General features: G+C 73.7%; 45 protein-coding genes and 3 pseudogenes (2 of these 48 running past the window's edge). 28 read left to right on the top strand and 20 right to left on the bottom strand.

Going from position 1 to position 57,671, the window contains the following annotated elements; genetic code table 11:
- Positions 1-1,163: the 5' portion of an Nramp family divalent metal transporter gene (locus tag ACYVJ0_RS03885; RefSeq protein WP_460816114.1), read on the bottom strand. 94 nt of this gene lie to the left of the window's left edge; 1,163 of the gene's 1,257 nt are visible here — the first part of the coding sequence; it begins with the start codon at positions 1,161-1,163; the stop codon falls past the left edge of the window.
- Positions 1,164-1,234: 71 nt separating this feature from the next.
- Between ACYVJ0_RS03885 and ACYVJ0_RS03890 the strand changes: the two genes are divergently transcribed.
- Entirely contained in the window at positions 1,235-1,864 is a 630-nt protein-coding gene (locus tag ACYVJ0_RS03890; protein ID WP_449852926.1) for a TrmH family RNA methyltransferase, read from the top strand.
- 124 nt (positions 1,865-1,988) lie between these two features.
- Here ACYVJ0_RS03890 and ACYVJ0_RS03895 read toward each other — a convergent pair whose 3' ends face one another.
- Positions 1,989-3,320 carry an MATE family efflux transporter gene (locus ACYVJ0_RS03895; protein WP_449852925.1) on the bottom strand — a complete coding sequence of 444 codons (1,332 nt, stop codon included), beginning with the start codon at positions 3,318-3,320 and terminating at the stop codon, positions 1,989-1,991.
- Between the two features lie 37 nt (positions 3,321-3,357).
- On the bottom strand, positions 3,358-4,527 hold the full coding sequence (locus ACYVJ0_RS03900; protein ID WP_460816117.1) for a MarP family serine protease: 1,170 nt from the start codon (positions 4,525-4,527) through the stop codon (positions 3,358-3,360).
- 104 nt (positions 4,528-4,631) lie between these two features.
- On the opposite strand from ACYVJ0_RS03900, the gene ACYVJ0_RS03905 reads away from it, so the two are divergent.
- Entirely contained in the window at positions 4,632-6,590 is a 1,959-nt protein-coding gene (locus tag ACYVJ0_RS03905) for a M13 family metallopeptidase (RefSeq protein WP_460816118.1), read from the top strand.
- A 177-nt stretch (positions 6,591-6,767) separates the two neighbouring features.
- Positions 6,768-7,679 carry a serine hydrolase gene (locus tag ACYVJ0_RS03910; protein ID WP_460816120.1) on the top strand — a complete coding sequence of 304 codons (912 nt, stop codon included), beginning with the start codon at positions 6,768-6,770 and terminating at the stop codon, positions 7,677-7,679.
- A gap of 14 nt (positions 7,680-7,693) precedes the next feature.
- On the opposite strand, the gene purU is transcribed toward ACYVJ0_RS03910, so the two are convergent.
- Genes purU through ACYVJ0_RS03930 form a run of 4 tightly spaced genes read right to left on the bottom strand, consistent with a single transcriptional unit; the run spans position 7,694 to position 14,892 of the window.
- Positions 7,694-8,569 carry a formyltetrahydrofolate deformylase gene (gene purU / locus ACYVJ0_RS03915; RefSeq protein WP_460816122.1) on the bottom strand — a complete coding sequence of 292 codons (876 nt, stop codon included), beginning with the start codon at positions 8,567-8,569 and terminating at the stop codon, positions 7,694-7,696.
- 4 nt (positions 8,570-8,573) lie between these two features.
- Positions 8,574-12,197, bottom strand: a complete 3,624-nt coding sequence (gene cydC, locus ACYVJ0_RS03920) for a thiol reductant ABC exporter subunit CydC (protein WP_460816123.1) — start codon at positions 12,195-12,197, stop codon at positions 8,574-8,576.
- A gap of 25 nt (positions 12,198-12,222) precedes the next feature.
- On the bottom strand, positions 12,223-13,287 hold the full coding sequence (gene cydB, locus ACYVJ0_RS03925; protein ID WP_460816124.1) for a cytochrome d ubiquinol oxidase subunit II: 1,065 nt from the start codon (positions 13,285-13,287) through the stop codon (positions 12,223-12,225).
- Between the two features lie 24 nt (positions 13,288-13,311).
- A complete protein-coding gene (locus ACYVJ0_RS03930; protein WP_460816126.1) occupies positions 13,312-14,892 on the bottom strand; it encodes a cytochrome ubiquinol oxidase subunit I in 1,581 nt (526 codons plus the stop codon).
- Between the two features lie 152 nt (positions 14,893-15,044).
- On the opposite strand from ACYVJ0_RS03930, the gene ACYVJ0_RS03935 reads away from it, so the two are divergent.
- Both ACYVJ0_RS03935 and ACYVJ0_RS03940 read left to right on the top strand, forming a co-directional pair.
- Positions 15,045-15,401 (top strand): BlaI/MecI/CopY family transcriptional regulator, encoded by a 357-nt coding sequence (locus ACYVJ0_RS03935; protein WP_449852917.1) that lies wholly within the window; start codon positions 15,045-15,047, stop codon positions 15,399-15,401.
- Positions 15,402-15,453: 52 nt separating this feature from the next.
- Complete coding sequence (locus tag ACYVJ0_RS03940) at positions 15,454-16,230, top strand: M56 family metallopeptidase (protein WP_449852916.1); 777 nt, start codon at positions 15,454-15,456, stop codon at positions 16,228-16,230.
- Between the two features lie 15 nt (positions 16,231-16,245).
- On the opposite strand, the gene ACYVJ0_RS03945 is transcribed toward ACYVJ0_RS03940, so the two are convergent.
- Entirely contained in the window at positions 16,246-17,247 is a 1,002-nt protein-coding gene (locus ACYVJ0_RS03945; protein ID WP_449852915.1) for a DNA topoisomerase IB, read from the bottom strand.
- Positions 17,248-17,409: 162 nt separating this feature from the next.
- On the opposite strand from ACYVJ0_RS03945, the gene ACYVJ0_RS03950 reads away from it, so the two are divergent.
- Positions 17,410-18,633, top strand: coding sequence for an MFS transporter (locus ACYVJ0_RS03950; RefSeq protein ID WP_449852914.1), 1,224 nt, complete (start codon positions 17,410-17,412; stop codon positions 18,631-18,633).
- A gap of 183 nt (positions 18,634-18,816) precedes the next feature.
- Here ACYVJ0_RS03950 and ACYVJ0_RS03955 read toward each other — a convergent pair whose 3' ends face one another.
- Positions 18,817-20,025: a cobalamin-independent methionine synthase II family protein gene (locus ACYVJ0_RS03955; protein ID WP_449852913.1), complete on the bottom strand. Its 1,209-nt coding sequence runs from the start codon at positions 20,023-20,025 to the stop codon at positions 18,817-18,819.
- A gap of 166 nt (positions 20,026-20,191) precedes the next feature.
- On the opposite strand from ACYVJ0_RS03955, the gene ACYVJ0_RS03960 reads away from it, so the two are divergent.
- Complete coding sequence (locus ACYVJ0_RS03960) at positions 20,192-21,550, top strand: flavin monoamine oxidase family protein (protein ID WP_460816129.1); 1,359 nt, start codon at positions 20,192-20,194, stop codon at positions 21,548-21,550.
- Between the two features lie 15 nt (positions 21,551-21,565).
- Here the strand turns inward: ACYVJ0_RS03960 and ACYVJ0_RS03965 are convergent, their stop codons facing one another.
- Together ACYVJ0_RS03965 and ACYVJ0_RS03970 are read right to left on the bottom strand one after the other, a co-directional pair.
- Complete coding sequence (locus ACYVJ0_RS03965; RefSeq protein ID WP_449852911.1) at positions 21,566-22,165, bottom strand: Pr6Pr family membrane protein; 600 nt, start codon at positions 22,163-22,165, stop codon at positions 21,566-21,568.
- A 124-nt stretch (positions 22,166-22,289) separates the two neighbouring features.
- Positions 22,290-25,763, bottom strand: coding sequence for a bifunctional proline dehydrogenase/L-glutamate gamma-semialdehyde dehydrogenase (locus ACYVJ0_RS03970; RefSeq protein WP_460816131.1), 3,474 nt, complete (start codon positions 25,761-25,763; stop codon positions 22,290-22,292).
- Between the two features lie 96 nt (positions 25,764-25,859).
- On the opposite strand from ACYVJ0_RS03970, the gene ACYVJ0_RS03975 reads away from it, so the two are divergent.
- Genes ACYVJ0_RS03975 through ACYVJ0_RS03985 form a run of 3 tightly spaced genes read left to right on the top strand, consistent with a single transcriptional unit; the run spans position 25,860 to position 28,186 of the window.
- Entirely contained in the window at positions 25,860-26,825 is a 966-nt protein-coding gene (locus ACYVJ0_RS03975; protein WP_460816133.1) for a LysR family transcriptional regulator, read from the top strand.
- A 22-nt stretch (positions 26,826-26,847) separates the two neighbouring features.
- Positions 26,848-27,456: a hypothetical protein gene (locus ACYVJ0_RS03980; RefSeq protein WP_460816134.1), complete on the top strand. Its 609-nt coding sequence runs from the start codon at positions 26,848-26,850 to the stop codon at positions 27,454-27,456.
- A 49-nt stretch (positions 27,457-27,505) separates the two neighbouring features.
- Positions 27,506-28,186, top strand: a complete 681-nt coding sequence (locus tag ACYVJ0_RS03985; RefSeq protein ID WP_449852907.1) for a GNAT family N-acetyltransferase — start codon at positions 27,506-27,508, stop codon at positions 28,184-28,186.
- Between the two features lie 146 nt (positions 28,187-28,332).
- Here ACYVJ0_RS03985 and ACYVJ0_RS03990 read toward each other — a convergent pair whose 3' ends face one another.
- Positions 28,333-29,778, bottom strand: coding sequence for a helix-turn-helix domain-containing protein (locus tag ACYVJ0_RS03990; protein WP_460816136.1), 1,446 nt, complete (start codon positions 29,776-29,778; stop codon positions 28,333-28,335).
- A 136-nt stretch (positions 29,779-29,914) separates the two neighbouring features.
- Between ACYVJ0_RS03990 and aceA the strand changes: the two genes are divergently transcribed.
- Both aceA and aceB read left to right on the top strand, forming a co-directional pair.
- Positions 29,915-31,210: an isocitrate lyase gene (gene aceA, locus ACYVJ0_RS03995; RefSeq protein WP_449852905.1), complete on the top strand. Its 1,296-nt coding sequence runs from the start codon at positions 29,915-29,917 to the stop codon at positions 31,208-31,210.
- Positions 31,211-31,262: 52 nt separating this feature from the next.
- Positions 31,263-32,915, top strand: coding sequence for a malate synthase A (aceB, locus tag ACYVJ0_RS04000; RefSeq protein WP_449852904.1), 1,653 nt, complete (start codon positions 31,263-31,265; stop codon positions 32,913-32,915).
- 59 nt (positions 32,916-32,974) lie between these two features.
- On the opposite strand, the pseudogene ACYVJ0_RS04005 reads toward aceB, so the two are convergent.
- A pseudogene (locus tag ACYVJ0_RS04005) lies at positions 32,975-33,241 on the bottom strand (ROK family protein); the annotation flags it as partial.
- Positions 33,242-33,340: 99 nt separating this feature from the next.
- Here ACYVJ0_RS04005 and ACYVJ0_RS04010 point away from each other — a divergent pair.
- Positions 33,341-34,243: pseudogene (locus tag ACYVJ0_RS04010) on the top strand (sugar phosphate isomerase/epimerase family protein); the annotation flags it as partial.
- A gap of 25 nt (positions 34,244-34,268) precedes the next feature.
- On the opposite strand, the gene ACYVJ0_RS04015 reads toward ACYVJ0_RS04010, so the two are convergent.
- Together ACYVJ0_RS04015 and ACYVJ0_RS04020 are read right to left on the bottom strand one after the other, a co-directional pair.
- Entirely contained in the window at positions 34,269-35,405 is a 1,137-nt protein-coding gene (locus ACYVJ0_RS04015) for an MFS transporter (RefSeq protein ID WP_460816137.1), read from the bottom strand.
- A 79-nt stretch (positions 35,406-35,484) separates the two neighbouring features.
- Positions 35,485-35,634: pseudogene (locus ACYVJ0_RS04020) on the bottom strand (MFS transporter); the annotation flags it as partial.
- 170 nt (positions 35,635-35,804) lie between these two features.
- Here ACYVJ0_RS04020 and ACYVJ0_RS04025 point away from each other — a divergent pair.
- The 3 genes from ACYVJ0_RS04025 (at position 35,805) to ACYVJ0_RS04035 (ending at position 38,734) form a co-directional block, all read left to right on the top strand.
- A complete protein-coding gene (locus tag ACYVJ0_RS04025) occupies positions 35,805-36,530 on the top strand; it encodes a YdeI/OmpD-associated family protein (RefSeq protein WP_460816139.1) in 726 nt (241 codons plus the stop codon).
- Between the two features lie 82 nt (positions 36,531-36,612).
- Positions 36,613-37,998 carry a glycine--tRNA ligase gene (locus tag ACYVJ0_RS04030; RefSeq protein WP_460816140.1) on the top strand — a complete coding sequence of 462 codons (1,386 nt, stop codon included), beginning with the start codon at positions 36,613-36,615 and terminating at the stop codon, positions 37,996-37,998.
- Between the two features lie 82 nt (positions 37,999-38,080).
- A complete protein-coding gene (locus ACYVJ0_RS04035) occupies positions 38,081-38,734 on the top strand; it encodes a GntR family transcriptional regulator (protein WP_449852896.1) in 654 nt (217 codons plus the stop codon).
- Positions 38,735-38,750: 16 nt separating this feature from the next.
- On the opposite strand, the gene ACYVJ0_RS04040 is transcribed toward ACYVJ0_RS04035, so the two are convergent.
- The 5 genes from ACYVJ0_RS04040 to ACYVJ0_RS04060 all read right to left on the bottom strand — a co-directional run bounded on the left by ACYVJ0_RS04040 (position 38,751) and on the right by ACYVJ0_RS04060 (position 43,340).
- Positions 38,751-39,329: a hypothetical protein gene (locus ACYVJ0_RS04040; RefSeq protein WP_460816141.1), complete on the bottom strand. Its 579-nt coding sequence runs from the start codon at positions 39,327-39,329 to the stop codon at positions 38,751-38,753.
- Positions 39,330-39,381: 52 nt separating this feature from the next.
- Positions 39,382-40,002, bottom strand: coding sequence for a sigma-70 RNA polymerase sigma factor region 4 domain-containing protein (locus tag ACYVJ0_RS04045; RefSeq protein WP_460816142.1), 621 nt, complete (start codon positions 40,000-40,002; stop codon positions 39,382-39,384).
- A gap of 131 nt (positions 40,003-40,133) precedes the next feature.
- Positions 40,134-40,721, bottom strand: coding sequence for an HhH-GPD-type base excision DNA repair protein (locus ACYVJ0_RS04050; RefSeq protein WP_460816143.1), 588 nt, complete (start codon positions 40,719-40,721; stop codon positions 40,134-40,136).
- A 98-nt stretch (positions 40,722-40,819) separates the two neighbouring features.
- The gene (locus tag ACYVJ0_RS04055) at positions 40,820-42,016 is read right to left on the bottom strand and encodes an aminotransferase class I/II-fold pyridoxal phosphate-dependent enzyme (RefSeq protein ID WP_460816144.1); all 1,197 of its coding nucleotides are present in this window, start codon (positions 42,014-42,016) and stop codon (positions 40,820-40,822) included.
- A 40-nt stretch (positions 42,017-42,056) separates the two neighbouring features.
- A complete protein-coding gene (locus tag ACYVJ0_RS04060; protein ID WP_460816145.1) occupies positions 42,057-43,340 on the bottom strand; it encodes a glutamyl-tRNA reductase in 1,284 nt (427 codons plus the stop codon).
- A 134-nt stretch (positions 43,341-43,474) separates the two neighbouring features.
- Here ACYVJ0_RS04060 and hemE point away from each other — a divergent pair, with 134 nt between their 5' ends.
- The 12 genes from hemE to ACYVJ0_RS04120 form a co-directional block, all read left to right on the top strand.
- Positions 43,475-44,527 carry a uroporphyrinogen decarboxylase gene (gene hemE, locus ACYVJ0_RS04065; protein WP_460816147.1) on the top strand — a complete coding sequence of 351 codons (1,053 nt, stop codon included), beginning with the start codon at positions 43,475-43,477 and terminating at the stop codon, positions 44,525-44,527.
- Positions 44,524-46,104, top strand: coding sequence for a protoporphyrinogen/coproporphyrinogen oxidase (locus ACYVJ0_RS04070; RefSeq protein WP_460816149.1), 1,581 nt, complete (start codon positions 44,524-44,526; stop codon positions 46,102-46,104). The genes hemE and ACYVJ0_RS04070 overlap by 4 nt, the downstream gene beginning before the upstream one ends.
- 106 nt (positions 46,105-46,210) lie before the next feature.
- Positions 46,211-46,531, top strand: coding sequence for a hypothetical protein (locus ACYVJ0_RS04075; protein WP_460816151.1), 321 nt, complete (start codon positions 46,211-46,213; stop codon positions 46,529-46,531).
- Positions 46,531-46,956, top strand: a complete 426-nt coding sequence (locus ACYVJ0_RS04080; RefSeq protein WP_460816153.1) for a phage holin family protein — start codon at positions 46,531-46,533, stop codon at positions 46,954-46,956. The genes ACYVJ0_RS04075 and ACYVJ0_RS04080 overlap by 1 nt, the downstream gene beginning before the upstream one ends.
- Positions 46,946-47,221: a hypothetical protein gene (locus ACYVJ0_RS04085; RefSeq protein ID WP_460816155.1), complete on the top strand. Its 276-nt coding sequence runs from the start codon at positions 46,946-46,948 to the stop codon at positions 47,219-47,221. Before ACYVJ0_RS04080 ends, ACYVJ0_RS04085 begins: the two co-directional genes overlap by 11 nt.
- Before the next feature lie 210 nt (positions 47,222-47,431).
- Positions 47,432-52,054, top strand: coding sequence for a carboxypeptidase regulatory-like domain-containing protein (locus tag ACYVJ0_RS04090; RefSeq protein ID WP_460816156.1), 4,623 nt, complete (start codon positions 47,432-47,434; stop codon positions 52,052-52,054).
- A 113-nt stretch (positions 52,055-52,167) separates the two neighbouring features.
- The gene (gene hemQ, locus ACYVJ0_RS04095; RefSeq protein WP_449854410.1) at positions 52,168-52,869 is read left to right on the top strand and encodes a hydrogen peroxide-dependent heme synthase; all 702 of its coding nucleotides are present in this window, start codon (positions 52,168-52,170) and stop codon (positions 52,867-52,869) included.
- Complete coding sequence (gene hemC, locus ACYVJ0_RS04100) at positions 52,866-53,885, top strand: hydroxymethylbilane synthase (RefSeq protein ID WP_460816158.1); 1,020 nt, start codon at positions 52,866-52,868, stop codon at positions 53,883-53,885. Before hemQ ends, hemC begins: the two co-directional genes overlap by 4 nt.
- Positions 53,882-54,733 (top strand): uroporphyrinogen-III synthase, encoded by an 852-nt coding sequence (locus ACYVJ0_RS04105; RefSeq protein ID WP_460816160.1) that lies wholly within the window; start codon positions 53,882-53,884, stop codon positions 54,731-54,733. The genes hemC and ACYVJ0_RS04105 overlap by 4 nt, the downstream gene beginning before the upstream one ends.
- Entirely contained in the window at positions 54,730-55,713 is a 984-nt protein-coding gene (gene hemB / locus ACYVJ0_RS04110) for a porphobilinogen synthase (protein ID WP_460816162.1), read from the top strand. Before ACYVJ0_RS04105 ends, hemB begins: the two co-directional genes overlap by 4 nt.
- 58 nt (positions 55,714-55,771) lie before the next feature.
- A complete protein-coding gene (gene hemL / locus ACYVJ0_RS04115; protein ID WP_460816163.1) occupies positions 55,772-57,088 on the top strand; it encodes a glutamate-1-semialdehyde 2,1-aminomutase in 1,317 nt (438 codons plus the stop codon).
- A gap of 70 nt (positions 57,089-57,158) precedes the next feature.
- Positions 57,159-57,671, top strand: the 5' portion of a protein-coding gene (locus ACYVJ0_RS04120; RefSeq protein ID WP_460816165.1) for a hypothetical protein. Its footprint extends 378 nt past the window's final position; 513 of the gene's 891 nt are visible here — the first part of the coding sequence; it begins with the start codon at positions 57,159-57,161; its stop codon lies beyond the right edge, outside the window.

A 57,671-nucleotide genomic window follows, 5' to 3' on the forward strand; every position in this document is an offset into this window, starting at 1 on the left:
TTGCGGAAGGGGCCGAGCGTGCGATCCTGCGCCGTGAGCGCGACGAGCGGGATGAGGGCGAAGGGGATGCCGAACGACAGCACCACCTGGCTGAGGATGAGCGCCCGCGTGGGATCGAAGCCGACCGCGAGGATCGCGAGGGCCGGCACGAGCGTGATGAGCCGGCGGGCGAGCAGCGGGATGCGCACCCGCAGCAGCCCCGACATGATCTCGGCCCCGGCATAGGCGCCCACCGACGTCGAGGCCAGCCCGCTGGCCAGCAGCCCCACCGCGAACAGCGTCGCGATGACCGGCCCGAGGCCGCTCCACAGCGCCGCATGGGCGCCCTCGAGGCTGTCGGTGCCCGGCACGCCGGGCAGGTTCGCGGCACCCAGCAGCAGGATCGCGAGGTTCACGGTGCCGGCGATGACGAGCGCGATCGTGACGTCCAGCTTGGTGGCGCGCAGCAGGCGGGGGATGCGCACGCCGGCCTCCTCGTGCAGCGCGGATCGCCGCACGGGCGCGTGGAACCGGTCGCGCGAGAGGGCGCTGTGCGCGTAGATGGCGTGCGGCATGACCGTGGCGCCGAGGATCGACGCGGCCAGCAGCACCGACGCGGTGCCCTCGAACCGCGGCACGAGTCCCGCCGCGGTGGCGGCCGGATCGGGCGGCCCCACGAACACGCCCACCGTGAAGCCGACGGCGATGACGGCCATGAGCCCGATGATGACGAACTCGAACGGCTTCGCCCCGCGCGTGGACTGCACGGCGAGCAGGATCATCGACACGGCGCTCGTGATGACGCCGCCGATCAGCAGCGGGATGTCGAAGAGCAGCCACAGGGCCACGGCGCCGCCGATGATCTCGGCGATGTCGGTCGCCATCGCGACGAGCTCGGCCTGCAGCCAGTACGCGCGCCGCGCCCACGGCCGGCGGATGCGCTCGCCGAGGGTCTGCGACAGGCTGCGGCCGGTCACGACGCCGAGCTTGGCCGAGAGGTACTGGATGAGCCAGGCCATGGCGTTGCCGAGCACGACGACCCACACGAGCAGGTACCCGAACTGCGCGCCGGCCGACATGTTCGTGGCGACGTTGCCGGGGTCGAGGTACGCGACGCCCGCCACGAGGGCGGGCCCGAGCAGCCAGGCCGGGCGGGGTGCCGAGCGCGTCTTCGCCGTCGTCATCCCGACAGTGTGCCAGATTTTTAGGCATACCGAAAAGAGCGACGATCCGGCGATCGCCGTACGCTGAACCGGTGACCGACGCGACGCCCGAGCCCAGCCGCGAGTTCACGACCCACGGCGTGGGGCCGTGGCCGGGAGAGTGGCCGGAGGGCGCGCAGTACGACCCCGAGCTGCTCGCGAACGGCGACACCCGCAACGTGATCGACCGCTACCGGTACTGGACGATGGAGGCGATCGTCGCCGACCTCGACGCGCGCCGGCACCCGTTCCACGTGGCGATCGAGAACTGGCAGCACGACATGAACATCGGATCGATCGTGCGCAGCGCCAACGCGTTCCTCGCCGACACCGTGCACATCATCGGGCGCAGGCGGTGGAACCGGCGCGGAGCCATGGTGACGGATCGCTACCAGCACGTCGTGCATCATCCGGACGTCGCCGCATTCGCCGCGTGGGCGGCGGAGGAGGGCATCCCGATCATCGCCGTCGACAACGTCGGCGAGGCCGTGCCGGTGGACCGGGCCGAGCTGCCGGAGCGCTGCGTGCTGCTGTTCGGGCAGGAGGGCCCCGGCCTGTCGGACGAGGCGCTCGCCGCGGCGTCCGCCCACATCGAGATCACGCAGTACGGCTCGACGCGCTCGATCAACGCGAGCGCGGCGGCGGCCATCGTCATGTACGAGTGGGCGCGGCGCTACGCCTGAGTCCGCAAGTCTGTGCGGAATCCGCTCGTGTGAGCGCCCGGACTTGACACAGACTTGCGGACATCAGGGCAGGTAGTCGAGCGGATCGACCGGCTCCCCGGCCGCGCGGCGCTACGCCTGAGTGTCAGGCCGACTGGTGCAGCCACGCCGTGCCGCGCACGCGGCGGTGCAGGGTCCAGAAGCGCATGCCCATGAGCACCACGAAGAAGCCGGCCGCCAGCAGCGCGAGCCCCCACGATCCGGTGGGGCGCAGCCACCACAGCACGGCGAGGTACGGCAGGAACGGGACGAGGTTGATCGCGCCCGCGATCGCGAGATAGCGGGCGTCGTTGGCGCCCATGAGCACGCCGTCGAGCACGTAGACGGCGCCGGCGAGCGGCTGCATCAGGCCCATCAGCACGAGCGCGGGCACGAGCAGCGCGGCCACGTCGGCGTCGCCCGTGAACACCAGCCCGATCACGCCGGACAGCGCGGCGATCACGGCGCCGCAGAGCACGCCGAACCACGCGCCCCACGCGAGCGTGCGCGACAGCACGCCGCGCACGTGATCCTCGTCCCCCTCGCCGAGCGAGCGCCCGATGAGCGCCTGCGCCGCGATCGCGAGCGCGTCGAGCGCGAACGCCGCGGTCGACGAGATCGTGAACACGATCTGCCACCCCGCCAGCTCGTCGGTGCCGAGCGCCGTCGCGGCGCCCACCGTCACGAGCAGGCTCAGCCGCAGGCTCACCGTGCGCAGGAACATCCACCCTCCCGAGCGCGCCGAGCCGCGCACGCCCTCGCGCTGGGGGCGGATCGACGCGCTGTGGCGTGCGGCGAGCCGGCCGATCACGAGCACGTAGGCGGCGACCATGCCCCACTGCGCCGCGACGGTGCCTGCGGCCGATCCGGCGATGCCCCAGCCGAGCCCGTACATGAACAGCCAGTTCAGCAGCGCGTTCGCCGCGAAGCCGGCGGTCGCGATCCACAGCGGGATGACGGTGTTCTGCATGCCGCGCAGCAGGCCGGTGGCGGCGAACACGATGAGCATGGCCGGCAGGCCCCACATCGAGATGCCCAGGTAGGTGGCGGCCTGCTCGGCCACGGCGTCGGTCGCGCCGAACAGGCCGACGAGCAGGGGTGTGGCGAAGTGGCCGGCCACGGCCAGTACCGCGCCGATCCCGAGCGCGAGCCACATGCCGTCGATGCCGACCGAGACCGCGCCCGTGCGGTCTCCGGCGCCGAAGCGCCGCGCCACGGCGGGGGTCGTCGAGTAGGCGAGGAAGATCATGAGCCCGACGATCGTCTGCAGCACGGCCGAGGCGATCCCGAGCCCGGCGAGCGGCGTGACGCCGAGGTGCCCCACCATGACGGAGTCGATGATGAGGAAGATCGGCTCGGCGATGAGCGCGCCGAGCGCGGGCACCGCCAGGCGCAGGATGTCGCGGTTCAGCGACCGTCGCGCGCCGGGTTCTGCCACCCTCCGAGCCTAGGGCGTGGCGCCGACACGGCCGCGGTCAGCCCGTGCAGCGCCCCGTCGGCACCGGCGCGGCCGCGGCGTCGACCGACGCGAGGACCGGCTCCAGCTCGGCGGTGGTCATGGCGTACCCGATGCCCGGATTGGCCTCGTCGCGCGCAAAGACGACGCCGGCCACGTCGCCCGACGGGGTGAGCAGCGGGCCGCCCGAGTTGCCCGGTCGCACCTCCACCGCGAGGGCGTAGGTGTCGCGCTCGGTGCGCGCGTCGCCGTAGATGTCCTGCATCGACACCGGTCCCACTGACATCACCGATCCCGCGCGGATCTCGAGGGGCCCTCCGTACGGGTAGCCCAGCACGGCGGCCTCGGCGCCCACGCCCAGCGGCGCCGTGACGTCGAGGGGCGCGGCGGAGATGTCGGCGGCCACCACGGCCAGGTCGTCCACGGGATCGAAGTACACGATCCGCCCGTCCACGGCCGGCTGCTCGGGCAGCTCGACGACGACCGACTCGACGCCGGCCACCACGTGGGCGTTGGTGACGATGAGGTCGTCGGCCACGACGAAGCCCGAGCCGGTCGACCCCGTGCCGCACGCATAGGCGACGCCCGAGATGCGCGCGACGGACGACGCCGCCTGGGCGAGGGCGGGATCGTCGGTGTCGAGCTCGGGAGAGGGCAGCACGACGCCGGGATCGACGATGCCGCCGAGGGCCGGCAGGGCGTCCTCGACGACGACCGAGCGCAGGCGCGCGAGGGCCTCGGCGACCGGATCGGGGGTGAAGCGGTCGATCGTGCGCAGCGCGGTCGAGGAGGCCACGGCGGCCGAGACGACGGGGATGCCGGCCGTCGCGATGACCGATCCGGCCAGCGCGGCCGCCAGCGTGGCGGCGACCGCGCCGACGACGCCGCCGAGCAGCCGGTCGAGCGCGCCGACCCTGATGCGCCGGGCGCCGCGGCGCAGCAGCGAGCCGATGGCGGTGCCGACGGCCGTGCCGACGGCCAGCAGCGCGATCACCGTCGCGAACACGGCCACGCCGCGCCATGCCGGCTCGGGCACGGCACGGCTCGCCAGCGGCGCGAGCCAGGGGGCGAGCAGCGCGCCGGCGGCGAACCCCGCCCAGGCGCCAAGCCCCGTGAACAGCCCGACGCGCAGCCCGCTGAGCAGCGCGACGACGATCACCACGATCACGACCACGTCCACCACGAGCATCCGGCGCCTCCCGCCTCTATCGTGCCCTGCCCCCGGTGCGGCGGCCGGTGAGACCGCTGGGAGGCCCGCCCGCCGCCGGGAGGCGCGACCCTACGATGGGACGCATGACTGAACCCTCCGGCATCGCCATCGACGAACTCGACCCGAACGTCCGCCCGCAGGACGACCTGTACCGGCACGTGAACGGATCGTGGATCGCGCGCACGGACATCCCGGAGGACAAGGCGCGCTGGGGCTCGTTCCACCTGCTGGCCGAGCAGGCCGAGGCGCAGGTGCGCGCGATCATCGAGGAGGCGCAGGGCGCCGAGCCCGGCACCGAGACGCGCAAGATCGGCGACCTGTACGCCTCGTTCATGGACACCGACCGGATCGCGCAGCTCGGCACGGCGCCGCTCGCGCCGCGCCTGGCCGAGGTCGACGCCATCGCCGACGTGCCCGCGTTCCTCGCCGCGCTCGGCCGCCTGGACCGCGCGGGCGTCGCCGCCCTCGTCGGCATGTACGTGGGGCCCGACAAGGGCGCGCCCGACCGGTACATCGCGTACCTGATGCAGGCCGGGCTCTCGCTGCCCGACGAGAGCTACTACCGCCTCGACACCTTCGAGCAGATCCGCACCGCCTTCCGCGCCCACGCCGAGCGGCTGCTCGCGCTCGGCGGCGTCGCCGACGCGGCCGAGCAGGCGGAGCGCCTCTTCACGCTCGAGACCGAGCTCGCCACGCACCACTGGGACAAGGTGCGCAGCCGCGACGCGGTGGCCACCTACAACCTGAAGTCGTGGGCCGAGGCGCAGCAGCTCGCGGGCCTCGACCTGCAGCCGTGGCTGGAGGCCGTCGCGCCCGATCCCGCCGGCCTCGCGGAGGTCGTCGTGGCGCAGCCGTCGTACCTCGAGGGGCTCGGCTCGCTGCTCGTGCCGGAGCGGCTGGACGACTGGAAGGCCTGGCTGCGCTATCGCGTCGTGCGGGCCGCGGCGCCGTACCTCACCGACGACCTCGTCGACGAGAGCTTCTCGTTCTACGGCACCACGCTCACGGGCGTGCCGGCCAACCGCGAGCGGTGGAAGCGCGGCGTCTCGCTCGTGGAGGGATCCATGGGCGAGGCCGTGGGCAAGGTGTACGTCGAGCGGCACTTCCCGCCCGCGGCGAAGGCCGCCATGGACGAGCTCGTCGCGAACCTCATCGAGGCCTATCGGCAGAGCATCACGGCGCTGGAGTGGATGAGCCCCGCCACGCGCGAGAAGGCGCTCGCCAAGCTCGACGCGTTCACGCCCAAGATCGGCTACCCCGTGAAATGGCGCGACTACGCGGCGCTCGAGATCGACGCCGCCGACCTGCTCGGCAACGTGCAGCGCGCCGCCGCCTTCGAGCACGACCGCGAGCTGGCGAAGCTGGGCGGGCCCATCGACCGCGACGAGTGGCACATGACGCCGCAGACGGTGAACGCGTACTACAACCCCACGATGAACGAGATCGTGTTCCCCGCCGCGATCCTGCAGTACCCGTTCTTCGACGCCGAGCGCGACGCCGCCGCCAACTACGGCGGGATCGGCGCCGTCATCGGCCACGAGATCGGGCACGGATTCGACGACCAGGGATCGCAGTACGACGGCACCGGCGCGCTGCGCAACTGGTGGACGGACGAGGACCGCGCCGCGTTCGAGGAGCGCACGAAGGTGCTCATCGCGCAGTACGACGAGCTCACCCCGGAGGGCCTCGACCCGCAGACGCATCGCGTCAACGGCGCGCTCACGGTCGGCGAGAACATCGGCGACCTCGGCGGGCTCGGCATCGCGCTGAAGGCGTACGAGCTCTCGCTCGCGGGAGGGGAGGCGCCCGAGATCGACGGCCTCACGGGCGTGCAGCGCGTGTTCCTGTCGTGGGCGCAGTGCTGGCAGCAGAAGGGCCGCGAGGCCGAGACGATCCGCCTGCTCACGATCGATCCGCACGCGCCGGCCGAGTTCCGCTGCAACCAGATCGTGCGCAACATCGACGCGTTCTACGACGCCTTCGGCGTGACGGAGTCGGACGCGCTGTGGCTCGCGCCTGACCGGCGTGTGACGATCTGGTGACGTCTTCTCCGCCCGCCGCGCTCAGCGCGGCGGGCGGATTAGTCTGCTAATGGATCGGCGCGTGAGGGTGCGCGCACGCGCGTGAGCGCACGGGGCCGGGGGCGATGAGCTCCCTGGGGGCCGGCCGCCGGGCAGCGCGCGGATCCTTCCCCCCACCCCGTCATCCCCGGAGGAATCGTGGCCGTCGAGCCCGATCACGACACCGCATCGCGGCGACGCGCGCGCGATGGCCGCTCCCGCGTCGTGCGCCGCGGACGCAACGGGGTCTTCGCCGGCACCATGGCCGCGCTCGACGATCTCGCCTCGTCCGGCGCGCAGGTGTCGATCCACATCACCGATCTCGATCGCGGGTCCGTCGTGCTGTCGGGCGACGACTACGTCACCCTCCCGATCGCCGGGCTCGGCGTCGTGCCGATCCTCGTCGAGGCCGCCGCGCGATTCGAGGAGGAGACCCTCGACCCGTTCGCGCTCGTCGAGCGATCCGGACTCGAGCGGGTCGGCGTGGCGGGCATCTGGCGCCACCTGGCGGTGCCCACGCTGCCGCTCGGCGACCTCGTCGTGCTGGCGGCGGCCACGGGCGATGCCTACGCCGTGAACGCGCTGCTCGAGTCGGTGGGGCTCGAGGCGGTCACGCGCCGGCTCGTGGAGCTGGGGATGCCGCGCTCGGCGGTGCTCGACCGCTTCCGCGACGAGCGCGGGCCGGACGACGCCCCGCACTTCGCACTGGGCACCACGCGGGAGTACGCCAAGTTGTTCTCGGACCTCGTGAACGGGCGCGCCGTGAACGCGCGGGTGAGCGCGCAGGTGGCCGAGTGGCTGACGATGGGCTACGACCTCACGCTCGTCGGCGCCGCGACCAACCTCGATCCGTTCGCGCACGACGACGACCGCCACGGGCTGCTCTTCCTCAACCGCACGGGCCGCAACAGCGCGGGCGTGCGCGCCGAGGCCGGCGTGATCGCGGGGCCGGGTGCGGGCATCGCGTACGCGCTCACCGTCTGCTTCGACGACCTCTCGCCCATGCACCGCGACCGCGCCCACCGGGTCTTCCGCACCCTCGGCTCCGAGCTCATGGAGTTCGTGCACTGAGCCCGTCGGTCGCCTCAGAAGACGATCGTGTGGTTGCCGTGGCGGATCACGCGATCCTGCGCGTGCCACAGCACCGCGCGCGAGAGCACGGCGCGCTCCACGTCGGCGCCGCGGCGCTGCAGATCGGCTGCGGTCTCGGCGTGCGTCACGCGCACGACGTCCTGCTCGATGATCGGGCCCTCGTCCAGCTGCTCCGTCACGTAGTGCGCGGTCGCGCCGATGAGCTTGACGCCGCGCTCCTTCGCCTTGCGGTACGGCTCGGCGCCGATGAACGCGGGCAGGAACGAGTGGTGGATGTTGATGACGGGCACGCCCAGCTTCTCGAGGAAGTCGTTCGAGATCACCTGCATGTAGCGGGCCAGCACGACGAAGTCGACGTTCCCGGCCAGCAGCTTCAGGATCGCCGCCTCCGACTCCGACTTGTCGGGGCCGACCTGCGAGGGCACGTGGAAGAACGGCACGCCGAACGAGCGCACGTCCTCGGCCACCTTCGTGTGGTTCGAGATCACCATGGGGATCGTCACCGGCAGGTCGCCGCGGCGGTGCCGCCACAGCAGGTCGAGCAGGCAGTGGTCGCTCTTCGACGCGAGGATCGCCATCCGCTTCGGGGTCGACATGTCGTCGATCCGCCACGACATGCCGAGCGCGCCGAGCGTGCGCTCCAGGTCGTCGCGGATCTCGGGCAGCGCGGCGACGAGCTCGGGGCGGTGGAACACGACGCGCTGGAAGAAGTCGCCGCCCTCCGGGTCGCTCGAGTACTGGTCGAGCGAGGTGATGTTCCCCTTGTTGCGCGAGATGAGCGCCGCGACCTCCGCGACGATCCCGCGCTGGTCCGGCCCATGCACGATGAGGCAGGCGTGGTCGATGAGCGACTCGATGGTCTCGGGCATGCGTCTATTCTGACCGCTCCCGCCGCGGGCTCGTGGCTTCCCCGGCGGGCGCGCCCGCGCGGCCCAGGCGGATGACCCGGTCGCCGGCGCGCACGTCGGCGGGGCGGTGCGAGACGAGCACCGTGATGCGATCGGCCGAGGCGGCGCGGATGTCGTCCATCATGGCGGCGGCCGTCGGGGCGTCGAGGTGCGCCGTCGGCTCGTCGAGCAGCAGGATGCCCGCGCGGCTGAGCAGGGCGCGCGCCACGGCCAGGCGCTGGCGCTCGCCGCCCGACAGCGCGGATCCCCCGGCGCCGACCCGCGTGTCGAGCCCCTCGGGCAGCGCGGCGAGCAGCGCGCCGAGGCCCGCGCGCTCGAGCGCCCGGCGCATGTCGGCGTCGGAGGGCGCGTCCGCGCGATCGCGCGCGAGCAGCAGGTTGCCGCGCAGGGTCGAGTCGAACACGTACGCCTCCTGCGGGCACCACGCCACGCGACGTCGCCAGGCCGCGGCGTCGAGCCGGGTCAGCGGCACGCCGTCGGCGCGGACCTCGCCCGCGGCCGCAGGCAGCGCGCCCATGAGCACCGAGAGCAGGGTGGACTTGCCCGACCCGCTCGGGCCCTCGAGCGCGAGCCACTCGCCCGCGCGCGCCGCACCGTCGACCCCCGCGAACGCCGGGGCGGCGGCGCCGGGGTACCGCGCGGAGACGCCGTCGAGCTCGATGTGCCGCACCGGATCGGCCGGCTCGCGGTCGCCCGTGAGCGCGGGCGGGATCGGGCGCAGGACGAGGGCGAGCCGGGCGAGCGCGGCGCGCAGCGCGGGCAGGCGGTGGACGGCGCGGACGAGACCGTCGAGCGGCTCCAGCGCCGCGAGGGAGAGAAGGGCGACGACGGCGAGGTCCTGGGCGAGCAGGCCGGGGGCGAGCACCGCGACGAGCGCGGCGAGCAGCGACGTGGCGAGCACGGCGACGGCCGCGCCGAGGCCCGCACCCCACGTCGCCGACCGCTCGGCGCGCGCGAGGCGCTCGGCCGTGGCGTCGAGTCGGGTCAGGGCCGCGCGCACGGGGGCCTCGCCGTTGCCACGCAGGTCGTCGGCGGCGTCGGCGAGGGCGGCGGTGCCCCGCACGACGGCGGCGCGCTCGCGCACCCCGGCGGCCCCGGCCCCGCGCGCGGCGATCACCGCGAGCGCCGAGCCGAGGCCGGCGGCGAGCAGCAGGGTCCCGGCGACGGGCAGGGCGAGCGTCGGGGCGACGACCCACGTCGTCGCCGCGATGCCGAGGATCGACAGCACGCCGACGGCGATCGGCGCGAGGGTGCGCGGCAGCTGGTCGCGCAGCTCGTCGGCCTGCGTCACGAGGTGATCGACGGGGGATCCGCCCTCCAGCAGCCGCCGCGATCCGGCGCCGCGCGCCGCGATCGCTCCCCACAGCCGCAGCCGCAGCGCGTCGATCACGCGGAACGCCGCGTCGTGCGTCGCGAGCCGCTCGGCGTAGCGGCCGACCGAGCGGCCGATCCCGAAGAAGCGCACGCCCACGATGGCCACGAGCAGGTACATGATGTACTGCTCCTCGCTGGCCCGCACGATGAGCCAGCCCGAGATCGCCGTGAGCGACAGGCCCATGCCCGTGGCGACGACGCCGAGCACGATCGCCCCGAGCCAGCGCCAGCGCGCGGGCCGGATCACGGAGGCGAGCAGCCGCGCGGCCGTCGCGGCGCGGACATCCGCTCGTCGAGCGGAGCGCGGAGCGCGGAGCCGAGACGGGCCGAGCGAGGAGCGCAGCGACGAGTCGAGGCCGGGCGCCTCGCGTGGCGGGCCCGGGTCTTCGATCCGCTGCCGCGGCGCGGGCGCGGGTGCGGCCTCGCTCGATCCGACCGCGACGGTGGAGGTCGCCAGGGCGAGCGTCTCGGGCTCGTGGGTGGCGAGGACGACGGTGGCGCGCGCGGCGCGGCGGCGGACGGCGGCGCGCACCCGGTCGGCGGAGGCGGCGTCGAGGTGCGCGGTCGGCTCGTCGAGCACGAGCAGGCTCGCGCCCGCGTCGACGCGCGCGAGCGCCCGGGCCACCGCGAGGCGGCGCTGCTCGCCCGGGCTCAGCTCGGCCACCGCCGCGTCGGCGACGCGCTCGAGCCCCAGCTCCGCGAGCGCGGCGAGCGGATCGGCGGCGCCGTACAGCGTGAGTTCCTCGCGGGGCGTCGCGGCGAACGGGCGCGGCGCCTGCGGCGACCACGCGACGGCCGACGGATCGGCGCCGCGGATCGCCCCGGTCACCTCGGCGTCGGCGGGCAGGGATCCGGTGAGCGCCGCGAGCAGCGTCGACTTGCCCGCCCCGCTCGGACCGGTGACGGCGACGATCCCTCGCAGCTCGGCGCCGAGCCCCTCGACGACGGGCGCCGCCCGACCGGCGTACCGGATCGTGAGGTCGGTGATCCGGATGGGTTCGGGTGGTCGCTTGCGTTCGGCGACCGGCGGGCTGCACCGATCGGTTGCTGAACGGAGCGGCCGGAGGCCGCGGAGATGAAGCGACCACCGCAACATCGGCCGCTCGTCGATCGGCCGCGACGGGTTGCGCGCGCCCGGGCGATGAGCGGGCGTTGCTGTGGTCGCTTCATCTTCGTTCGCTTCGCTCACTTCGTTCAGCAACCGTGGGGTTGCACCGACCACCGGGGCCCGCGCATCTCGCGCGGCCGGGCGGGCCAGCAGCGCCTTCACTCGGGTGAGGGCCGACAGGCCGTTCTGCGAGGCGTGGAACGCCGTGCCGACGTCGCGCAGCGCCGCGTAGATCTCGGGCGCCAGGATGAGCGCGAGCAGCGCGGGCTCCAGCGGCACGGTGTCGTACAGCAGCCGCAGGCCGAGGAACACGGCCACGACCGCGACCGAGAGCGTCGCGATGAGCTCGAGGGCGAGCGCCGAGAGGAAGGCGGTGCGCAGCGTCGCGAGGGTGCGCTCGCGGTACTCGCGCTGGATCCGGTCGAGCGAGCGCGTCTGCTCCTGCACCCGGCCGAGCCCCACGAGCACGGGCAGCCCCCGCGCCAGCTCGGTGAGGTGATCGGCCAGCCGCGTGAGCGCGCCCGTGGCCTCGTCCGTGCGCTCCTGCGTGTGGCGGCCGATGAGGATCATGAACACCGGCACGAGCGGCACCGTGAGCACGACGATGAGCGCGCTCACCCCGTCGGCCCCGAGGATGCGCAGGCCCACGACGAGCGGGATCGCGACGGCCGCGATCATCGCCGGCAGGCTCTGCGTGTAGTAGTCGTCGAGGTCGTCCAGGCCCTCCGAGGCGAGCACGACGACGCCGCCCTGCTTCTCGGCGCCGCCGGCCGCATCGCCCGCCGCGATCCGCCGCCACAGGCGGGCGCGCAGGTCGCGCTTCACGGCGATCGCCACGCGCTGCGCCGCCACCTGCGTGGCCCAGCCGGCCAGCGCCCGCAGCAGGGCGCCCGAGGCGCCGAGGATCACGACGGCGCGCGCGTCGAGCTCGCCCGCCTGCACGCCCGCGACGCCGCGCGCCACCGCCTCGGCCACGAGCACGAGCCCGACCGCCTTCAGCGTCGCGAACACGCCCAGCCACAGCAGCCGCGCCGGCGGGACCGGGCCGAGATCGGGGCGTGGCGTCGGGCTCGGCGCCTCCGGTTTCGACTCGCTTCGCTCGCTCAACCCGTCTCCGCTTCGTTCGCTGCGCTCACTCCGATCGACGAGCGGGCTCGTGCGCCTTCTCGCGCAGGATCGCGGGGATGAAGTCGTGGGCGTCGGGGATCATGCCGGGGGAGAGGCGCTTGCGGAACACCCAGTACGACCATGCCTGGTATCCCAGCACGATCGGCAGCCCGATGGCGGCCACCACGGTCATCACCGAGAGCGTGTAGGTGCCGCTCGCGGCGCCCCACACCGTGAGGCCGAAGTCGGCGTCGAGCGTCGAGGGCAGCACGTAGGGGAACATGCCCGCGAAGATCGAGCCGGCGCCGAAGAGCACGAACCCGGAGTAGCCGAGGAACGCGCGGCCCTCGTGGCGCCGGCGCGCGCTGCCCCAGCCGAAGGCCGCGGCCACGACGGCGAGCACCACGAGGGCCCACGACATCGGGTTGCCGCCGTGGGCGAACTGCACCCACAGCGCCCACGCGGCGGCGGGCGCGAGCAGCAGCGGCGCCCACGTGGCGCTGAAGCGCGCGGCGCGCTCGCGGATCGCGCCGTCGGTCTTGAGTGCCAGGAACGTCGAGCCGTGCACGAGCGCGAAGCCGACCACGCCCAGGCCGCCCAGGACGGCCGGCACCGTGAGCCACACGAACGGGTGCCCCACGCGGTCGCCGTTGTCGTCGATCGGCAGGCCGGTCGACGTGATGGCCAGGGCCGCCCCGATGCAGAACGCGACGACGAGCGAGCCCCAGCCGAGCGCCCGCGTCCAGAACCGCCGCCAGCGCTCCGAGTGCACCTTGCCGCGGTACTCGATCGACACCGCGCGCAGGATCAGCGCGAGCAGGGTGATCGTGAGCGGGATGTAGAGCGAGCTGAACAGCGAGGCGTACCAGAACGGGAACGCCGCGAAGATCGCGGCTCCCGCCGTGATGAGCCACACCTCGTTGCCGTCCCACACGGGTCCGATCGTGTTGAGCATCGTGCGCCGCTCGCGCTCGTCGCGCGTCGAGAACAGCAGGTGCATGCCCACGCCGAGGTCGAAGCCCTCGAGGAGCAGGAACCCGATCCAGAGCACGGCGATCGCGATGAACCAGACGACGGGAAGGGCGTCCATGATGTCTCTCTCCTTGCCAGCGGATCAGTAGGCGAACGCGAGCACGTCGTCTCGCCGGTCGGTGGGCGGCTCGTCGTCGTGGTCGTCGGCATGGCCGAGCTCGGGCATGCCGGAGACCACCCCGCCGCGGATGTACTTGGCGAGCAGCCCGATCTCGACGACCGCGAGCACGCCGTAGATCGTCGTGAGCGCGATGACCGAGAAGAGCATCTCGCCGGCCGTCACACCGGGGGAGACCGCCGCCGCCGTGAACATGAACACGCCGTCGATGCCCGACGGGTCGGGGTTCGGCGCCACGACGAACGGCTGGCGGCCGATCTCGGTGAAGACCCAGCCGGCGATGTTCGCCGCGAACGGCGCGACGATCCCGAGCAGCGCGAGCCGCATGATCCACTTCGAGGTCGGCACGGTGCCGCGGCGGGTGAGCCAGAGCGCCACCACGGCGGCGGCCGCGACGATGCCGCCGAGGCCGATCATGAGCCGGAAGCCCCAGTACGTCACCCACATCGGCGGCACGTACTGCACCTCCGAGCCCGCGCGGTCGCCGTACAGCTCGTCGTCGGGGATCGTCTCGCCGTACTGGTCGACGTACTGCGGCTCGAGGTCGTTGATCCCGGGCATCTGCGCGTCGAAGTCGCCGGCGCCGAGGAAGCCGAGCACACCGGGGATCTCGATGAGCGTGACGACGTCCTCGCAGTCGGTCGATCCCGGGTCGCCGATCGACAGCACGGAGAACGACGAGCCGGTGTGGCAGGCGGCCTCGGCCGCGGCCATCTTCATCGGCTGCTGCTCGTACATGAGCTTGCCCTGGATGTCGCCCGTGATGACCGTGCCGCCGAAGCCGAGGATCGCCACGAGCGCGCCGATGCGCAGCGACCGCAGCCACACGCCGTGGTCCTTCTCGTCGCGGCCGGGGATGCCGGGGGCGGATCCGACGACGACCGCGCCGCGCTCGTCCACCGTGTCGATGCCGTCGTGGCGGCGGCGCCACAGGTGGTACCAGCTGATGCCGAGCAGGAACATGCCCGCCACGACGAGCGCGCCCGCGATCGTGTGCGAGAACGCCGCCAGCGCCGTGTTGTTGGTGAGCACGGCCCAGATGTCGGTCATGACGGGGCGGCCGTCGGCGCCGAGCTCGACGCCCACCGGGTGCTGCATCCACGAGTTCGCGACGATGATGAAGTACGCCGAGATCCACGATCCGATCACCGCTAACCACAGCGCCATGAGGTGCAGGCCCTTGCGCAGGCGGCCCCAGCCGAAGATCCACACGCCGAGGAAGGTCGATTCGGCGAAGAACGCCAGCAGGCCCTCGAGCGCGAGCGGGGCGCCGAACACGTCGCCGACGAAGCGGGAGTACTCGCTCCAGGCCATGCCGAACTGGAACTCCTGGACGAGGCCGGTGGCCACGCCCACGATGAAGTTGATGAGGTAGAGCTTGCCCCAGAACTTCGTCATGCGCAGGTAGCGCTCGTCGCCCGTGCGCACCCATCGGGTCTGCAGGATCGCGACGGTCATGCCGAGGCCCAGCGTGAGCGGGACCATGAGGAAGTGGTAGACGGTCGTGATGCCGAACTGCCAGCGCGCGATGTCGAGCGGATCCACCGCTGCCCCCTTCGTCAGGTGATGCGTCCCCTGGATTCTACATACTGTAGAAGTAGTTCGACACCACATAGAAGAAGCGATTTCGACCGGGTGTAGAACATCTTCGGCCGCGGGTAGAATAGGACCTCGTCTACGCGCAGGAAGGGGAGGCGATGGCGAATCTGGGTGACCTGGAGCGGGCCGTGATGGACGTCGTCTGGGACGCGGATCAGCCCCTCACCGCCTACGACGTCAAGGACGTGCTCGAGGCGCAGGGGAGGGACCTGGCGGCCACGACGCTGCTGACGGTGCTCTCGCGGCTCGACAAGAAGGGGTTCGTGACGAGCGACCGCTCGGCGCGCCCGCACCGCTACCGCGCGGTCGGCTCGCGCGAGGAGCACATGGCCGAGCTGATGCACGAGGTGCTCGGCGTGGCCGACGACCGCAGCGCGGTGCTCGCGCGCTTCGTCGGCGGCGTCTCCGAGGAGGACGCGGCCATCCTCCGCCGGCTGCTCGCGGGCTCTGTGTAGTTCACCACCGCAGCCGGGAACCGGGCCGGGCGCGGACGAATACGCTTGAGCGGTGAGCGTGACGGCGTGGGACCTGGCGGCGGCCGCCGCCTGCGCGCTCGTAGCCGTGCTGCTGGCGTGGCCCGTGCCGATCGCGCTCTCGCGGGCCGCGTGGCCGCCGCGCCGGCCCGTGCTCGCGCTGCTGCTGTGGCAGGGCATCGCCCTGGCCGGTGGCTTCACGATGATCGGCTCGCTGTGGCTGGTCGGCATCGCCCTCGTGCCCGCCCATCCCTGGCTCGCGGGCATCCCCGCGCTCGCGCTCGCCGCGTACCTGCTCGCGCACCTCGTCGCCTCCGTCGTGTCGTTCGAGCGGCAGCGCCGCCGCCACCTCGCGCTGCTCGAGCTGCTGAGCGTGCCCGATCCGGATCGCGCCCGCACGCGCGTGCTCGACGACGCCGCGCCCGTGGCGTACTGCCTGCCGCGCGGCGTCGGCTCGGTCACCGTGCTCTCGCGCGGGCTGCTCGACGACCTCGAGCCCGGAGAGCTCGCCGCCGTCATGGCGCACGAGCGCGCGCACGTGGAGCAGCGGCACGAGGTGCTGCAGGTGGCGTTCAAGGCGTGGCACCACGCGCTGCCGTGGTTCCCCATCGCGGCCCGCGCCGAGGCCGAGGTCGCCGCCCTCGTCGAGATGCTCGCCGACGACGTCGCCCGCCGCACGCAACCGGCCGAGGTGCTCGCTCGGGCGATCCTCAAGGTGGCGGGCGCCGGATCGCTGGGCACGGATCGCTCCGAGCGCGCGTCGTCGCGCCGCGACCGCATGCACGACCGCTTCCGCCGCCTCGCCTCCTGATCCCGCGCCCGCGCGTCAGTCGCGGATGAGCCGGATCGTCGCGCGCTCGAGCGCGAGCTGGCGGGTGTCGGCGTCGGGATGCGACCGGCGCACGGCCCGCTCGATCGTGCGGCCCTCGTCGAACGCCGACACGACGCGCGGATCCACGTACGACGAGCGGGCGACCGTCGGGGTGTTGCCGAGGAAGGCCGCCACCTCGCGCATCGCGTCGGCGACCGCGCGCTTGCGGGCCGCGGCGGTCGCGCCCTCGTCGTGGCGCCCGGCGAGCTCGCTCGCCGCCAGCACCGTGGCGTGCCACGTGCGGAAGTCCTTCGCGGTGGCGTCGGCGCCGGTCGCGTCGCGCACGTACTCGTTCACGAGCGCCGGCGTCAGCCGCCGCCAGCCGCGCCCGTCGCGGAAGGCGAGCAGCGCCGTCGGCTCGCCTCGGCGCCGGCGCATCGCCTCGATCGCCCCGACGACGCGCTCGTCGTCGATCTCGATCCGGTGTGGGATGCCGGACTTGCCCGTGAAACGGAACACGAGCAGCCCGCCGGCGCGCCGCACGTGCGCGCGCTCGAGCGTCGTGAGCCCGTAGCTGCCGTAGCGGTCGCCGTACACGTCGTCGCCGATCCGGAAGCAGCCGAGGTCGAGCAGGCGCACCGCGGCGGCGCACGCGCGCTCGAGCGGCATGCCGTCGACGTCGAGGTCGTCGAGCAGGCGCGGCCGCGACCGCCCGAGCGCGGCGCCGAAGTCGAGCACGCGGTCGAACTTCGCCGCGTCGCGGCGCGTGCGCCACTGCGGGTGGTAGAGGTACTGGCGCCGCCCGGCGTCGTCGGTGCCCACGGCCTGCAGGTGGCCGTTCTCGTGCGGCGTGATCCACACGTCGCGCCACGCGGGCGGGATCGCCAGCGAGCGGATGCGCTTCACGGCCTCGTCGGGCAGCCGGGCGCCCGACGCGTCGAGGTACTGGAAGCCCCGGCCGGCCCTCCGCCGCGTCCAGCCGGGCTGATCCGGGGACGTGCGGCGGAGGCGGACCATGCCGACAGTATCGGTCGGCACCGGGCCCGCTCGCGCGGGCTTGACACCGATCGCGGCGCACGGGAGCGCGGGAGGCGTCAGAATGAGACGCACGACGGCCGCCGGCGCGTCGGGAACTCCCAGGCGCGCACCCGACGCGCCGCCCCTCGAGCAAGGACCACGATGTCGCAGGCCCTCCCGAAGCAGATCAGCCCCGCGCCCGCCGCGAGCCGGTGGGTGACCGTGCTGTGCTGGCTCACCGTGGTGTTCGAGGGGTACGACATCGTCGCGCTCGGCGCCGCGATGCCCACGCTCACGGGCCCGGTCGGGCTCGACACGGCGGCGATGAACGTCGTCGTCACGCTCTCGCTCGTCGGCGTGGGCCTCGGCGCGGCGACGATGGGGCCGATCTCCGATCGCTTCGGGCGGCGTGTGCCGCTCATCGCGGCGGTGCTGAGCTTCTCGGCGCTCACGCTGCTGCTGCCGCTCTTCCCCGATCCGTTCGCGATGGGGGTGCTGCGCCTGCTCGCCGGCATCGGCCTGGGCGGCTGCATGCCCGTCGCGCTCGCGATGATCCAGGAGGCGGCCCCTCCCGGCCGCCGCGCCCGCGCCAACGGCCTCGTCATGACCGGCTACCACGTGGGCGCGGTGGCGGCCTCGCTCGCCGCGCTCGCCGCCGGCCTGCACTGGGAGTGGCTCTTCGCGGCGGGCGGTGGGCTGGGCCTCGTGCTCGGCATCGTCATGATCTTCGCGCTGCCCGAGACGGCCGCGCACGTCGCCGGTCCGGCGGCCGACGCCGCCCCGCGGGCCCGCGCGCTCGACACGCTGAAGCCGCGCTACCTGCGCATCACCCTTGCGCTGTGGGCGGCGAACTTCATGGGCCTCGTGCTCGTCTACGGCATGAACTCGTGGCTGCCCAAGATCATGACCACGGCGGGCTACCCCGTGGCCGACTCGCTCGTGATGCTCTTCCTGCTCAACGCCGGGGCCCTCGCCGGCATCGTCATCTCGGCGCGCGCCGCCGACGCGCGGGGGATCAAGGGCGTCACGGCGCTGTGGTTCGCCGGCGCGGCGGTGTTCCTGGCCGTCATGTCGATCCGGATCGGCAGCGAGATCGCGCTGAACGCGGTCGTGTTCGTGACCGGGCTGTTCGTCTTCTCCACCTCGGCGCTGCTGTACGCCATGTGCGGTCACGTGTACGAGAAGCACCTCGTGGGCACGGGTCTCGGCCTCGTCTCGGGCGTCGGCCGCCTGGGCGCGATCGTCGGCCCCTACCTCACGGGCGTCATGATCGCGTCGGGCAACGGCTACCCCGGGGTGTTCTTCCTCTATGCCGGCGCGGCGGTGCTGGGCGCGGCCATCGTGCTGCAGCTGCCGCGGTCGAACAGCGAGCGCAGCCGGCCGTAGCTGCCCCCTTGCGCCGCGGGCGCGGACCCGCGACCGCCCCGGTCCTGCACAACGAAGGAACACGGGTCCGCGGGCGAGCGCGGCCGCGGCGTGTCGCCCTGTCCGTCCCGCGGTTTTCCTTCGTTGTGCGGGACAGAGCCCGGGCGCTGTGCAGGAGGGGACGGGCGCCGCTCGGACCGGGGCTCAGACCCGGGCGCCGGCGCGGCGCGCACCCTCGCCGAGGGACTCGAGCTTGGCCCACGCGATCTGCGGGTGCAGGCGGCCGCCCAGGCCGCAGTCGGTCGAGGCGATGACGCGATCCGGGCCCACGATCCGGGCGAAGCGCTCGATGCGCTGCGCCACGAGGTCGGGGTGCTCGACGAGGTTCGTGGAGTGGCCGATGACGCCCGGGACGAGCACGAGGTCGTCGGGGATGATGTCCTTGTTCTCCTCCCACACCGCCCACTCGTGCTCGTGGCGGGCGTTGGCGGCCTCGAACGAGATCTGCCCGACGTTGGCGCCCAGCACGGTCTTGAGGATGTGCTTCAGCTCGATGTCGGTCGTGTGCGGGCCGTGCCACGATCCCCAGCACAGGTGCAGGCGCACGAGCTCCTTGGGCAGGCCGCGGATCGCCTCGTTGATCGCGTCGATCCGGATCTGCGTGAAGGCGAGGTAGTCCTCCACGCTCGGCTCCGGGTTGATCTGGTCCCAGTTCTCGGCCAGCGAGGGATCGTCGAGCTGCACGATGAGGCCCGCGTCGGTGATCGCCTTGTACTCGTGGTGCAGCGCCGCGCCCCACGCGGCGATGTGCTCCTCGTCGGTGGCGTAGTACCGGTTGGCGATGCGCGCGGCCGACCCGGGCGCGAGCGAGGGGATGAAGCCCTGCTCGCCGGGCCGCAGCGCGGCCGTGAGGTTGCGCACGTCGCTCGCGACGGCGTCGTGGCCGGCGTACGCGATGGGGCCGGTCGTGGCGGGGAACGCGGTGGCGTTGCTGCCGACGCTGATGAAGCTGTTCGGGTCGCTGTAGGCCTCGCGGAAGATCGTCCAGTCCCGGCGGTCGGGGAACGACGTCAGCCGGATGTTCCCGGGCTCGGAGCGCACGGGCTGCTGCGAGAAGATGTCCTCGTCGGTGAGGGTCAGGCCCTTCGCGCGCTGGAACGAGTAGACCCACCACGCGCCGTAGTCGGTCGGCGCCGACATGGCGTGGCCGTACTCGCCGTCGCCCGGCTGCGTGATGCCGGCCTGGCGCTGGCGCTCGACGACGTCGGCCACCGCATCGGCCAGCAGCCCCTCGAACTCCGGCGAGGACTTCAGCGTGAAGCCGTCGTCCTCGAACTCGCGCGCCGCGTTGGCGTCGATGAGCGCCTGCGTGCGGGGCAGGCTGCCGGCGGTGGTGGTCTGGATGGTGCTCATGGGGCTCCTCGTCGAGGCGGACGGCCGAACGGGTGGACGATCGCGAGCGTACGCGGAACGCCCCTCGCGTGTCGCGTTCCATGACGCCGCGTGACGCCGGCCCGGCGCCGGCCCGGCGCCGTCGGGGCCGCTCCCGCGGCCCGGAGCGGATAGGGTGGCGCGTGAGATGAGGGTCACGCGACGCACGCTCCTGCTCGGCGCCGGCACCGGCGCCGTGACGCTGCTGCTCGCGTCGTGCACCCCCGATCCGCCCGCCCCCCGCCCCTCGCCGTCGAGCCCCTCGCCGACCCTCACGCCCGAGGGCGGCGTGCCCGCCCCCGCCGACTTCGCGCGCAGCGCGTGGACGACCGATCCGTTCGCCCGCGGCGCCCGCGCCTACGTGCCGCCGGGGTCGTCCGAGGCCGACAGGGCGCAGCTGGCCCGGCCCCTCGCCCAGCGGGTCTTCTTCGCGGGCGACGCCCTGGGCGACCCCGTCGGATCGCTCACCGCGGCCGCGCAGGACGGCGTGCGCGCGGCGGTCGCGGTCACCGAGGTCGCCGGCGACGGCGAGCGGGTGTTCGTCGTGGGCGCGGGCGTCGCCGGGGCCCGGGCCGCCCGGTTCCTCGCCGACGCCGGGTACGAGGTCACGGTGGTGGAGGCGCGCGACCGCGTCGGCGGCCGGCTGCACACGCTCGACGACAAGGACTGGCCGGTCGTGCCCCAGCTGGGCGCCTGGCTCGTCGACGCCGACGACGACTCGCTGCGCGCGCGCCTCGAGGAGCTCGACGCCGACGTGCGCGACCTGGAGGGCGAGGCCGCCCGCTCGGCCGAGGGCGAGGGCGACGTGCCCTCCCTCGACCCGATCCGGAGCGCCGCGGCGTGGGCGCAGGATCAGCCGGCGGACGTGCCGCTGTCGGAGGCGCTCGCGCAGTCGGGCGCCGATCCCGAGGACCCGGCCGTGGCCGCCGCGCTCGCCGTGCTGGCCGGGCACGCGGGGGCGGATGCCGACGAGCTGTCGGCCTGGTACCCGCCGGCGCTTCCCGGCCCCCGCGCCGCCGCGCTCGGCGACACGGCGCGCCTGGCCGCCGACGCCGTCGACGGGCTGTCGGTCTCGCTGTCGACCTCGGTGCTGGGCGTCTCCTACGACGAGACGGGCGTGAGCCTGCGGCTGGGCACGGGCGAGGCGGTGTCGGCCGACCGCGCGATCCTCACCGTGCCGATCGGCGTGCTGCAGCGCGGATCGATCGAGTTCGATCCGCCGCTGCCCCTCGGCCACCGCAGCGCGATCGCCGCGCTGGGCAGCGGCGCCGTGGAGCAGCTCTGGCTGCGCTTCGAGGAGCCGTTCTGGGCGACCGACGCCGCCGTCTGGCACCTGCTCGACGGCGAGGCGACCCTGCGGACGTGGGTGAACCTCGCCGCCGTCACGGGCGATCCGATCCTCGTGGGCCTCATCGGCGGCGAGGCGGCACGCGCGTTCGCGGAACTCGACGAGGCCGACGCCGTGCAGGCCGCGCTCGACGCGCTCGCGCCGTTCGTCGACGCCTGACCTCGCTCGGAGACCTCAGACGGTCTCGCGCCGGCTGAGCAGGATGAGCCCGCTCGCCACGCCCGCGAACACCGCGAGGGCGAAGGCGCACGTGCCGGCGAACTCGGCGAAGCCGCTCACCTGGCGCAGGTCGAGGAAGTAGTACGGGTACCAGCCGATGCGCGATCCGCGCCACATCGTCGCCAGCCCCCACACGACGGGGAAGGCGAGCACCCACGGCACCACGCGCCAGCGGGCGCGCTGCCGCCCCGGCCCGACGATCCACCCCAGCACCGTCAGCGCCGGCAGGGCGAAGTGCAGCACGTAGTCGGACCACGGCACCCACATGGGGATGCCGCGAAGGTTCGACTGCCACATGAGCACGGCGAACACGAGGCCGGCGGTGATCGTCCAGCTCAGCACGACGGTACGCACGTCGGTGAGCCAGCGCGGGTCCTCGCGCCGCCGCAGCGCCACGACGCCGCCCACGGCCGCGACGATCGTGAAGGCGATGTTCGACTGGATCGTGAGGTAGGCGAAGAAGTTCTGCCCGGCGATCGTCTGCGATCCGAGGCCCCACAGCAGGCGGTGCAGCAGCGCGACGGCGCACACGGCGGCGGTCGCGAGGCGCGACACCCCGAACCATGCTCGTGCCGTCACAGGCCCTCCCGCGGCGATCGGGTCGGTCGGGCCCGAGTCTACGGGGCGGCCCCTCGGGGCTCCCGGGCGCGCGGCCGTCCCGCCGGCGCCCGGGACCGTCTCAGGCGCCGGCGATGCCGGCCGGGACCTCGTACCGGCGCGGGTTGCCGAACCGGTGCGCCGTGATCGAGACGGCCTGCTCGCGCAGGAACGGCAGCAGCTCGACGCGTCCGGCCGACACGACGGGGCCTTCGTAGACCGCGACGTTCGGCGCGCCGCCCGTCGCCTCGCACACCGCCGCCGCCGATCCGCCGATGAGGCGGATGCGGCCGCCCGTCGACGCGAGCGCGGCGGCGCGCGCCGCCCACGCCTCGCCCGACTCGACCGCGAGCTCCACGCCGGAGGCCGCGAGGTAGGCGCGCACGCCCGCCGGGGGCTCCGCGGCCGCGCTCACCGCCACGGGCGATCCGGCGCGCAGGCCGGCCGCGACGACGCGCACGAGCTCGGCGGCGCGGCCGCCCTCGGCGCGCACCGTGACCGGCACCGGCAGGTAGCGCAGCACGTTCTGCTCCAGCTGTAGCCCCTGCACGTCGCGCGCCAGACCGAACTCGTCGGCCACGGCCGCGATGTCGGTGCGCAGCGCGGCGGTGAGCCAGGCGGCGTCCTGCGCCGAGTCCGCGTCCGCCTCGGCCACCGCGGCGACGGCGCGCCGCGCGGCCGGGTCGAGATCGGCCCCGCCCGCGCGCACGGGCGCGTCGCGCCACGTGCCGAGCCCGAACAGGTAGCTCGGGCCGCCGGCCTTCGTGCCCGCGCCGATGGCCGACTTCTTCCAGCCGCCGAACGGCTGGCGCTGCACGATCGCGCCGGTCGTGGCGCGGTTGACGTACGCGTTGCCCGCCTCCACGCGATCCAGCCACGTGGCGATCTCGTCGGGGTCGAGCGCGTGCAGGCCCGACGTGAGGCCGTACTCGACGGCGTTCACGATCTCGATCGCCTCGTCGAGCGTCTCGGCCGTCATGATCCCGAGCACCGGGCCGAAGTACTCCGTGCGGTGGAACTCGCTGCCCGGTCGCACGCCGTCGCGGATGCCGGGCCGCCACAGCGCGCCGGCCTCGTCGAGCCGCTCCGGCTCGCGCAGCCACGACTGGCCGGGCTCGAGCTGCGTCAGGGCGCGCAGCAGCTTGCCCGAGGCCGGCTCGATGAGGGGGCCCACGCGCGATTCGGCCTGCCACGGCATGCCGACCGTGTAGCCGTCGACGGCGTCGAGCAGCTGGCGCCGGAACCGCTCGCTCTTCGCGACGGATCCGACGAGCACGACGAGCGACGCGGCCGAGCACTTCTGGCCCGCGTGCCCGAAGGCCGAGTAGGCCACGTCCTTGGCCGCGAGGTCGAGGTCGGCGCTCGGCGTGACGATGACCGCGTTCTTGCCGCTCGTCTCGGCCAGCAGCGGCAGATCGCGCCGCAGCGAGCGGAACAGCTCGGCCGTCTCGTACGCGCCGGTGAGGATGACGCGCTCGACCCGCTCGTGTGCGATGAGGCGCGAGCCCAGCTCGCTCTCGTCCACGTGCACGAGCCGCAGCACGTCGCGCGGCACGCCGGCCTCCCACAGCGCCTCGGCCAGCACGGCGCCGCAGCGGGCGGCGTTCGGCGCCGGCTTGAGGATCACGGGCGAACCGGCGGCGAGGGCGGCGAGGGTGGATCCGGCGGGGATCGCGACGGGGAAGTTCCACGGCGGGGTCACGACCGTGAGGCCGACGGGCTCGAACGCGGCGCCGTCGACGTCGGCGAGCCGCTCGGCGCTCTCGGCGTAGTAGTGCGCGAAGTCGATCGCCTCCGAGACCTCGGGGTCGCCCTGCTCGATGACCTTCCCGGTCTCCGATCCCATGACCTCCAGCAGCTCGGCGCGGTGGGCCTCGAGCACGTCGCCGGCGCGGTGCAGGATCGCGGCGCGGGCCTGTGCCCCGAGCTCGCGCCACGCGGCGCCCGCCGCCGCGGCGCCCTCGACGATCGCGTCGAGCGCGGCGGCGTCGGTCACGGCGTGCGCCGCGAGCGTGTCGGCGCCGAGGGTCGATCCCTCCATCCGGGAGCGGATGCCGGCCGCCCACTCGCGGTTGGCAGCGAGGCTCGGGTCGGTGTCGGGCGTGTTCGCGAAGCCGTCGCGCGGTCCGGCCGGCTGCGGCTCGCGGCGATCCTGCACGCGGTTGGGGGCGGGCACCTCGCGCGGCATGAGCTCGATCGAGGCGAGGAAGCGCTGCTTCTCGCGCTCGAACAGCGTCGGGTCGGTGTCGAGGTCGAACACGGCCGACATGAAGTTCTCGGGGCTCGCGCCCTCCTCGAGCCGGCGGATCAGGTACGCGATCGCCACGTCGAACTCGTCGGGGTGCACGACGGGCGTGTACAGCAGCAGCGAGCCCACCTCGCGGCGCACGACGGCCGCCTGCGCGGTGGCCATGCCCAGCAGCATCTCGAACTCCACGCCCGCCTCGGCGCCGCGGCGGCGGGCCAGCAGCCACGCGAGCGCGATGTCGAAGAGGTTGTGCCCGGCCACGCCGATCCGCACGCTGCGCACGCGCTCGGCCGTGAGCGCGTAGTCCAGCACCGCCTTGTACGACGCGTCGCTGTGCTGCTTGCTCTGCCAGGTGGCCAGCGGCCAGCCGTGCGTCTCGGCGTCGACCTGCTCCATCGGCAGGTTCGCGCCCTTGACGACGCGCACCTTGATGGGCGCGCCGCCGCGCGAGACGCGCTCGGCGGCCCACTCCTGCAGGCGGATCATCGCCCCGAGCGCGTCGGGCAGGTACGCCTGCAGCACGATGCCGGCCTCCTGCTCGAGGAACTCGGGCCGCGACAGGATCGAGGTGAAGACCGCGAGCGTGAGGTCGAGGTCCTTGTACTCCTCCATGTCGAGGTTGATGAAGGTGCCGCGCTCGCGCGCGACCTCGTACAGCGGCAGCAGCGCATCGACCGCGTCGCGCACCGCCTCGTCGAAGGCCCACGGGCTGTGCGGCGCGACGGTCGACGAGACCTTGATCGACACGTAGTCGACGTCGTCGCGCTCGAGCAGCCGGCGCGTGCCGGCCAGGCGCCGCTCGGCCTCGCGGCGGCCCAGGATCGCCTCGCCCAGCAGGTTCACGTTCAGGCGCGTGCCCTCGCCGCGGATGCGCGCGAGGGCGGCGCCCAGCTTCTCGTCGCGGGCGTCGACGATGAGGTGGCGCACCATGCGCCGCAGCACGGCGCGGCTGGCCGGCACGACGACGCCCGGCAGGATCGGCGCGAACGCCGCGCCCAGGCGGATGAGGCCGCGCAGCGGGGCGGGCAGGAACGACGGGATGAGGGGGACGAGCTGGGTGAGGTTGCGCGCCGCCACGCGCGTGTCCTCGGGGCGCACGACGCCGTCGACGAAGCCGACCGTGAACGCCAGGCCGTTCGGATCGCGCAGCACGCCGGCCAGGTTGCGGGCGGCGGCATCGACGCGCTCGCCGCGGGCCGCCTCGAGCCAGGTGCGCACGAGCGCGATGGCCTCGTCCGCCAGCGCGGGGTCGATGCCGGACGGATCGGGGGCGGCGGGCTGCGGGGCGGCGGGCGAGTCGATGGTCATGCGGGGCCTTTCTCGGGTGGGGCGCGTACCAGTGTGCGGGCCGAGACAGTTCGACAAAAGCGGCCCGTTTCGAAGGGAACCGTTCGATAGCATCGAATGGTGACGGAGGCCTGGAGCACGCGGCGCCTGCAGCTGCTGCGCGAGCTGCAGCTGCGCGGCACGATCGCCGCCGTCGCGGCCGCCCTGAGCTACAGCCCGTCGACCGTGTCGCAGCAGCTCGCGCAGCTGGAGCGCGAGGTGGGCGTGCCGCTGCTGCAGCCCGACGGGCGGCGTCTTCGGCTCACGCCCCATGGCGAGGCGGTGGCCGCCCACGCGGCCCGCGTGCTCGCCCTCGAGGAGGAAGTGCGCGCCGATCTCGACGCCCTCGCGCCCAGCGTCGGGACGGTCCGGATCGCCGCGCTGCAGACCGCGGCGCGCGCCCTCGTGCCGCGCGCGCTCGAGATCCTCGCCGCCGAGCGACCCGGCCTGCGCGTCGAGGTCGTCGTCGTGCCGCCCGAGGCCGGGCTGTTCGAGGTCGAGGCGCGCGGCTACGACCTGGCGATCGCCGAGCAGTACCCGGGACACACCCGCCCGCACCGCGAGGGGCTCGATCGCGAACTCCTCGGCGCCGATCCGATCCGCCTCGCCGCGGCGCCGGGCAGCCACCTCGCCTCGCTCGCGGAGGCGCGCGACGCGGCGTGGGTGATGGAGCCGGAGGGCACCGCCGCCCGCGCGTGGGCCGTGCAGCAGTGCCGGGCCGCCGGCTTCGAGCCCGACGTGCGCTACGCCGCCGCCGACCTGCTCGCGCACAGCCGGCTCATCCAGGCCGGGCACGCCGTCGGCCTGATCCCCGACCTCGCGATCGCCGAGGACGACGCCCGCGTGCGCCTCGTGGACCTGCCCGGATCGCCGCACCGCGAGCTCTACACCTCGGCGCGCACCTCGGCCCACGCCTCGCCCGCCGTGCAGGCGGCGCGCGGCGCGCTGCGGACCGCGTTCGCCGAGCTGCGCCACGACCACGCCCCCGCGCTCTCGCGCGCCCTCGTGGACGCGCCCGCCGAGGACTCTTCAGCGACGTCATAGCGACGCTTGCTGTGGTGTTCGCATGCGCAGTACCACGCCGACTCCGGAGTCCTCCCGCACCGACGTCCCGCCGCGCGAAGACCGAGCGGCGCGTCCCGACCGCCGCGCCGAGCGCGCCGCGCGCCGTGCCCAGCGCCGCGACGAGCGCCGGGCCCGCCGGGCCGCGCGCCCGCAGCGCGTCTCGCCACCGCGTCACGCCGCGATGTGGCTCACGATCGCGCTCGCCGGGGGCCTCGTGCTCGCCGCCGCCGGCATCGCGATCGGGACCGCGACGGGCCTCGGCCTGCTCGTGACCGTCTCGTTCGTGCTCGCTGGGCTGTCGATCGTCGGCCCGATCGCCGCCGCCGGCTGGATGATCGCGCGCGCGATCCGCCGCGGCGCGGGCGTGCTGGGGCTGCTCTTCGCCGCGGGCATGATCGCCGCGGGCGTCGGGCAGTTCGCCGATCAGCCGCCGGTCATGTTCGGCGGCTGGGGTGCGATGATCCTGTCCGCTGCCGCGCTGTACCTCGTCGTCGCCGTGCCGGCCTGGGACGCCGAGGCGCGCCGCCGCGCGCGGCGCGACCGGCGCGCGGCCGTGCGCCGGGAGCGCCGGGCGGAGGCGGTCCGGCGCGGGGCCGCGTCGCGCCGCTGACGGCCGCCCCGGCGCGAGGCGCGGCCCGCGAGAGCATACGCTGGAACACATGCGTGAGATCCGCGACCTGGACACCGTCGAGCTCATCCTGGAGGCGCAGGGCATCTTCGACGCCATCCGCGGCCCCGAGAGGGTGATCGACGCCGGCACCATGCGCGCGCTGCAGCAGTCGGGCAACTACGTCACCGGCTACTTCGACGACGGCCGCATGGTGGGCGCCTCGGTGGCGTTCTTCGGCACCCCGGCCTCGCGCTCGATGCACTCGCACATCACGGCGCTGCTGCCCGAGTTCCGCGGCCGCGGCTGGGGCCGCGAGCTCAAGGAGCACCAGCGCCAGTGGGCCCTCGCGCACGAGGTCGGCAACATCACCTGGACGTTCGATCCGCTCATCTCGCGCAACGCGCATTTCTACCTCACGGTGCTCGGCGCGCGCGTGACGGGCTACGCGGTGAACCAGTACGGCATCTTCGGCGGCGGCGACGCGGGCGACGAGAGCGACCGCCTCGACGTGAAGTGGGCGCTCGCCGACTTCGCGCAGACCCCCGCGGAGGATCGGATCGAGGCGACCCTCGAGATCCCGGACGACGTGGAGCGGATGCGCGAGGAGGACCCGCGCGAGGCGCACGAGTGGCGCATGCGCGTGCGCCGCGAGATGGGCGTCCTCACCACCCGCGGCCTCACCATCGGCGGCTTCGACCCCAAGCGCGGCTACCTCTTCACCCGCGCCTGACCCCGACCCCTCGTCGAACCGAGCGCCTGCACGTCAGTTCCTGGGCGCGTGAGCGTCCGAGCGCCTGCACGTCAGTCCGCGGGCGCGTGAGCGTCCCGCGGCGCGGCAGCGCCGCCGCGCGCGGAGCGCGCAGATGACACCGCACGTCAGTTCCTGGGCGCGTGAGCGTCCAGGAACTCGTACACGTCGGTCGTGTCCACGCCCGGGAACGATCCCGTGGGGAGGGTCGCGAGCAGGGTGCGGGGCGTGGCGACGTTGGGCCAGGCGCCGTCGCGCCAACGGCCCGCGAGCTCCTCGGGCGGGCGGCGGCAGCACGTCTCGACCGCGTGGCGCGAGACGCGGCGGTTCGGGGTGTCGCGCCCGGCGAACCACTTGGTGTCGTCGAAGCGCACGCCCACGCTCACCGAGTGCGCGCCCTGGCTGGAGTGCTCCACGCGTGCCGTGCACCAGTACGTGCCGTTGCCCGTGTCGGTGTACTGGTAGTACGGGTTGAAGTGGTCCTCCACGTCGAAGATCACCCGGCTCGTCCAGTGCCGGCAGCACAGCTGCCCCTCGATGGCGCCGAGCCGGTCGGCGGGGAAGTTGACGTCGTCGTTCTCGTACGCCTTCGTGATGGTGCCCGACTCGTGCACCTTGAGGAAGTGCACGGGGATGTCGAGGTGGCGCGTGGCGAGATTGCTGAAGCGGTGGGCGGCGGTCTCGTACGACACCGAGTACGCGTCGCGCAGATCCTCGATCGAGATCGCGCGGCGCTCCTTCGCCTCCCGTAGCGCCGCCACCGCACCCTCCTCGGGGATGAGCAGGGCGCCGGCAAGGTAGTTCTGCTCCACGCGCTGGCGCAGAAACTCGCCGTAGCTCGACGGCTCCGCGTGCCCCAGCACGCGGCTGGCGAGCGCCTGCAGGATCGGCGCGCGCGGATCGCCCGAGACCCGGTTCGGCAGGTAGAGCCGCCGGTGCTTGAGGTCGAGCACGCTGCGGGTGGATGAGGGCAGGTCGGCCACGTAGTGCAGCGTGAACCCCAGGTGCGCCGCGATTGCGCTCGCCGCGCGCTGCGTGAGCGGCCCGCCGGGGTGCCCGATCGCCTCGAGCAGCTCGCTCGCCGTGCGCTCGAGGTGCGGGAAGTGGTTGTCCTGCGAGCGCATGAGGGCCCGCAGCTCGCTGTTGGCCCGCCGCGCCTCCTCGGGCGTGGCCTGGCGCTCGTCCTTCAGCCGGTCGATCTCGCCCGCCAGCCGCAGGATCGCCCGCAGGGCCTCGTCCGGCATGCCCTTCGGGATGCGGAACGGCTCGATCCCGAGCGCGCGGAACCGCGTCGAACGCAGCTCGCGCTCGAGCGCCACCTCCATGCGGCTGCGCTCGTCGAGCTCGTCCGGCTCGAGCAGCGCGTCGACGGGCACGTCGAGCGCCTGCGCGATGGCCCGCAGCATCGACAGCCGGGGCTCGCGCCGGCCGTTCTCGATCATCGACAGCTGGCTGGGCGCGCGCCCCACGCGCTCGGCCAGCTCGGCCAGGCGGATGCCGCGCTCCGTGCGCAGCGCGCGGATGCGGCGGCCGACCGCGATCGCGTCGGCACCGGTCTCGTCGTCGAGGGCCATGGCGCCGATCCTGCCACAAAGTTCCGCCCGGCAGAAGAACCGGAATAGTTCTGCGGGTCAATCCTCTCCGCGGCGGTGGATCTTCACACATCGTGGTCTCACGCGGTGCCGCACCGCACGGACGAAGGAGACCGACATGACCACCACCGCCCTTCCGGGAGACCGGACCCAGACCGCCGAGGAGCTCCAGCTGGAGTGGGACGCGAACCCCCGCTGGAGCGGCATCGAGCGCACGTACACGGCCGAGGACGTCATCCGCCTGCGCGGCGCGATCCGCGAGGACGCCACGCTCGCCCACCGCGGCGCCGAGACGCTGTGGCGGCACCTGCGCGGCGACGAGTACGTGCGCGCGCTCGGCGCGCTCACGGGCAACCAGGCCGTGCAGCAGGTGCGCGCCGGCCTCAAGGCCATCTACCTGTCGGGCTGGCAGGTGGCCGCCGACGCGAACCTCGCCGGGCAGACCTACCCGGATCAGTCGCTCTACCCCGCCAACTCGGTGCCCGCGGTCGTGCGCCGCATCAACAACGCGCTGCTGCGCCAGCACCAGCTCGAGTTCGCGGAGGGCGAGGTCACGCGCGACTGGATGGCGCCGATCGTCGCCGACGCCGAGGCCGGCTTCGGCGGCCCGCTCAACGCGTACGAGCTCGCGCACGCCATGATCCAGGCCGGCGCCGCGGGCATCCACTGGGAGGACCAGCTGGCCAGCGAGAAGAAGTGCGGCCACCTGGGCGGCAAGGTGCTCGTGCCCACGAGCCAGCACATCCGCACCCTCAACGCCGCGCGCCTCGCCGCCGACGTCGCCGGCGTGCCGACGATCCAGATCGCCCGCACCGACGCGCTCGCGGCGGATCTGCTCACGAGCGACGTGGACGAGCGCGACCGCCCGTTCGTCACGGGCGAGCGCACGAGCGAGGGGTTCTACCGGGTGCGGAACGGCATCGACCCGGTCATCGCGCGCGGCCTGGCGTACGCGCCGTACGCCGACCTGCTGTGGGTCGAGACGGGCACGCCCGACATCGAGCTCGCGCGCGAGTTCGCCGCCGCGGTGCACGCCGAGCACCCCGGCAAGATGCTCGCCTACAACTGCTCGCCGAGCTTCAACTGGTCGGCCGCCCTCGACGACCGGCAGATCGCGTCGTTCCAGGCGGAGCTGGCGGAGCTCGGCTACCGCTTCCAGTTCATCACCCTCGCCGGCTTCCACGCCCTGAACCACTCGATGTTCCAGCTCGCGCGCGGCTACGCCGAGAGCGCCATGACGGCGTACGTCGAGCTGCAGAACGCCGAGTTCGCCGCCGAGGCCCAGGGCTACACGGCCACGCGCCACCAGCGCGAGGCCGGCACCGGCTACTTCGACCGGGTGTCGACCGCCCTCAACCCCGACGCGTCGACCCTCGCGCTCGCCGGCTCCACCGAGGCCGAGCAGTTCCACTGATCCGGCGGAGCCATCCGCCCCACGGCACGAACCGATCCCCTGGAGGGACATCATGACGATCATCGCCCCCGCGCCCGGCACCGAGCGCACGCACGAGACCATCCACCCCACGATCCGCGTGGTCGGCCCGATGCGGCCGCGCTACGCCGAGATCCTCACGCCCGAGGCGCTGGCCTTCCTCGCGCAGCTGCACGAGCTGTTCGCCGGCGCGCGCTACGACCGCCTGGCCGACCGCATGCGGCACGGCTACGAGGTGGGCCTGGGTCGCGACCCGCGCTTCCGCGAGGACACGCGCCGCATCCGCGAGAACCCCGACTGGCGCGTCGCCGGCGCCGGCCCCGGGCTCGAGGACCGCCGCGTCGAGATCACCGGCCCCACCGACCCGCGCATGACGATCAACGCGCTCAACTCGGGCGCCAGGGTGTGGCTGGCCGACCAGGAGGACGCCACGAGCCCCACCTGGGCGAACGTCATCGGCGGGCAGCTGTCGCTGTTCGACGCGATCCGCGGGCGCCTCGAGCACACCTCTCCCGAGGGCAAGCACTACGCGGTCACCGCCGAGCGCACGCCCACGATCGTGATGCGCCCGCGCGGCTGGCACCTCGAGGAGCACCACCTGCACTTCACCGACCGCCACGGCCGCACGATGGCCGCGTCGGGATCGCTCGTCGACTTCGGGCTCTACGCGTTCCACAACGCGCGCGAGCTCATCGCCCGCGGGCGCGGGCCGTACTTCTACCTGCCCAAGCTCGAATCGGCCGAGGAGGCGCGGCTGTGGGACCAGGTGTTCACCTTCACGGAGCAGTTCCTCGCGATCCCGCACGGCACGATCCGCGCGACCGTGCTCATCGAGACGCTGCCGGCGGCGTTCCAGATGGAGGAGATCCTGTACGAGCTGCGCGACCACTGCGCGGGGCTGAACGCGGGGCGCTGGGACTACATCTTCTCGATCATCAAGACGTACCGCGGCCGCGGATCGCGCTTCGTGCTGCCCGACCGCAACGAGGTCACGATGACGGTGGGCTTCATGCGCGCCTACACCGAGCTGCTCGTGAAGACCTGCCACAAGCGCGGCGCCTACGCGATCGGCGGCATGAGCGCCTTCATCCCCAGCCGGCGCGACGCCGAGGTGAACGCCAACGCGCTGCAGAAGGTGGCCGCCGACAAGCGGCGCGAGGCCGCCGACGGCTTCGACGGCACGTGGGTGGCGCACCCCGACCTCATCCCCGTGGCGCAGGCCGAGTTCGACGCCGTCCTCGGTGACCGGCCGCACCAGCTCGACCGGCAGCGCGACGACGTGCACGTGAGCGAGCGGCACCTGCTGTCGCTGCACATCGGCCGGCCGATCACCGATCGCGGCGTGCGCGAGAACGTCGAGGTGGCCATCCGCTACCTCGAGGCGTGGCTGCGCGGCCAGGGCGCCGTGGCGATCAACAACCTCATGGAGGACGCCGCGACCGCCGAGATCTCGCGCTCGCAGATCTGGCAGTGGATCCACCAGGATCAGTCGACGGCCGAGGGCACGCTCATCACGCGCGAGCACGTCGCGGGGGTCGTGGACGACGTGCTCGCGGGCCTCGAGCGCCGCGAGGGCGACCGCTTCGACGAGGCGGCCGAGGTGTTCCGCGACGTGGCGCTGAGCCCCACCTTCACGCCGTTCCTCACGACGAGGGCCTACGCGCGCCACCTCGTCGAGACGGCCTGACGGGCGGCGGGCGTCGGCGGATCCCCTCCCCGCCGGCGCCCGTCACGCGGGCACGCCCGCTACGCGCGGACGCGGGCGGGGGCGAAGGCGTGCGCCAGGCCCTCGGGCGAGAGCGCGTGCTCGACGGCGAGGATCGCGGCGCCGCGCACGGCGGCCCGCTCGGCGGCGGCCGACTGCACGATCGCGAGGTGCTCGGTGGCCAGCGGGGCGGAGCGGGTGTAGACGATCTCGCGCACCCCGGCGATGAGGTGCTCGCCGACGCGCGACATCGATCCGCCGATCGCGATGACCGAGGGGTTGATGAGGCTCACGGCCGTCGTCAGCACCCGAGACCGAGCAGGGTTTCACGCGCATCGTCGTGACCGAGCCCGGCCACCCGTACCTCGAGGGATGGTGGCCCACGGGGCACATGCTCGGGTACGAGCACGTGCTGGGGCGACCACCTCGATCCGAACCGCTGGGACGACGACGCCTACGTGCAGGGGCGGCTCGGCATCCTCGAGCGCAACGGCCTGAAGGTGTTCACGATCTCGAATCACCTGAAGGGTCAGGTGGTGTGCGACGACCCGATCGACGAGCGCCACCGCGCCATCGTGTCGGATGAGCTGTGGGGCGACGGCGACCCGGAGGGGGTGCGGCAGCGCGCCGCCGAGGAGCTGAAGAACACCGCGCGCCTGGCCGCCGCGCTCGGCGTGAAGACGGTCACGGGCTTCACCGGCTCGTCCATCTGGAAGTACGTGGCGATGTTCCCGCCCGCCACCGACGAGATGGTCGACGCCGGGTACCGGGACTTCGCCGACCGGTGGAACCCGATCCTCGACGTCTTCGACGAGGTGGGCGTCCGCTTCGCGCACGAGGTGCACCCGTCCGAGATCGCCTACGACTACTGGACCACGAAGCGCGCGCTCGAGGCGATCGGCCACCGCGAGGCGTTCGGACTCAACTGGGACCCCTCCCACATGGTGTGGCAGGACCTCGACCCCGTCGCGTTCCTGTGGGACTTCCAGGACCGGATCTACCACGTGCACTGCAAGGACACGAAGAAGCGCATGACCAACGGGCGCAACGGCCGGCTGTCGTCGCACCTGCCGTGGGCGGACCCGCGCCGCGGCTGGGACTTCATCTCGACCGGCCACGGCGACGTGCCGTGGGAGGACGCCTTCCGCATGCTCAACGCGATCGGCTACGCCGGCCCGCTCTCGGTCGAGTGGGAGGACGCCGGCATGGACCGGCTCGTCGGCGCGCCCGAGGCGCTGGCGTTCGTGCGGCGCATGTCGTCATACGAGCCGTCGGCCGCGGCCTTCGACTCCGCCTTCTCCACGCGCTGATCGCGCGCGGCTTCAGGTGGTCGCTTCATCTCCGCGGCTTCGCCGCTCCGTTCAGCAACCGATGGGTGCGACCGCGCCGGTTGCTGAACGGAGGCCGCGGAGCGGCCGGAGATGAAGTGACCACTGCAACTCCGCCCTTGCGCCATCGTGTGCGCATATATGAGAGGGCGGTCGGCACGGCCACGCCCTCGTGCGGCACGACCATCGAGGCGAGCACGGTCGCCATCACCGTCGACGCCGTCGAGGTGCCCAGCGAGCGGGCGAGGGCGTTGATGCCGTTGGAGGCGCCGGTCTCGTCGGCGGGGACCGAGCGCATGATGAGCATCGGCATCGCGGCGAAGCTGAGGCCGATGCCCACGCCGACGATGAGGTTGGCCGTGAACAGGTGCCACACGCTGTCGGACCACAGCAGCAGGTACACGTACGACAGGGCGACGAAGCCGACGCCCGCCGAGAGCATGATCCGCGGTCCGATCGTGCGCTCGAGCCAGCCCGACAGGGGCGAGATGAGCATCATGAGCAGGCCCGACGGCATGACGACGAGCGCGGTCTCGAACACGCCCAGGCCGAAGCCCGACCCCGTCTCGGGCGGCAGTTCGAGCATCTGCGGCAGCGTGACGTTCGACCCGAACAGCGCGAACCCCATGCAGATCGCGGCGAGGTTCGTGAACAGCACCGAAGGGCGCGCCGCGACGCGCAGGTCCAGCAGCGGCTCGCGCGTGCGCAGCTGATACCAGCCCCACACGAGCAGCACCGCGACGCCGCCGATGCCGCACAGCAGCGTGGCGGGCGAGGTCCAGCCCCAGTCCGGCCCGCGCGAGACGGCCAGCAGGATGCCGCTCAGGCCCGCCGTGAGCCCGATCACGCCGGCGACGTCGAACCGCCCGGGTGCGCGCAGCACGCTCGGCGGCACGAACAGGTGCACGAGCGCGTACGCGACGACGCCGAGGCCCCCGGCGATCCAGAACAGCGCGTGCCAGCTCAGGTTCTCGACGACCCAGGCGCTCACGGGCATGCCGACCGAGCCGCCGACGCCCATCGTCGCGCTCATGAGCGCCACGGCCGTGCCGAGCCGCGCCGGCGGCAGCACGTCGCGCATGATCGCGATGCCGAGCGGCACGACGCCCGTGGCCGCGCCCTGCAGGCCGCGGCCGACGATCACGCCGACGATGCCCGGGTGCGAGCGCGGCGACGACGGAACCGGCGATGAGGAAGCTGATGAGGATGAGGACGATCCGCCGCTTGCCGTACATGTCGCCGAGGCGGCCCGAGATCGGCGTCGCGCACGCCGCGACGAGCAGCGTGATCGTGACGACCCAGGCCGTGTCGGGGCGCGGGGCGTCGAGCAGGTGCGGCAGCTCGGACTGGATCGGCACGACGAGCGTGAACATGTAGGCCGAGACGAGTCCCGTGAACGCGAGCGCGAAGACCGTGAGCCACCGGGGTGTGGTGCGGGAGAGCCGCCGTCTCTCGTCCCGTTCCGCCACATCCTTCACCCTAGCCGCGGCCAGGGACACCGGCGCCGGGCGGGGATGTCGGAGGGCCGTGGCAGGCTGAGGGCGTGTCCGAGAAGCGCGCAGATCCCGGGGTCGCGGATCCTGGTCCCGGGACTCCCGGTGGCAGCCCGGAGCGGCCCGCGGTGTTCTTCCGCGACGCCGCGGAGTTCCGCGCCTGGCTCGAGCGGCACCACGACACCGCGCCGGAGCTGTGGATGGAGGTGCGGCGCGCGCACGTGCCGGATCGCGGTCTCACGTGGGCCGACGCCGTGCTCGAGGCGCTGTGCTTCGGCTGGATCGATTCCGTCTCGCAGCCGATCGACGACGACCGGCGGCGGCAGCGGTGGACGCCGCGCAAGCCGCGCAGCATCTGGTCGAAGGTCAACATCGCGCACGTCGAGCGCCTGATGGCGGAGGGGCGGATGCATCCGGCGGGCCTGGCGGCCTTCGAGCGCCGCGCTCCCGCCCGCAGCGGCGTCTACTCGCACGAGAACGCCGAGGCCGAGCTCGACCCGCGCCTGCGGGCGATCGTCGAGGCCTCTCCCGCCACGACGGCGTTCCTCGCCGAGGCGGCGCCCGGCTACCGCAAGGCCGTGCGGCACTGGATCATGTCGGCCGCGCAGGAGGCCACGCGCGAGCGGCGCGCCCGCCAGCTCGTGGCCGACAGCGAGGCGGGGCGGCTCGTGCCCCCGCAGCGCCCGGGACGCCCTCCGGCGTGGCTGCCGCGTGCCGCGGCGGCCGCCGCGGCGGCCGCATCGGACGGCGCCGAGGCCTCGGGCGGCCGAGACTAGAATCGACGTGCGGCTTCGTGCCGCTCCGCGCCGCCCCGCGGCGGGCGCGTCCGACTCGCCCTCCCCGACCATTGGAGCCACCGTGGCCGAACAGTCCCGCCTCGACAAGGTGATCAGCCTCGCCCGCCACCGCGGGTTCGTCTTCCAGGCGGGAGAGATCTACGGCGGCTCGCGCTCGGCTTGGGACTACGGCCCCCTCGGCACGGAGCTCAAGGAGAACATCCGCCGCCAGTGGTGGCAGACCTTCGTGCGCGGCCGCGGCGACATGGTCGGCCTCGACTCGTCGATCATCCTGCCGACGAAGGTGTGGGAGGCGTCGGGGCACGTCGCCACGTTCACCGATCCGCTCGTCGAGTGCCTGCAGTGCCACAAGCGCCACCGCGAGGATCACCTCATCGAGGCGTACGAGCAGAAGAAGGGCCGCGCGCCGGAGAACGGCATGGGCGACATCGTCTGCCCCGACTGCGGCACGCGCGGCCAGTGGACCGAGCCGCGCTCGTTCTCGGGCCTCGTGAAGACCTACCTCGGCGTCGTCGACGACGAGTCGGGCCTGTACTACCTGCGCCCGGAGACGGCGCAGGGCATCTTCGTGAACTTCGCCAACGTCGTCACCGCCGCGCGCAAGAAGCCGCCGTTCGGCGTGGGGCAGGTGGGCAAGGCATTCCGCAACGAGATCACGCCGGGCAACTTCATCTTCCGCACTCGCGAGTTCGAGCAGATGGAGATCGAGTACTTCGTGCCGCCGGCCGAGGCCGCCGAGTGGTTCGAGCACTGGGTGGACGCGTGCTGGGACTGGTTCGTCGACCTCGGCATCGACCCGTCGCACATGCGCAAGCTCGACATCCCCGACGGGGAGCGCGCGCACTACTCCGACCGCACGATCGACGTGGAGTACGACTTCGGCTTCCCCGGCAAGGGCTGGGGCGAGCTGATGGGCGTGGCCAACCGCACGGACTTCGACCTGTCGAACCACATCGAGCACTCCGGCGCGAACCTGTCGTTCTTCGATCAGGCCTCGGGTGAGAAGTACGTGCCCTACGTGATCGAGCCGTCCTTCGGGCTGACCCGCTCGATGATGGCCTTCCTCATCGACGCCTACGCCGAGGAGGAGGTGCCGAACGCGAAGGGCGGCACCGACGTGCGCACGGTGCTCAAGCTCGACCCGCGCCTCGCGCCCGTCAAGGTGGCCGTGCTGCCGCTCAGCCGCAACGAGCGCCTCTCGCCGCTGGCGCGCGAGGTGGCGGACGACCTGCGCGGCACGTGGAACGTCGACTTCGACGACGCCGGTGCGATCGGCCGGCGCTACCGCCGGCAGGACGAGATCGGCACGCCGCTGTGCGTCACGATCGACTTCGACTCGCTCGACGACCGCGCCGTGACGGTGCGCGACCGCGACACGATGGCGCAGGAGCGGGTTCCGCTGGAGCGCCTGCGCGACTTTCTTGCCGAAAGGCTTACCGGCGCGTAACCACCGGGGAGTATGATCAGCGCGCGCGGCGCCGACCCGAAGGCACCGCGAGCCCGATCTCCAATCCCTCCCTGGACTGTTCATGCCCGTCGATTCCGTCGCGCCCATCGCGCTCTCGTCCGCCCCCCGCCTGTCCGACATGGTGTTCGATCGCCTCGCCCAGGCGATCGTGCGCGGGGAGTTCGCCCCCGGTGAGGCGCTGCGAGACCAGCAGCTCGCCGAGCGTCTCGGCGTCTCGCGCATGCCCGTGCGCGAGGCGATCCAGCGCCTGGAGCGCGCCGGCCTCGTCGAGATGGCCGCGAGCCGCTACACACGCGTCGCGCAGATCACCCCCGAGCGCATCCGCGACACGATGGAGCACGCGGGGTACCTCTACGGCGCGGTGACCCGCATGGCGGTGCTGCGCATGACCGACGCGCAGCGCGCCACCGCCCTCCAGCTGCTCGAGGAGGCGAGCGCGCAGGTCGACGACGCCGAGGCCTTCATCGAGGCCGGCGCGGCCGTCACCGCGCACTTCGTCGCCTGCTGCGGCAACGCCCTGATCGCGCTGCGCGGCGACGTCTTCCACACCCTGCGGTGGGTGATGCGGCACAGCAGCACCCTGCCGACCGCGGTGCCGCCCGAGGTGCGCGAACTGCACCAGCAGCTGATCGGCGCCGTGATCGACCGTGACGGCGACCGCGCCGAGCTGATCATCCGCCGGCGGTACGGCGTCGCCGTCTTCCCTCCCGCCTGAGCAGCCGCGCGTCCGCTCAGGCGATCACGAGGCGCACCGTCGCCGCCGTGAGGCAGGCCCAGCTCAGGCTGGCGAGCGTGCCGATGATGAAGCGCTCGCGCGCCTCCGGTGAGCCGAGCTCGGTGAAGCGCGCGATGCCCTTGATCGCCACGACCACCGCGATCGCCTCGGGGTAGCCGACGATCAGGGCGAGCGCCGAGGCCGTGCGCTCCAGGTACCCGATCGTCACGCCGCCGCGCATCACCTCGGGTGCGCCCTGCGCGCTTCCTGCGGGCGGCCGCAGCAGGATGCCGCCGTGCGGGCCCTCGCGCACGCCGTCGTCCGAGGCGAACGCCAGCACGCGCCGGGCGACGGGATCGCCGCCGAGGACCGCGACCGCCGTGGCCAGCAGCGCGAGCGCGGCGGTGAGCGGCACGGGCACGGCGAGCGGCACGATCGCGACGGTGATGAGCGAGAGCACGACGAGGATCGCGGCGGCGAGCAGCGGCCCCGACGCCGGGCGCCGCCGGCGCACGAGGACGAGCACGAGCGTCGCCGCCATCGCGATCACGAGGATCGCGCCGATCACGACGTCGTACAGGTCGAGCAGGGCCATGCGGCTCAGTGTGCCACGTGGCTCCGACGCGGGCGGGCCGGGCCGCGGCGGGTCACTCCCCCGCGTCGAGCCGCGCCAGCAGCCGGGCGAGTGCGGGCACGGCGGCCTCCTCGGTGCGCAGTGCCGCGGCGCCGGCCCGCCGGCTCACCGCGCTCTCGGTGATCCCGAGCCGGCCGGCGATCTCGCGCTGACTGAGGCCTTCGGCGAGAAGGTCATGGACCTCCCAGCCCTCGTCGGTGCGCCGATCGCGCAGCTCGACGAGCAGTCGCAGCAGGGCCTCGACATCCCGTGCACCGGTCGGCCGCTCCGCCGCGTCGTCCGGGTCGTCCGCGCCCGAGACGGCCACGCGCGTGGCCGAGCGCCTCGCCCGCTCCACCGCGTCGCGCGCGCGCACGAAGGCGGGGCCGCGCGCGGCGCGCACCTCGCCCGTCGGCGCGCTGCCGACCTCCCCCACACCCACGCCGACCCGCCATTCGCCGGTGCGGCACAGTGCGAGGACCACGTCGAGGGTGCGGTCGGCGTCCGAGAGGAGCGCCTGGATCTCGTCCCCGGCCGTCCGCTCCGGCGCGAGCGCGAGGGAGTCGCCGCCGACCCGGGTGACGATGCCGAGCGCGTCGGGCACGAGGTCGGGCCCGTCCTGGCTGCGGCGCTGATCCGCGGTGATCACGAACATGCGCGGCTCCTCGCGGTGGGCGAGCCGGGCGTCCGACGTGAACTCATGGGCTCAAGTATGAGCACTTGCGGCCCCAAGCTCAAGGTATCCGGACGGTGCGAGCGGCGTGTGCGCCGCTGCGGCGAGCCGTCCTATTGCCCTCGTGGCGCATCGCCCTGTTTCGCCGCGGCCTTCACGGCCTTCTTGTGCTCGCGCACCTTCGTGAGGGATTCGGGCCCGGTGATGTCGGCGACCGAGCGGAAGGATCCCTCCTCGCCGTAGGGATCCGACGCCTCTCGCCAGCCCGCGCCCGTGAAGCCGTACTGCTTTCCCAGCAGGGCGAGGAAGATCCTCGCCTTCTGGTCTCCGAAGCCGGGAAGCGCCTTGAGTCGCTTGAGCACGGTCGGCCCGTCGGGATCGTCTCGCGTCCACAGCTCGGCGGCATCGCCGCCCCAGTCGTCGACGAGCGCCCGGCACAGCGCCTGCACGCGCCCGGCCATCGAGCCGGGGAAGCGATGCACGGCCGGCGACTGCGCGAACGCCTCGGCGAAGGCGTCGGGGTCGTAGCCGGCGATCGTGCCGGCGTCGACGGATCCGATCCGCCGCCGGATCTTCTCGGGCCCGGCGAACGCGGTCTCCATCGCGACCTGCTGGTCCAGCAGCATGCCGATGAGCAGCGCCAACGGGTTCTCGGTCAGCAGGGCGTCGGCATCGGCATCGCCGGTGATGTGCAGGTCCATGCCCCCATTCTCCCGCGAGACAGCATCTGCGCGCCGAGACCGTGTCGTGTGCACGCTGTCTCGGCGCGGCGCTGCTGTCTCGCCGAGGGAGGTGCCGGTCAGGGGCGTGACTGGAAGCGGAGGATGCGGGTGAGGGCCTCGGAGACCGCGGCGGGGCCGGCCGCCAGCGAGAGGCGGACGGAGGTGCGGCCGCCGACGGCGTCGAAGTCGGCGCCCGGCACGACCGCGACGCCCTCGTCCTCGAGCAGCGCGGCGCACCACGCGGACGAATCGGGGAAGGGGCCGAGCCGCGGCGCGATGTCGGCGTAGACGTAGAAGGCGCCGTCGGCGGGCGCCACCGTGCCCCAGCCGAGCTCCGGCAGCCGGCCGAGCAGCAGCGCGCGCGAGGCGGCGAACTCCTCGACGCGGCGCGCCGCCTCGGCGTACGACCGCTCCTCGAAGGCGCCGAGCGCGGCCAGCTGCGCCGGCGCGGGCGGGCACAGGACGAGGTTGCCGGCGAGCGCGTCGACCGCGCCGCGCAGGTCGTCGGGCACGAGCATCCAGCCCAGCCGGAAGCCGGTCATGCCCCAGTACTTCGAGAACGACGAGGCGACGATAGACGACCGATCCAGCTCCCAGGCGCTCGTGCCGAACGCGCCGGGCGCCGACGGATCCGCCGGGTAGGCGATGCCGTGGTAGATCTCGTCGCTCACGAGCCGCGCGCCGTTGTCGCGGCACCACTGCGCGAGGGCGTCGAGCTCGGCGCGCCCGATCATCGTGCCGGTCGGGTTTGCGGGCGAGGCGACGACGAGCCCGGCGATCGGGCCGCCGTCGGCCACGGCGGCGTCGAGCAGCGCGGGCGTCGGCTGGAAGCGCGCCTCGGGGCCGCAGGCGAGCTCGACCACCTCGCAGCCGAGCGAGCGCAGGATGTTCCGGTACGCCGGGTAGCCGGGTCGGGCGAGCGCCACGCGGTCGCCGTGCTCGAACGCCGACAGGAAGGCGAGCAGGAAGGCGCCGGACGATCCGGTCGTCACCGCCACGCTCGCAGGATCCGGCTCGATCCCGTACGAGCGGGCGTAGTGGCCCGCGAGCGCCTCGCGCAGCTCCAGGGTGCCGAGCGCCGGCGTGTAGCCGAGCGGATCGCGGGCCTCGTGCACGCGGATCGCGCGCTCGTGCACGGCGGCCGGGGCGCCGCCGGAGGGCTCGCCCGCGCACAGCGACACGACATCGCGCCCCGCGGCGCGCAGCTCGGCGACGCGGTCGAGGATGCGCATCACCTCGAACGGCGGGACCTCGGATCGGCGGGAGGACGTCATCCCGTCAGTCTCGCAGGGGTCGCGATCTCCCGGTCGAGGCTCAGGCCGAGGCCTCGCCGCGGAACGGGCACGACGCGGCGTCGCTCTCCGGCCGCGTGGCCGGCCGGGCGTCGATGCCGAAGAGCGTCTCGAGCGCGTCGAAGACGTCGTCGGCGCGGCCCTGCGCGGCCAGCTCGCGGGCGCGCGAGGTGGGGGTGTGCAGCAGGCGGCCGACCATGTGGCGCAGCGCCTGCTCGACGCGCTCGTCGTCGCCGCGGCCCTTGGCGCGGTCGATCTCGGCGTCGAGCACCTCGAAGACCCGCTCGCGCAGGGCCACGATCGCGGGCGCGGCGCTCTGCTCGCGGCCGACGAGGTGGAACTTGGCGGCGGCGTCGTGCACCATGCGGCGGGCGTCGTCGTGGGCGCGCAGCTCCTCGAGCGGCGCGTGCAGGCGGATCGTCTCGAGGTCGAGCAGCGTCATGCCCTCGAGCTCGCCCACCTCGGGCGCCACGTTGCGGGGCAGGCCCAGGTCGATCACGAAGCCGCGGTCGCGGTAGCCGCCGCGGTGCAGCAGCTCGGGCGTGACGACCGGCTCCTCGTTCGAGGTGCACGTGATGACGAGATCGGCGGAGGCGGCGGCCTCGGCGAATCCGTCGGTCTCCACGAAGGCGATGTCGTGCTTGGCGGCGAAGCGGGCGCCGCGCCCGGAGGGGGAGTGCACCGTGATGTCGGTGACGCCGTGGTCGCGCAGCGCCGCGAGCGTGGCGGCGGCGTAGGCGCCCGTGCCCACGAGCAGCGTGCGCAGGCCGGTCCAGTCGGCGATCCGGCTGTCGGCCAGCTCGAGCGCGAGGCGCACGAGCGAGCGCCCGGCGCGGCCGAGGGCGGTGGCGTTCTTGATGCCCTTCTGCGTCTCGGTGGCGCGCTGGAACAGGCGCTCGAGCTCGGGGGAGGTCGCCGCGAACGCGCGGGCGTCGTCGAGCGCGCGGCGCACCTGGCCCGCGATCTCTCCCTCGCCGACGACGACCGACTCGAGGCCGGAGGCCACCGAGAACAGGTGCTCGGCCACGCGGCCGCCCGCCTTCACCTCGTACGCGCCCTCGAGCTCGCTCGGGCCCACGCCCGTCGCGGCGTGCAGAGCATCGAGCGCCGCCTCGACGCCGTGCGTCTCGGCACCCTCGGGCACCTCGACGTAGGCCTCGACGCGGTTGCACGTGGAGAGCACGACGGCACCCTGCACGCGCTCGCGCCCGGCGATGAGCGGCGCGACCGCCGTGGCGTGCGTCGAGAGCCGTTCGAGCAGATCGAACGGGGCGGTCTTGTGACTCGCGGTGACGCACAGCAGCACGAGAACCGATTCTACAGCCCGTCGAAGCTATTCCTGAATGATTCATGATTAGGGTGCCCTTACCGCGGGCGCTCCGCAGGATCGCCGTGCACCGACACAGGGATCCCACGGCGGGCGATGGGAAGAATGGACGCATGACCTCCACGTCCGCGCTCGTGCGCGCGCTGCACGGCGACCGCCCCGCCACCGCCCCCGTCTGGTTCATGCGGCAGGCCGGTCGCTCGCTGCCGGAGTACCGCGAGCTGCGCGTGGGCACGCGCATGCTCGACGCGTGCCTCACGCCCGAGCTGGCGGCCGAGATCACGCTGCAGCCGGTGCGCCGGCACGGGGTCGACGCGGGCATCTTCTTCAGCGACATCGTCGTGCCGCTGCGGCTGGCGGGCATCGAGGTCGAGATCGAGCCCGGCCGCGGACCCGTCTTCGCCGCGCCCGTGCGCACGGCGGACGACGTGGCCCGCGTGACGTCGATCGATCCCGAGGAGGTCGCCGCGGCCGCCGATCCGATCCGCGAGGCCGTGCGCCTGACCACCGCCGAGCTCGGGCAGACGCCCCTCATCGGCTTCGCCGGCGCCCCCTTCACGCTCGCGGCCTACCTCGTCGAGGGCGGCCCCTCCAAGGAGCACCTGCGCGCGCGGGCCATGATGCACGCCGATCCCGAGGCCTGGCACCGCCTGGCCGGCTGGCTCTCGCGCGTCTCGCGCGCGTTCCTCGGCGCGCAGATCGAGGCGGGCGTCGCGGCCGTGCAGCTGTTCGACTCGTGGGCCGGATCGCTGTCGCCTGCCGCCTTCCGCGCCTTCGTCGCGCCGCACTCCAAGGCGGCGGTCGCCGACCTGCCCGTGCCGGTGATCCACTTCGGCGTGGGCACGGGCCCGTTCCTCGCCGACATGCCCCTCGACGGCGTCGCCGACGCCGTGGGCGTCGACTGGCGCCTGCCGCTCGACGAGGCCGCGGCGATCGTCGGATCCGACACGACGCTGCAGGGCAACATCGACCCGGCGCTGCTCGGCGCCCCGTGGCCCGTGCTCGAGGCGCACGTGCGCGACGCGCTGCGCCGGGGTCGCGCGGCCCGCGCGCACGTCGTCAACCTCGGCCACGGCGTGCCGCCCGAGACCGACCCCGACGTGCTGACCCGGATCGTCGAGCTCGTGCACGCCGAGGCCGCGGCGGACGGGAGCGGATCGAAGTGAGCGAGGAGCTCGAGCGCCTGCACGAGCGCGCCGTCGAGACCCGCGTCGCCGTGATCGGCGGCGGCATCGGCGGCCTCGTCGCCGCGCTCGAGTTCGCCAAGGTCGGCATGGGCGTCACGCTCTACGAGGCCGAGGGCCGCCTCGGCGGCGCCGTGCGCTCGGGCGAGGTCGACGGCCTCCGGCTCGACCTGGGCGCCGAGAGCTTCGCCACGCGCGGCGGCCACGTGCGCGCGCTCGTCGACGAGCTCGGGCTGGGCGACCTCGTGGTCGAGCCCGGCACGGGCGCGGGCGGCGCGTGGGTCGCCGGTCTGCCCGGTGGCGCCGCGGCCCCGCTGCCGGCCGGCGGGATCCTGGGCATCCCGGCCAACCCGTTCGCCGACGACGTGCGCCGCGTCATCGGGTGGGGCGGCGCGTGGCGGGCGTACCTCGACCGCGTGCGGCCGCTGCTCACGATCGGCCGGGACCGGAGCCTGGGCCACCTCGTGCGCACGCGGCTGGGCGAGCGGGTGCGGGATCGGCTCGTCGCGCCGGTCACGCACGGCGTGTACTCGGCGCACCCGGACGACATCGATCCGGATGGCGCGGCCCCCGGGCTGAACGGCGCGCTGACGAAGACGGGGTCGCTGCTCGGCGCCGTCGACCTGCTGCAGCGCGAGCGCCGCGCCAAGGCGGGCGCCCCCGGATCGGCGGTGCAGGGCCTGCGCGGCGGCATGGGCACGCTCGTCGACGCCCTCGCGGCGCGGCTCGTCGAGCTCGGCGTGCAGATCCGCACCGGCACCCCCGTCACCGCGCTGGAGCGCGAGGACGAGCGCTGGATCGTCGTCGCGCCGGAGGACGACGCGGAGCCGGCGAGCGACGCCACCGACACCCGCCGGTTGCTGAACGAAGCGGCCGAAGGCCGCGAAGATGAAGCGACCACCGCAACCGAATCGCCGGCCGCAGCCCCCGCCCCGAGCGACCCGGAACCCGCCGCGTTCGACCTCGTCATCGTCGCGACCGAGGAGCCGGCGGCGCGCCGCCTGCTCGCCCCGCACGCCGCCGCGCTCGCGGTGGAGCCGCCGCGCCCCGGCCCCGTCGTGCACGTCGCCACGCTCGTGCTCGATGCGCCCGAGCTCGACGCGGCCCCGCGCGGCACGGGCGTGCTCACGGTGCCCGGATCCTCCCGGGCCAAGGCCCTCACCCACGCCACGGCGAAGTGGGGCTGGGTCGCCGAGGCGGCCGGCCCCGGCCGGCACGTCGTGCGCGTCTCGTTCGGCGCCCAGGGCGACGCGCCCGCCACGGACGGGCTCTCCGCAGACGAGGCCGCCGAGCTCGCGCGCGAGCAGGCGTCGGCGCTGCTCGGCGTGCCGCTGCCCGCCGATCGCGTGCGCGGGTTCGCGCTCGAGCGCTTCTCGCAGTCGCAGCCGGCCGCCACCATCGGGCGCCGCGACGACGCACGCGCGGCCCGCGCCGCGATCGAGGCCGTGCCGGGGCTCGGCGCGGCGGGAGCCTGGCTCTCGGGCACGGGGCTGGCGCAGGTCGTGCCCGACGCGATCGGCGAGGCCGAGCGCCTCCGTCGCGCGGCGCTGTTCGGCTGAGGCGCATGTTCTACCGCGCGCCAACGGATTCCGCAAGCGGAATGCATCCGAAACACAAGCGGGTTATCGTGGGAGCCGACGCACTCCGACGACGTGAGGAGACCCCATGAGGGGCAAGGTGGGACTCGTGATCGGGCTCGGTGTGGGCTACGTGCTCGGCACCCGCGCCGGTCGCAAGCGGTACGAGCAGATCAAGACGCAGGCCGCCAAGGTGTGGAACCTCGAGCCCGTGCAGGAGCAGGTGGGCCGGGTCAAGGACCTCGCCGCCTCGGGCGCCATGAAGGTGCCGGCCGCGGCGTGGGGCGGGCTCGTCGGCGTCGTGAAGACCATCGCCTCGAACACCGGCACGCCCGGGCAGAAGCTCGACGCCGTCATCGACGAGGCGAAGGACACGGTCGACGACGTGAAGAAGGCCGCGGACCACTGATGTCCCCGCGCACCTCGCGTCCCTCGCCCGTCCGCGATCGGGCGGATGACGGACTGCTGACGCTGATCGGCGACGTGCCGGGGCTCGTCTCCGACCTCGTGAAGGCCGAGATCCGGGCCGCCAAGGGCTACGTCGGGCAGCTCGCCAAGCACGGCGGGCTCACCGCCGTCTTCGGGATCATCGCCCTCTTCTTCCTGTTCTGGACGATTCCGGCGTTCCTCGCATTCTTCGTGATCCTGCTGGACCTGTGGATGCCCCTGTGGGTCGCGGCGCTCATCGTCGTCGCGATCGGCATCGTCCTCGCCGCCGTCGCCGGCGCGTGGGCTTACTTCGGGCACGTCCGCAAGATCCAGAGGCTCGAGGGGCCGGGCAAGGCCGTCAAGACCGACGCGCGCATCGTGAAGGAGTTCGCCGATGAGTTCTGACGAGCTGCCCAAGACCGTCGTCCCGAGCGGCATCACCGACGAGGTCGAGCGCGCCAGGGCCGAGCTCAGGGCGGCGCTCGCCGCCATCGAGCACAAGGCCAACGTGCCGGCGCGCGCCGCGGAGGCCACCGAGCGCAAGGTCGCGGAGGCGAAGGCGTTCGCCCGCCGCGAGCCCGGTCTCGCCGCCGCGGGCGCCGTCGCCATCGCCGCGGCGGTCGGCGCGGCCGTGTGGGGCCTCGTCACGCTGCTGAGCAAGCGCGGCTGACACCCGCGGCGGGCCGCCGTCGCGAGCGTCCGGATCTTCCGAGTTCGTCTGGAATCGTCCGGGACTTGTGCAGAACATCCCGCGCCCGACGCGTGATGTGTGCCGGTTCAGACAAATCGGTCCCCGGGCACCGGCGGTGCGGATCGGTGTGGCGTTGCTAAGAAGTCTCCTGAATGGGCCCCGTCGGGGTTCCCGGCCCGAGGAGATTCTGTGCGTCACCACGACCGCCGCCGCGGCACGCGCGCGGCCACGCTGCTGTCACTGATCACTGCGTTCGCGCTCGTCTTCGGCGGAGCGGCGGTGCCCGCCCTGGCCGCGACCGGTTCGGATCCGATGCCCGTCGTCGAGCCGGCGGGCGGGACGACGATCGCTCCGGCGTCGTCGGACGACGGCGCCGGCGCCGCGGCGGTGGCTCCCCCGGGAGAGGCCGGCGAGCAGGCTCCCGCACCGGAGGCGCCCGAGGCCCCGGCGGAGAGCGAGTCTGCGGCGGACCCGACGCCGACGCCGGTGCCCCTGGACGAGGCGGCCGCGGCGACCGAACGTGCGCGCAGCGACGGACCCGCGGGCGAGGCCGAGGAGGCCGCACCCGCCGAGACGACCCTCCCGCGCGCGGCGTCGCCCGAGCCGGTGAGGAGCGACGCGGCGTCGCCCGAGCGCGACAGCACGCCGCGCGTCGCGACCTCGCCCGAGGTCGAGAAGGCGATGAACGCCGAGGCACCCGACTGGTGCACGACCGAGCAGGCCACGGGGCCTCACAGCATCTCGGGCACTGTGCGGGACGATGCGGGTGCGCCCATCGCCGGCGCGATCGTCGAGGGCTGGGAGCCGTCGGAGTACGGCCCGAACGCGACTTCGTGCGTCGTCACCGGGGCGGACGGAGCATTCCGCCTGCCGGGCGTGACGGCGGCGGGGTGGCACGTGTACGTGTCGTTTCCGCAGGGAAGCGGCTACCTGAGCACGTACTACGGCGGCAGCTGGGAGGACCGGGAGGTCATCGCGGTCGACGGCGATGTCACCGGCATCGACATCGTCGCGCTCCGCGGTGCGAGCCTGTCGGGGACGATCGCGGAAGCCGATCGCGAGCGGATCTCGTGGCTGAGCTGGTCCGGTGAGGGAGACCGGAGCGGATCGGTCGAGTACGACCCGGAGACGGGAGCGTTCACCGCCAGCCTGGTGTGGCCGGGCGCCGTTCAGCTGACGGCCAACCTCGGCTCGGGCTGGCAGGAGGACCTCGGGGCGCCCTTGGAGCTGGCACCGGGCGACGCGTATGCGTACCCGGAGCCGCTGGCCCTCCCCGGTCTGGCGCAGCTGACCGTCGTGAACCGCTCGGACGAGGACGTTGACATCGAGGTGTACGCCGCCGACAGCGCGGAGGCGACCGGGTATGCGTACCTCGCGAGTGGCGACAGCGAGACCCTGGAGTTCCGGGCGGGAACGGAGGTCGTCCTGCGCCTGAGTATGTGGAACGAGGCGACCGGGGACTACGACCGCGTGTGGTGGCCGGACGCCACCAGCCGAGAGGACGCGGACATCCTGCCGCTCTCGGCGGACGAGCCGCAGATCGTGACCTTCGGCGGCGGCGACGGCTCCATCTCGGGTGTGGTGACGGATGCCATCGGCGCCCCCCTGGAAGGGGCGACCGTGAGCCTGTACCGGGCGAGCGATCAGCGCAACGCGCTGCGCACGACCACGACCACGGCGGACGGATCGTACGAGTTCGGCTATCTGAACCCGAACAACTACGCCGTGGCGGTGGAGGTCACCGAGCCCTTCGGGGTGCAGACCTGGTACGGCGGCGACGGCACGCGCGAGGAGGCCGTGGCGATCGGCCTCGACGAGGGCGAGAGCTTCCGCACGGGCGACATCGCGCAGATCCTCGGCGGAGCCGTGCGCGGCAGCTTCGACGTGCCGGAGGACGTCCGATCCGTTCGTGTCCAGCTGGCCTACGACTGGTACGACTACGACGACCGATGGGACGAGTACTTCGACCGCGATGCCACGGAAGCGTGGCCCGAGTGGACGATGCCCGGCGTGCCGGCGGGCACCTACAGCCTCCAGTACGAGGTCGACGGCGAGTGGATCCAGGGGGATGCGATCACGGTCGCGCCCGGAAAGTACACGGAAGCAGGCGTTCTCGAGTTCCGGCCGGACCCGGCTCAGATCACCGGCACGATCACCGACGCGGAGACGGGTGTGAAGCTGGGCTACGCCTCGGTGACCGCGCACTGGTGGGAGCCGTATGAGTGGGCCGAGGACGGCGGCTGGTGGAACTTCGAGTACGCGACTGCCGATGCGGACGGGCGCTACGCCTTCTCCGACCTCGTCGAGGGCCGGGAGTACCTGATCGAGTTCGGCGCCGACCGCTATGCGTCGCAGTGGTGGCAGGGCGCGACGGACCGCGCTCACGCCACCGCGGTCGTCGCCCCCGCCCGCGGGCAGGACCCGCTCGTGCTGGACGCCGCACTGCACGACGGTGTGACGGTCACCGGCACCGTCGTCGACGCCGTCACGGGAGAGCCGGTCGCGGAAGAGTGGATCTATGCGGACGGCCCCGGATCGGCGTCCACGTACACCGACGAGAACGGCGAGTACGCGCTCGAGCTGCCGGGTGCGGGTGCATACCGGATCCGTCTGGACTCCGATCCCGGCGAGGGAACGGAGGTCGAGGTGCCCGCGGAGGGCCTGACGGGTCACACCCTCTACCGCCAGCAGCTCTTCACGATCGCCGGCACCGTGCGCGCCGCGAATCTCGACGTGCCCCTCGGGAACGTCGACGTGGAGATCCTGCAGGCCGACGACGACGGCTGGGTCATCCGCAGCGTCCGCACACACGCCGACGGCACCTTCTCGTTCGAGATGCCGGCGGGGGCGTACCAGCTGCGGTTCGAGAACGGTGACGGCCTCTACGTCGAGCAGTGGTTCGACGGCGTCACCACGCGCGAGCAGGCGGAGACGATCACGATCGTCGACCGTCCTGTCACCGGCATCGAGGCACGCCTCGGGCTCGGCGGCGTGGCGCGCGGTGTCATCAAGGGCCCGGACGGCGAGCCGCTCGCCGGGGCGACGGTGGGCCTCGCCACCGCGCCGGAGCTCTCGCTCTTCTCCGTGCTGCGCAGCGTCTTCGCATCGGAGGACCCGGCCGACGCGATCCTCGGCATCGAGACGACGACGGACGAGAACGGACGGTTCGAGCTGCCGCCGGTCGATCCGGGCCGCTACACGCTGTACGTGTACACGCACGAGCACGGCACGTCGTGGTATCCGAACAAGGCCACGCGGGCGGAGGCCAAGATCATCGAGATCGAGGCGGGCAAGCGCACGCCCGAGATCGAGGTGCCGCGGCTGCAGCCGCTGGGCGAGGGCGAGAAGCCGCTCCGCCCGGAGCAGACGCTCTCCGACGCCTTCGAGATCACGCGCAACCCCGTGGGCGTCGCGGTCGAGGCGGGCGGGTACGCCGAGTTCACGGCCATCGCCTCCGGCCGGCCGCAGCCCGACCTGCAGTGGCAGGAGCGCATCGACGGCGAATGGGTCGACCTCGAGGGTGCCACGGACACCACCCTCTCCGTCTCGACCGACGAGGTCGGCGAGCGCGTCTTCCGCGCCGTGTTCACGCGGGACGGCGAGGAGAGGATCTCTCGCGAGGCGACCCTCACCGTCACCGCTCCGGTCGTGGCGCCGGGCATCCCGGCGGCGCCGTCGGTGGGTGAGGTGACGACGCGCGGCGCGACCGTGTCGTGGGCACCGCCCGCCGTCGACGGCGGTGCGCCCGTCACGGGCTACGTCGTCTCGGTGCGGGCCGAGGGCGCGCCCGCGCCGCGCGTGATCGAGGTCGGCGATGTGCGCTCCCTGCCGATCTCCGGGCTGAGCCCGGCCACGGCGTACGAGGTCACCGTCGCGGCGCGCAACAGCGCCGGGGTGGGTGCCGCCTCGGAGCCGGTCGCATTCACCACCGAGCGGATCGTGGTGCCGGGGGCACCGGTCATCACCTCGCTGGAGGCGGTGTCGCCGACCGGGCTGCGCGTCGCATGGGACGCGCCCGCGGACGCGGGCGGCGGGACGATCGACGGCTACGTCGTCGAGGTGCTCGCGGCCGGTGTGGCCGTGCCGGGCGCGACGGTGAGCGTGAGCGGCACGTCCGCGACGATCGCCGGCCTCGAGGCTGCGACGGAGTACACGGTGCGCGTCGCCGCCCGCAACGAGGCCGGAGCGGGTGAGGCGGCATCGCGCACGCAGCGGACGAACGCGGCGCCGGACCCGGAGCCGACTCCCGAGCCGACTCCCGAGCCGACTCCGACGCCGGAGCCGACGCAGGAGCCGGAGCCTCAGCCCACACCGGAGCCGCAGCCGGAGCGCACGGAGACGCCGGCACCTGTGGAGACGTCGGAGCCCGAGCCGACCGTCGTTCTGCCGTCCAGCGGTGGCGGCGATCCGGAGGCTCCCGATGCGGCCACGCTGAACGGCGGCAACCGCGGTGGCGCGAGCGTGACGAGCGGCTCCGCCGTACCCGGCGGGACGTTCACGGTCGCCGGCCTCGCGCCGAGCACCGGCTACTACGTCTGGATGTTCTCCGAGCCGGTCGCGCTCGGGTGGAGGACGTCGGACGCGAACGGCGTCGTCACGCTGAGCGTTCCCGCCTCCGTCGCGCCGGGCGAGCACCGCGTCGTGTTCACGGATGCCGACGGCGCGGTCGTCGCCTGGGCGCCCGTGACGGTCGCGGGGAAGCTGCCGGACACGGGCACGGAGGTCGGCACGTCGATCGCCGTGGCGTCGATGCTGCTGATCGCGGGCAGCGTGCTGCTCCTCAGCCGTCGTCGCGCGAGGCGCAACGCCTGATCCGCTCCGCATCCGGGCCCGGGAGGCTCGACCCGAAGGAGCACTCCCGGTCCGGATGCGGCGGCCCCAGGAACGCGGATCGATCACTCACCTCGCGGTGGGAGAATGACGGCATGGCGCAGAACCAGCCCCTCGACCAGGCCGACGCCCCCGAGCGCGCCGGCGACGACTACAGCCTCTGGGCCGTGTGGCGCCGCAACCCGGCGCAGGCGGTGAGCGAGACCGATCCCACCGAGCTCGAGAACATCGTCGGATTCCTCTCCGAGCGCGGCGTCACGGTGCGCGGGTTCTACGACGTCAGCGGGCTGCGGGCCGACGCCGACCTCATGGTGTGGCTGCACGGACCCGTCGCCGAGGACCTGCAGAAGGCCGTGCGCCGCCTGCGCCGCACCGAGCTGCTGCGCCCGCTCCTGCCCACGTGGAACGCGATGGCGGTGCACCGCGACGCGGAGTTCAACAAGCGCCACGTGCCCGGCTACCTCCGCGGCATCGCTCCGAAGGAGTGGCTCACCGTCTACCCGTTCGTGCGCAGCTACGAGTGGTACCTGCTGCCCGACGAGGAGCGCCGCGCGATGCTCGCCGATCACGGCCGCAAGGGCGCCGCGTTCACGGGCGTCACGGCCAACACCATGGCGTCGTTCGCGCTCGGCGACTACGAGTGGATGCTGCCGATGGAGGCCGACGAGCTCACCGACCTCGTCGACATGATGCGCGAGCTGCGCTACACCGAGGCGCGCCGCCACGTGCGCGAGGAGGTGCCCTTCTTCACCGGCCGCCGGATCGCGCTCGACGAGATCCCGGAAGTGCTGCAGTGACGACCCCGGCAGCGGGCGCGCCGATCCGGCTCGGCACGCGCCGCAGCGCGCTGGCCATGGCGCAGTCCGGCATGGTGGCGCGCGACCTCGAGGCGGTCACGGGCCGCCCCGTGGAGCTCGTGCGGATCGTCTCGGAGGGCGACACGACGCGCGCCTCGCTCGCCAGTCTCGGCGGCACGGGCGTCTTCGCCACGCGGCTGCGCGAGGCGCTGCTCGCGGGCGAGTGCGACCTGCTCGTCCACTCCCTCAAGGACCTGCCGACCTCGCCGGCCCCCGGCCTCGTCATCGCCGCGACGCCGCGCCGCGCCGACGCGCGGGACGTCATCATCACGCGCGACGGCACGCGGCTCGAGGACCTGCCGGCCGGATCGCTCGTCGGCACGGGATCGCCGCGACGCATCGCGCAGGTGCGCGCCGCGAACCCGGGCGTCGAGATCCGGGATCTGCGCGGCAACGTCGACTCGCGCATGGCGCGCGTGCGCGACGGCGAGCTCGACGCGATCGTGCTCGCCGCGGCGGGCCTGGCGCGCCTCGGGGCCGAGATCGACCTGCACGTCGAGCCGCGCGACCTCGAGGACTGGCCCACGGCGGCCGGGCAGGGCGTGCTGGCGGTGGAGATGCGCGACGACGCCGACGCCGAGCTGCTCGCCGCGGTCGGCCGCCTCGACGATCCGGCCACCCGCTGCGCGCAGACGGTCGAGCGGACGATCCTCGCGGGCATCGAGGCCGGCTGCCACGCGCCCGTCGGCGTGCACGCGATCGTCGACGGCGAGCGCCTGCGGCTGCGCGCCGAGGTGTATGGCGCCGACCCGTCGCAGACCGTGCGCTGGGCGGAGGATCGGCTGATCGGGCCGATTTCCGCCTCCGGCGACCAGGGGTATAGTCGGGACACAGGCAGCGCCGACGACGACGCTTCCGGCGCGTACCCGCGCGCCGACGACATCGGAAACGAGGTCGCGCGTCGGCTGCTCGAGGCCGGGGCGAGCGCCCTCGTATCGGGACCCCCCACTCCATGACTCCAGACACAGAAGCGAAGACCGCCAGGCCCCTCTCGGGCTGGCGCGTGCTCGTCCCCCGCGGCGGACCGTGGGGCGACGGCGTCGCCGCGACACTGCGCTCCAAGGGCGCCGTGCCGGTGATCGCGCCGCTCATCAACTTCGCGCCCACCGACGACGTGGCCACGCTCGAGGCGGCGATCTCCGATCTGCGCGACGGCCGATTCGACTGGATCACCGTCACGAGCGCCACGACGGTCGACGTGCTCTACGCCTACCAGGCGACGATCCCCGAGACGACGAAGGTCGCCGCCGTCGGCGAGACCACGGCCGCCGCCCTCGCGGCGGTCGGCTACCGCGTCGACCTCGTGCCCGAGATCGAGAACTCCGCCGCCGGCCTCGCGCACCAGATGATCGAGCTCGAGACCGAGCCGCGCCGCGTGCTCGCGCTGCGCAGCGAGATCGCCAAGCCGGTGCTCACCACCGCGCTGCGCAAGGCCGGGCACGACGTGCGCAGCGTCGTGGCGTATCGCACGATCGGCGTGCCGGTCTCGGACCGCGTCGCGCGCGACGTCGAGACGGGCCGGATCAACGCGATCCTCGTCACGAGCGGATCGGTCGCCGAGCAGGTGCGCGAGCAGTTCCCGAAGATCCCGGACCAGACCGTCATCGCCGCGATCGGCCCGCGCACGGCGCGCGACGCCGAGCGCGTGGGCCTGCCGGTGCGGGTCGTCGCGCCGACGCAGACGATCGACTCGCTGATCGACACGCTCGCGGCCATCCCCCTGCCGCCGCCGACCCCGGAGGCGCTCGCGATCGCCGACACGGGCTCGAACGCGGTGGTCGACCGACCCCAGGAGCACAGGTGAGCTTCCCCGAGCACCGGCCGCGCCGCCTGCGGCAGTCCCCCGCCGTCCGCCGCCTCGTGCGCGAGACGCACCTCGTGCCGTCGCAGCTCGTGCTGCCGATGTTCGTGCGCGAGGGGATCGACGAGCCCGTCGCGATCTCGTCCATGCCGGGCGTCGTGCAGCACACGCTCGACACGCTGCGCCGCGCCGCCGCGGAGGCGGCCGAGGCCGGCGTCGGCGGCGTCATGCTCTTCGGCGTGCCCGCCGTGCGCGACGCGACCGGATCGGGCGCCGACGATCCGCGCGGCATCCTCAACGTCGCCACGGAGGCCGTCGTCGCCGAGGTCGGCGACGCGCTCGTCGTGCAGACCGATCTGTGCCTGGACGAGTTCACCGACCACGGTCACTGCGGCGTGCTCGCCGCCGACGGATCGGTGGACAACGACGCCACGCTCGAGCGCTACGCCGCCATGGGCGTCGCGCAGGCGCGGGCGGGATCGGCGCTGCTGGGCCTGAGCGGCATGATGGACGGCCAGGTCGCGGCGGTGCGCGAGGCGCTCGACGCCGCCGGCTTCGCCGACACGCTCATCATGGCGTACTCCGCGAAGTACGCCGGCGCGTTCTACGGCCCCTTCCGCGAGGCGGTCGACTCGCAGCTGAAGGGCGATCGCCGCACCTACCAGCTCGATCCGGCCAACGCCCGCGAGGGGGTCAAGGAGGCGGTGATCGACGCCGAGGAGGGCGCCGACATCGTCATGGTGAAGCCCGCGCAGCCGTACCTCGACGTGCTCGCCGACGTGCGGGCGGCCGTCGACATCCCCGTGTGGGCCTACCAGGTCTCGGGGGAGTACGCGATGATCGAGGCCGCCGCCGCGAACGGCTGGATCGACCGCCGCGCGGCCATCCAGGACTCCCTCCTCGGCATTCGCCGGGCGGGCGCCGACGCGATCCTCACCTACTGGGCGGCCGAGGCCGCCACCTGGCTCCGCGCCGAGCTCTGACCTCTCCGCGATCCGGCCGCACCGGGCGCGCCCAGGCGGGGCGCGGGAGAATGGGAGCATGGCCGATCGCAACGACGAACTGTTCGCCCACGCCCGCGATGTCATCCCCGGTGGGGTCAATTCGCCGGTGCGGGCGTACGGATCGGTCGGGGGCACGCCCCGCTTCCTCGCCTCCGCGCGCGGGGCGTACGTGACCGACGCCGCGGGTCGCGTGTACGTCGACCTCGTCGCGTCGTGGGGTCCGGCCCTGCTGGGCCACGCGCATCCCGAGGTCGTCGCGGCGGTGCAGGAGGCGGCCTCGCGCGGGCTGTCGTTCGGCGCGCCCACCGAGGGCGAGGTGCGGCTGGCCGAGCTCGTGACCCAGCGCGTGCGCGCCGGCGGCCTGAGCCCGGTCGAGGAGGTGCGCCTCGTGTCCACCGGCACCGAGGCGACGATGACCGCCATCCGCCTCGCGCGCGGCGTGACGGGCCGCGACCTGCTCGTGAAGTTCGACGGCAACTACCACGGCCACTCCGACGGGCTGCTCGCCTCCGCCGGATCGGGCGTCGCGACGCTCGCGCTGCCCGGCACCGCCGGCGTGCCCGCGGCCGTGGCGGCCGAGACCCTCGTGCTGCCCTACGGCGACCTCGACGCGGTGCGCGCGGCGTTCGAGACCCACGGCGACCGCATCGCGGCGGTGATCGTCGAGGCCGCGCCCGCCAACATGGGCGTCGTCGTGCCGCCGGCGGGCTTCAACAGCGGACTCGCCGACGTCGCCCACCGCCACGGTGCGCTGCTCATCCTCGACGAGGTGCTCACGGGCTTCCGCGTGCACCCCGCGGGCATGTGGGGGCTGCAGGTGGAGTCCGGCGAGGCCTACGGGCCCGACATCGTCACGTTCGGCAAGGTGATCGGCGGCGGCATGCCCCTCGCCGCCCTCGGCGGCAAGCGCACCGTGATGGAGCACCTCGCGCCGTCCGGACCCGTCTACCAGGCGGGCACGCTGTCGGGGAACCCGCTGTCGGTGGCCGCCGGCATCCGCACGCTCGAGCTGGCGACCCCCGAGGTGTACGTCGCGGTCGACGCCGCGGCCTCCGTCGTCATCGACGCGCTCTCGGCCGCGCTCGCCGCGGAGGGCGTCGCGCACGCCATCCCGCGCGTCGGCACCCTGTTCGGGCTCGCGTTCCTCGACGAGGCGCCCGTGACGTACGAGCGGGCCAAGACGCAGGACGCCTTCCGCTACACCCCGTTCTTCCACGCCATGCTCGACGCCGGCGTGCACCTGCCGCCGAGCGTCTTCGAGGCCTGGTTCCTCACGGCCGCACACGACGCCGCCGCGCTCGAGCGGATCACCGCGGCGCTGCCCGCCGCCGCGCGCGCCGCGGCCGCCGCGTAGATCCCCGCGAGCGGCGGCGCGCCGCTATGCTCGATCCGCCGGTCAGGGGGATCGGCGTAGGGGGGGGATCATGGCCGAGAACACCACCGACAAGGCGGCCGCGGCCGACTGGGAGCCGACCGAGGCGGGCAAGAAGCAGGCGACGACGCTGCGGATCGTCTCGTGGGTGCTGTGGATCGTCGCGATCGCGCTCGAGCTCGTCGCCATCTTCTGGCTGCTGCGCCAGCGCGTGCCGGTGGGCGAGGAGGGGATCGTCCGCGACGACGAGACCGGCCTGCTCGAGGCGCACGAGGTCGGCTACGAGTTCCCGCAGTGGGCGTTCATCTCGCTCATCGTGGCCTTCGTCGTGATCGGCGCGCTGTCGATCACCGGCTCGATGCTGTGGAAGCGCGCCAACCGAATCGACCCCGCCAGGCGCTCGGACACCGTGCGGTTCTTCGTGCAGAACCAGCTCGGGGCCATCGTCGCGGTCGTCGCGTTCGTGCCCCTCATCATCCTCGTCCTCATGAACAAGGACATGTCGAAGTCGCAGAAGGGCATCGCGGGAGCGATCGGCGGCGTCATCGCGGTCGTCGCGATCGCG

Source organism: Microbacterium petrolearium (assembly GCF_054782875.1).

What these genes read in the sequence shown, in the direction of transcription:
- ACYVJ0_RS03900 (WP_460816117.1), bottom strand. Translation starts at nt 4,527, where the DNA reads ATGCTCGTGGTGGACGTGGTCGTGATCGTGGTGATCGTCGTCGCGCTG.
- ACYVJ0_RS03905 (WP_460816118.1), top strand. Translation starts at nt 4,632, where the DNA reads ATGACTGAACCCTCCGGCATCGCCATCGACGAACTCGACCCGAACGTC.
- purU (WP_460816122.1), bottom strand. Translation starts at nt 8,569, where the DNA reads ATGCCCGAGACCATCGAGTCGCTCATCGACCACGCCTGCCTCATCGTG.
- cydB (WP_460816124.1), bottom strand. Translation starts at nt 13,287, where the DNA reads ATGGACGCCCTTCCCGTCGTCTGGTTCATCGCGATCGCCGTGCTCTGG.
- ACYVJ0_RS03935 (WP_449852917.1), top strand. Translation starts at nt 15,045, where the DNA reads ATGGCGAATCTGGGTGACCTGGAGCGGGCCGTGATGGACGTCGTCTGG.
- ACYVJ0_RS03945 (WP_449852915.1), bottom strand. Translation starts at nt 17,247, where the DNA reads ATGGTCCGCCTCCGCCGCACGTCCCCGGATCAGCCCGGCTGGACGCGG.
- ACYVJ0_RS03950 (WP_449852914.1), top strand. Translation starts at nt 17,410, where the DNA reads ATGTCGCAGGCCCTCCCGAAGCAGATCAGCCCCGCGCCCGCCGCGAGC.
- ACYVJ0_RS03955 (WP_449852913.1), bottom strand. Translation starts at nt 20,025, where the DNA reads ATGAGCACCATCCAGACCACCACCGCCGGCAGCCTGCCCCGCACGCAG.
- ACYVJ0_RS03960 (WP_460816129.1), top strand. Translation starts at nt 20,192, where the DNA reads ATGAGGGTCACGCGACGCACGCTCCTGCTCGGCGCCGGCACCGGCGCC.
- ACYVJ0_RS03970 (WP_460816131.1), bottom strand. Translation starts at nt 25,763, where the DNA reads ATGACCATCGACTCGCCCGCCGCCCCGCAGCCCGCCGCCCCCGATCCG.
- ACYVJ0_RS03975 (WP_460816133.1), top strand. Translation starts at nt 25,860, where the DNA reads ATGGTGACGGAGGCCTGGAGCACGCGGCGCCTGCAGCTGCTGCGCGAG.
- ACYVJ0_RS03980 (WP_460816134.1), top strand. Translation starts at nt 26,848, where the DNA reads ATGCGCAGTACCACGCCGACTCCGGAGTCCTCCCGCACCGACGTCCCG.
- ACYVJ0_RS03985 (WP_449852907.1), top strand. Translation starts at nt 27,506, where the DNA reads ATGCGTGAGATCCGCGACCTGGACACCGTCGAGCTCATCCTGGAGGCG.
- ACYVJ0_RS03990 (WP_460816136.1), bottom strand. Translation starts at nt 29,778, where the DNA reads ATGGCCCTCGACGACGAGACCGGTGCCGACGCGATCGCGGTCGGCCGC.
- aceA (WP_449852905.1), top strand. Translation starts at nt 29,915, where the DNA reads ATGACCACCACCGCCCTTCCGGGAGACCGGACCCAGACCGCCGAGGAG.
- aceB (WP_449852904.1), top strand. Translation starts at nt 31,263, where the DNA reads ATGACGATCATCGCCCCCGCGCCCGGCACCGAGCGCACGCACGAGACC.
- ACYVJ0_RS04035 (WP_449852896.1), top strand. Translation starts at nt 38,081, where the DNA reads ATGCCCGTCGATTCCGTCGCGCCCATCGCGCTCTCGTCCGCCCCCCGC.
- ACYVJ0_RS04040 (WP_460816141.1), bottom strand. Translation starts at nt 39,329, where the DNA reads ATGGCCCTGCTCGACCTGTACGACGTCGTGATCGGCGCGATCCTCGTG.
- ACYVJ0_RS04045 (WP_460816142.1), bottom strand. Translation starts at nt 40,002, where the DNA reads ATGTTCGTGATCACCGCGGATCAGCGCCGCAGCCAGGACGGGCCCGAC.
- ACYVJ0_RS04050 (WP_460816143.1), bottom strand. Translation starts at nt 40,721, where the DNA reads ATGGACCTGCACATCACCGGCGATGCCGATGCCGACGCCCTGCTGACC.
- ACYVJ0_RS04055 (WP_460816144.1), bottom strand. Translation starts at nt 42,016, where the DNA reads ATGACGTCCTCCCGCCGATCCGAGGTCCCGCCGTTCGAGGTGATGCGC.
- hemE (WP_460816147.1), top strand. Translation starts at nt 43,475, where the DNA reads ATGACCTCCACGTCCGCGCTCGTGCGCGCGCTGCACGGCGACCGCCCC.
- ACYVJ0_RS04075 (WP_460816151.1), top strand. Translation starts at nt 46,211, where the DNA reads ATGAGGGGCAAGGTGGGACTCGTGATCGGGCTCGGTGTGGGCTACGTG.
- ACYVJ0_RS04080 (WP_460816153.1), top strand. Translation starts at nt 46,531, where the DNA reads ATGTCCCCGCGCACCTCGCGTCCCTCGCCCGTCCGCGATCGGGCGGAT.
- ACYVJ0_RS04085 (WP_460816155.1), top strand. Translation starts at nt 46,946, where the DNA reads ATGAGTTCTGACGAGCTGCCCAAGACCGTCGTCCCGAGCGGCATCACC.
- hemQ (WP_449854410.1), top strand. Translation starts at nt 52,168, where the DNA reads ATGGCGCAGAACCAGCCCCTCGACCAGGCCGACGCCCCCGAGCGCGCC.
- ACYVJ0_RS04105 (WP_460816160.1), top strand. Translation starts at nt 53,882, where the DNA reads ATGACTCCAGACACAGAAGCGAAGACCGCCAGGCCCCTCTCGGGCTGG.
- hemL (WP_460816163.1), top strand. Translation starts at nt 55,772, where the DNA reads ATGGCCGATCGCAACGACGAACTGTTCGCCCACGCCCGCGATGTCATC.